Source organism: Martelella radicis, from assembly GCF_014196625.1.
Taxonomy (GTDB): Bacteria; Pseudomonadota; Alphaproteobacteria; order Rhizobiales; family Rhizobiaceae; genus Martelella; species Martelella radicis.
In genome coordinates this window covers 1-54,583 of sequence record NZ_JACIDZ010000021.1, presented here as the reverse complement: position 1 = coordinate 54,583, position 54,583 = coordinate 1, and the positions used below count along the sequence as shown (strand labels likewise).

Genomic DNA, 54,583 nt, shown 5'->3' with positions numbered 1-54,583 from the left:
TAAATTGCGCAGACCATCGCGCCTAAAACGCTGTGGCACAAGGCATTTTTGTGGCCCTGGACCCCGGCTCAGGGCCGGGGTGACGGAGAATGGGGAGCAGGCTTCACAGCTGCAACGGGCTTTGTCTGTAGTCGGAGGCCGGCCCCACCATCGAGCCGGCCTTTTGCCTTTTCTGTCGATCTTTCGCGCTCAGAGCATGCCCGCCGCGCGCGGCAGCCACAGGCTGAGGCTCGGGATGAAGGTCAGCGCCAGGAGCATGGTGATCAGGATCGCCATGAAGAACCATGTCTCCCGGATCATCTCCGACAAGGGTATCCCGTTCAGCGCCTTGATGATGAACAGCAATATGCCGTAGGGCGGAGTGATCAGCCCGATCATCATGTTGAACACCAGCACGATGCCCAGATGATTGAGGTCGATGCCGAGCGCTGCCGCCGTGGGGATGAACAGCGGGGTCACCACCAGCATGATCGTCGAGACGTCGAGGATGCAGCCCAGCAGGAGATAGAGGATGTTGAGCAGGATCAGGAACTGCCAGGTCTCCAGCTGAAAGCTTTCGAACAGATGGAAGACGGCCTGGGGTACGCGCTCGACGGTGATCACATAATTGAAGATGAAGGCGCCGCAGAGCACCATGGTGACCACGGCGGTGGTCTTCATGCTGGAAACGACGACGTTCCAGAAGGAGCGCAGGCCGAGCACCCGGTAGGCAAAGACGGCGAGCAGCAGGGCGTAGAGCGCCGAAACGGCGGCTGCCTCGGTCGGGGTAAAGATGCCCGAATAGATGCCGCCCAGCAGGATGATCGGCATCAGGAGGGCCGGAAACGCGCGGATGATGATCAACGGCAGGGCGCGGAACGGCACGGCCTCCTCGATCGGGAAGCCGCGGACTTTGGCCATGATGCCGACGGCGACCGCCATGACGGTGCACATCAGGATTGCCGGCACGACGCCGCCGAGGAACAGCACGCCGACGGAGGTCGACGAGATCAGCGCGTAGAAGACCATGGGGATCGACGGCGGGAAGATCGGGCCGACAACGGCGGAGGCCGCAGTCAGCGCGCCGGCGAAGCCGCGCGGATAGCGGCCTTCCTTCATCATCATCTCGGTGATGATTTTGCCGACGCCCGCGGCATCCGAGATCGCCGAGCCGCTCATGCCGGAAAAGATCAGGCTGGTGAAGATGTTGACCTGCGCCAGACCGCCGGGAAGCCGGCCGACCACGGCGAGGGCGAAGTCCAGGAGCCTGTCGGAGATCTTGCCCTCGTTCATCACATTGGCCGCGAAGATGAAGAGGGGCACGGCGAGCGCGACGAAATTGCCGAACACGCCGTTCAGCACGTTCTCCGCGGCAAGGCCGACATCGCGGCCGGCGAGGAACAGATAGAAAATGCTGGCAACGATCATCGAGATGCCGAAGGGCAGCCCGGTGATGGTGATCGTCACCATGATGACCAGCATGACGATCAGCGCATGCTCGGAAAGAAATGCCATGTCAAAAGTCCCCCGTCAGATCTCTTCGGTCCATTTGGCTCCGAAAAGACGCGCGAGCCGCCAGATTGCCTGGACGGTAAAGCCGAACAGAAAGAGCAGGTAGCAGCCGTAAACATAGTTCATCGGGATGCGCAGAACCGAGCTCTTCTTGCGTGTCAGAAAGTCGAGATAGTCCCAGGTATAGGGTATCAGGAGGGCAAATGCGGCAATCAGCATCACCATCGAGAACATGGTGAAAATCCGCCGCGTGCGCTCGGGAACGATGTCATAGACAACATCGAAGGAGACGTGCTCGCGCATCGGAACGCAAAAGGCGGCCGCCCAGAAGACCGCCCAGACGAAGGCGATCATCGTGAATTCCTCGGTCCACAGCAATGGCCGGTTCATCACGTAACGGTAGAAGATCTGGATGATGAATCCGACAAAGGCCGACAGGAAGAACAGGGCGCCGATCGTGTCCGCGACGCCTTTTAGAAAAATGCCCCACTTTCGCAGGGCATTGGCATTGTCTCGGGCCGGCATGGCGGATCACTCAGCCATCTGGTTGATCTTTTCGACCCAGCCCTCAGGCCAGTCGGCAGCGCGCGGCGACTGCATGTAGGCCTCCTGGACATGGGCGCGGAACGCGTCGACATCCGGCGTGGTCACGGTCAGACCTTCCTCTTCGAAGAAGGCAACGAGGTCCTGCTCGACCTTCACGCGCTCGGCGTTGTTCCAGTCGCAGGCAGCCTTGGCGGCCTTGGTCACGGCCTCCTTCTGCGCGTCATCCAGTTCTTCCCAGAAGATGTTGGAGACGGAGAAGTTGATGGCGTCGACAAGATGCGAGGTCAGCGTGATCTGGTCGGTGACTTCATAGAACTTCGCGGCCTCGACGGTGGGCAGCGGATTGTCCTGGGCGTCGATCGTGCCGGTCTGAAGACCCAGATAGACTTCGCCGAAGGGCAGAGGCGTCGGGTTGGCGCCAAGTGCCTGACCGAGGAACAGCCATGCATCCGAGCTCGGCATGCGCAGCTTCACGCCGGCAAGATCGTCCGGGGTCTGGATGTCCATCTGGTTGCGCAGGTTGAGCTGGCGCGTACCGAGATAGCAGGCGTCGAGGAGCTGGATGTCCATCTCGTCGGAAACCGTCTGCTTGAATTCCGTGCCGATGTCGCTTGCCAGGAAGGCGCGGTAGTGTTCCGGGTTCTGGAACAGATAGCCGGCGGTCAGAAGGCCGTACTGGGGCAGGGCGTCGGCAATCAGCTGGTAGGAGACGTAGGTCATCTCGGCATTGCCGCGCTGAAGCGCGTCAAGGTCGGCGCCCTGGCCGAACAGAGAGCCCGAATCATAGATCTGCACGTCGAACGCGCCGGGCATTTCCTTTTCGATTTCTTCAGCGAAAACGTGCAGCGCCTTGGTGTGCAGGTCGGTCGGCACGCTCGGCACGGTCATTTTGAATTCGATCGGATCCTGGGCCAGAGCGGGCGTCGCAATGAACACGGAGCACAGGAGAGCCTTGGCGATAAGTGACTTCTTCAAAATCATTCCTCCCTAAACGTCAGGTCTGCCGGGCCCCTCATGTACCAAAATGTCCCGGCTGGCAAAATGGACTTTACGGGTTTCGATCACTGATGTAAATACTGATTGTATCAGTTATACGATAAAACATATGATCAATGCCGGGAAAGGAACATCATGCTGGCGGACAGTGATCTGAGGGGCGTCGTGGGAGCGTGCATAACGCCGGTGACGCCTGATTTCGAAATCGACGTTCAGCGCCTCAAGTCGCATATGGAATTCGTGCTTGCCGGAGGCTGTTCCTTCGTTTCAGAATTCGGCACGACGGGCGAGGGGGCTTCGTTTTCGACCCGCCAGAAGGCCGCCGCCCTGCGCGCGCTCGCCGGCGCCGGCATGGATATGAAACGCCATATCCCCGGCGTCGTCGCCTCCGCCGTCGATGAGGCGGGCGACATGCTTGCCGCGATTGCAGAGGTCGGTGCGCGCGCGGCGCTTGTCATTCCGCCCTATTACTACACGCCGTCCTCGAACGAGGCGGTTGCCGACTTCTATGAGGCGATGATCAAGCGGGCTGGGTCGCCGGACATCGAGATCGTGCTCTATAATTTTCCGCATTTTTCCGGCGTCAAATTCGACGTGCCGCTGGTGGAGGTGATGCTGGAGCGGTTCGGCAAGCGAATCATCGGCATCAAGGACTCCACCGGCAATCTCGCTGACGGGCTGAAGCTGATCGAGGCCTTCCCGCAATTGTCGATCTTTACCGGCGATGACCGAATCCTGCCGGATATGGTTGCCGCCGGCGGCGCTGGTATGATCGGTGGTATGACAAATCCTTATCCCGCTGATACAGTCCGGCTTTATATCGGGCCGCTCACCGATCAGTTGCGCGCACGGGCCAAAGCGCGCATCGAAGCTGTCGATGCTTATGGCGGAACGCCTGTCTTGAAGGGACTGGTCGCCGAAATGTGCAATGATGACGCCTTCAGGCTGACGCTGCCGCCGCTTTCTCCGGCCAGTGCGGACATCATGGAGAAGGTCCATGCGGCAGCAGGTGAAGAACAGGTCGCAGGCTGATATGCCAAGTGGTAAGGACGGCGTAGATGCGTCGTCCTGATCTGGAAGAGGGAGGAAAAGCCGTGGTAAAACAAGCTGCAGCCGAGACTGGCGGCGCGGGCGTGAAAGACGCGGCCTATGACCTCTTTCAGGATGCTCTGATGAGCGGGCGCCTGCGGCCCGGCCAGATGGTCTCCCAGCGCGCGCTGGTGGACATGCTGAACCTCTCCATCGGCGCGCTGCGCGAGCTTTTGCCACGGCTTCAGGCCGAAGGGCTCGTCAGCGTGCTGCCGCAGCGCGGCATCCTGATACCGGCCATCGATCTGTCGATGATCCGCAACACGTTTCAGATGCGTGCAGCGCTTGAGCGCGAAGCGGTGATCCATGCCGTGAAGGAAATGTCTGACGCCGTACTCGAGAGCCAGCGCAAGCTGCATACGGATATCGTCGAGGCGGTGAAAAAAGCGCCGACGCCGGAGCTTCTGGCACGGGGGCAGGAGATTGATACCGGGTTTCACAACCTCCTGATTTCCGCCACTGACAACGAACTGTTGCGCAATGCCTACAATATCAACGCCATCCGCATGCGGTTGATCAAGCTCGACCGGATCCGGCTCAACGAAACCGTTCTGCCGGAAGCCTTCGGCGATCATCTGGCGGTGATCGATGCCATTCAGAAACGCGACAGGATCGCGGCCATCGACGCGATGGACAAGCATGTGCGCAATGCCCGAAATCGTGCCCTGCAGCTCTGAATTCATTTATAAAATCCGGGGAGCAGAGAGATGCTGAAACCCTTGAACCTGCGCGTTGCGGCCCTTGACGAGGCGAGCGGGCTGAACGGCGAATTGCCGCGATTTTCCTGGGTCGTGAGCGGGGATGCGAAGGCGCAGAGCGCTTTCCGGGTTGTCGCCGGGACCGATCGGGAAAGTATTGCAGAGGGCAGAGGCGACCTGTTCGACAGCGGCCGACGGGAAGGCGACTGGCCGGGTGTGACCTGGGACGGTGCGCCGCCCGCTTCCGACCGCGCCATCTGGTGGTCGGTTGCGCTTTGGGATGAAGACGGCAGGGACTCAGGCTTTGCGCCACCGGTCCGTTTTTTCACGGGGCTTCGGGCGGAGGACTGGGAGGCTGAGTGGATCGCGCGCTATTTCGTGCTGCCGGCCGGCCGCGACGTGCCGCAAGGCAACCGCTATGACAACCGCTTTCAGGCGCGGCCCGCCGACTATCTGCGCCGCTCGGTTGAGCTTGGCGAAAAGCCGGTACGCGCCTTTGCCTATGTCACCGCGCTCGGGCTCTACGAATTCTTCATCAATGGTGCCCGCGTCGGCGATCATGTGATGGCGCCGGGCTGGACGGATTATCACACCCGCGTCGAATACCAGACCTTCGATGTGACGGACATGTTCGCTGCCGGCGAAAATGTCGTCGGCGCGATCCTCGGCGAGGGCTGGTATTCCGGCCGCATCGGCCACAACCAGCGCCGCGCCGGCAATCACTATGGCGGCCGCCCGGCCTTCAAATGCCAGATCCACCTCGAATATGCCGACGGACGCGTGGAGACGGTCGTCAGCGATGGAAGCTGGCAGACGACGCAGGGGCCGATCCTCTACAGCGATTTCCTGGCCGGCGAGGCCTATGACGCGCGCCTCGAGATCGATGGCTGGGACAAGGCTGGTTTCGATACGGCCGCCTGGCAACCGGTCGAGGCCTTCATTCCTGAGCCCGGCGCGCCGGCGCTCGACGCCCAGCGCGTGCCGCCCGCTCGTGAGGTCGCACGGTTCGAAGGCCGTTTGCTGCATGAGAAAGACGGCATGCGGATTTTCGACTTCTCGCAGAACCTTGCCGGTTACGCCGAGCTCAGGGTCAGCGCTCCGGCGGGCACCGTCTTCCGCCTTCGCTTTGCCGAGCGTCTTCAGGAAGACGGCGGGCTCTATCTCGACAATATGCGCTACGCCGTGAATGAGGACATCTACATCGCCAGGGGCGAGGGCGAGGAAGTGTTCAAGCCGCGCTTCACCTTCCGGGGCTTTCAATATGCCGGGCTGACGGTGGAGGGGGCTGCGGAGAGCGAACCGCAGCTTACCGCGATCGCCATCCAGACGGATACGCCGGTCCGCGGAACGATCGAGACCGGCAATCCGCTGGTCAATCAGCTCTTGTCGAACATTGTCTGGGGCCAGCGCGGCAATTTCCTTTCCGTACCGACCGATTGTCCGCAGCGCGACGAGCGCTATGGCTGGTCGGCGGATGCCCAGGTCTTCTGGCGCACGGCCGGCTATAACATGGACGTTGAGGCCTTTCTCAACAAATGGATGGTGGATCTTGCCGACGGACAGTCGCCGGAAGGCGCCTTTCCCGACGTCGCGCCGACGAAGCCGCTCAACCCCTATCGCCTGACCCCGCAACCGGGCGCGCCCGGCTGGGGCGATGCGCCGATCATCGTGGCCTGGCATCATTTTCTGCGTTACGGCGACCGGGATCTCCTTGTCGGAAACTATGACCGGCTGGTGGCCTGGATGGATTATATCGAGGCCGCCAATCCGGATGGTCTGCGCGTCAACCGAAACAACAACAATTACGGCGACTGGCTGAATGTCGGCCCGAAGACCGACCCCTTCCTGGTGGCGAGCGCCTATTGGGTGCATCTCGCCGATCTGATGGAAAAGATTGCGGGCGCGACCGGGCGGGACCGGGGGCGGTGGCAGACGCTCGGCGAAAAGCTTCGAAAGGCCTTTGTCGATGCCTATTGGCGTGACGGCAGGCTGGTGTCGGATACGCAGACCGCCTATCTGCTGGCGCTCGACTTCGCCATCCTGCCGGAGGCCGAGCGCGGCGAGGCAGCCCATCGCCTGGAAGCGCTTTTCGAGGCGGCGGACTGGCATCTGCAAACCGGCTTTCTCGGCGTGCGCCATGTCTGCCCGGTGGTTGCCGATCATATTGGGCCGGCGCGCGCGGTCGATCTGCTGCTGAAGGAAACCTATCCCTCCTGGGGCTTTTCGATTGCCCACGGAGCGACGACGATCTGGGAGCGCTGGGACGGCTGGACGCCGGAAGGCGGTTTCCAGAGCCCGAACATGAACTCCTTCAACCATTACGCCTATGGCGCGGTCGGCGAATGGATCTGGTCGCGCCTTGCCGGCATCGACTGGAGCGAGGCGGGACCGGGCTACGCCCATGTCACCGCGCGTCCGGTCTTCGATCGCCGCATCGGCCATGTTGCGGCAGCCTACGAGGCGCGCACGGGCACGGTCGAAAGTCGCTGGCGGATCGACGGTGACGCCGGCGAATGGGAGCTGGTCCTTCCGCCCTCCGTCACGGCGGATGTCGAACTGCCGGAGGGGCTTGGCGCCGTGATCGTCGACGATGCCCCGCTTGCGGGCCGCCGGATCCGTCTTGCCGCCGGACCGCACAGCTTCCGCTTCGTCATGTCCGCCTGAAAACGTTTTCGTGCCCGAGGCCTGGCGAATGGCGGTTGCGGCGGGGGCGGTTCTCCGGCATCCTGAAATTGTGCACGTAACTCAGACCCGGCAAGTTTTGACTTGCAATCGGTCAAGGCCTGTGTTGTAAATTCTGAAAACGGAATGCCGTTTCAAAAAAAATGGTTCGCATGTTTATGGATTGCGGCCAAGTTGAAACGGAGTGTGCCGGTCAGTGCCTGCGGGGAGGAACGAAGCAGGCCGACCGGATGTCCAGACGGCGCGTGCCGTCCCGTTTGAAAGGGAGGATTTTCGGGAATACAGGATTGTGCGCTGAGGAGCGCTTGCGTTTTCCGGCTCTCGCGACGGCTTTATTGCCGTGCGTGGACTGGCTGTGATGACGCGGTTCTTTCCCGGATTTTCAGGGTTATGGCTTCTTCAGGTGTGCCTTCGCGCGCGCTCGATCCGCTGTGCCCGCATATATCTGCCATGGTTCGGCCTTTCGCCGGATCGCGATGGGAAAAGCCATGAAAAGGAGGAGTTTATGGCCGTTTCACGTAGAAAATTTCTGACCACCACGGGCGGACTGGCGCTTGCCGCCGGCCTGCCGATGCCGGCGTTTGCCCAGGACCGCAGCATCCGCCATTTCTGGTGGGGCAATCCCGAGCGCGACAAGCGGACCTTCGAGGTGATCGAGGTCTTTGAGAAGAACCATCCCGGCATCGACGTCTCGGGCGAGACGATCGGCTGGGGCGACTACTGGACCAAGATGGCGACCCAGACCGCCGGCCGCAACATGGCCGACCTGGTGCAGATGGATTACCGCTTCCTGTTCGAATATGTCCGCCGCGGCGCTCTGCAGGAGCTTGACCCGTTCATCGGCAATGGCCTCGACCTGTCGAATTTCGACAAGGGCCCGCTGCAGGGCGGCATGGTTGACGGCAAGCTCTATGCTCTCAACATCGGCTCCAACAGCCAGGTCTTCGTCTATAACGAGACGATCTTTGATGAGGCCGGCGTTGGCGATACAGACGTCATCAACTGGACCTGGGACCAGTTCGCCGACGTCTGCAAGACCATCACCGAAGCGACCGGTGGCAAGGTCAAGGGCTCCGACGACTGCTCGGTGGTTCTGGAAGTCTGCGAGGTCTGGATCCGTCAGAACGGCTCCAGCTTCTTCGGTCCCGAGGGCGACGTCACCGTGACGCCGGATATCATCGCCGACTACTGGCAGTTCTGGCGCGACCTCAGGGCCGCCGGCGCGCTGCGCTCGGCCGACAAGTCGCTCGATGCCAACCTGCCGATGTCGGATGTCGGCATTGTCGCCGGCGATACGGCGATCTCCAACTTCTGGTCGAACCAGATCGTCGGCGTTCAGGCGCTGATGCAGGATCCGGTCGGCGCCGCCATGGTGCCGCACAAGGAAGGCGGCGATCCCGGCCAGTTCATCAAGCCGTCGATGTTCATGAGCCTGACGCGCGACAGCGAGGATCCGGAAGCCGCGATCATGTACATGAACGACTGGATCAACAATCCGGAGGAAACCAAGATCCTCGGCCTGGAACGCGGCATCCCCGCCAATCCTGACGTGCGTGCGGCGCTGGCGCCCGATTTCACGCCCGCCGAGAAGGTTTCCGTGGATTACTTCAACGCCATTCAGGACAAGGTCGGCCCGCTTCCGCCGCCCGAGCCGAAGGGCGCCGGCGAAGTGCGCGATGCCTTCATTCGCGCGGCCACCAATGTGGTGCTCGGCGACATCGAGCCGAAACAGGCGGCCGAGGTGTTCGTCGATGACGCCCAGGCGATCATCGATCGCGCGCGCTGATTGAGCACCGGTCCCCGCTTTTCAAAAGGCGGGGACCGGCTCTTCCCGTCTGAAAGAGTGGTTCGATGAAGAATACGAAAGCGCGCAACGCTTCCGGATACATGTTCCTGACGCCCTGGCTGATCGGGTTCTTCCTGCTCGCCATCGGTCCGATCCTGGTGTCGCTCTATCTGTCATTCACACGCTATGACATGGTCGGCGACCCGCGCTGGACCGGGTTCGACAATTATATCTACATGTTCACCCGCGACCGCCGGTTCTGGAAGACGCTGGAAGTCACCTTCCATTATGTCGTCTTCGCCGTTCCGCTGCGGCTGATCATGGCGCTCGGCGTCGCCATGCTGCTCGACAAGGGCTTGAGGACGATCGGGCTTTACCGCGCGATCTTTTACCTCCCCTCGCTGCTCGGCGCCTCGATCGCGATCGCGATCCTATGGCGGCAGCTGTTCTCGATCGACGGCGTGGTCAACCAGGTGCTGGCCGTCTTCGGCATTCAGGGCGTCGGCTGGATCACCAATCCATCGACCTCGATCTATACGCTGATCGTGCTGGCGATCTGGCAGTTCGGCGCGCCGATGCTGATCTTCCTGGCCGGGCTGCGCGGCATTCCCAAGGATCTCTACGAGGCGGCGGATATCGACGGGACGTCACGCTTCCGCAAGTTCTACGCCATCACTTTGCCGATGCTGGCGCCGGTGGTGTTCTTCAATCTGGTGCTGCAGATCATTGAAGCCTTCAAGATCTTCTCGCCCGCCTTCATCATCTCGAACGGCACGGGCGGCCCGGCGGACAGCCTTTTGGTCTACACCGTCTACCTCTTCAACGAGGCCTTCAAGTTCTTCCGCATGGGCTATGCCTCGGCGCTTGCCTGGGTGCTGCTGGTGATCATCGGCCTGTTCACCGCGCTTGCCTTCGCGACCTCGAAATATTGGGTGCATTATGAAAATGAACGCGACTGAGGCCGCGCTGGCCGAGACGGAACTGGAGGCCGAGCGTGACGAGGCGGCCCGCGTCGCGCATGAATACCGGCTGGCGAAGAACAAGCGGGAGCGACGGGCGCGGCTGTTCAAGCACATCTTCCTGATCGTCTTCTCCTTCATCATGCTCTATCCGCTGCTCTGGCTTCTGGCGTCGTCGCTGAAGCCGGAAAACGAGATCTTCGGAAGTCTCGGCCTCTGGCCGTCGACCTTCAACTGGAGCAATTATACCGGCGGCTGGGAAGCGCTGCCGGTCTCCTTCTCGATCTTCTACCGCAACTCGACCATCGTCACGGTGCTGTCGGTGCTCGGCAACCTGTTCTCTTGCTCCTTTGCCGCCTATGCCTTCGCGCGGCTGGAATTCACCGGAAAACGGCTGTTCTTCGGGCTGATGATGATGACGCTGATGATCCCCTATCACGTCGTCCTGATCCCCCAATATGTGATGTTCCTGAAGCTTGGCTGGGTCGATACCTACCTGCCGCTGATCGTGCCGCGCTTTCTGGCGTCCGATGGCTTCTTCATCTTCCTGATGGTGCAGTTCTTCCGCCAGATCCCGCGCGAGCTTGACGAGGCGGCGCAGATCGACGGCTGTTCGGCCTTCAAGATCTACTGGGCGGTGATCCTGCCGCTGTCGCTTCCGGCGCTGGCGACATCGGCAATCTTCTCGATGATCTGGGTCTGGGAGGACTTCCTCGCGCCGCTGATCTATCTGAACGACATCAAGAACTACACCGTGCCGCTGGCGCTCAGGCTGTTCATCGACCAGGAGGGCAAATCCGCCTTCGGGCAGATGTTCGCCATGTCGGTGCTATCGCTGGTGCCGGTGGTGATCTTCTTCATCGCCTTCCAGAAACTCATCGTTCGCGGCATCGCGACATCGGGCATGAAGTAAGGAGGAGCTGAACAAAATGGCTGAACTCAAACTCAGAAAAGTCGGCAAGTCCTACGGCACGCTGTCGGTGATGCACGACCTCAACCTGGAAATCCACGACGGCGAATTCCTCGTCCTCGTCGGCCCCTCGGGCTGCGGGAAATCGACCCTTCTGCGCATGATCGCGGGTCTTGAGGAGATCACAGACGGGACGATCGCGATCAACGGCAAGGTGGTGAACGACCTTCCCGCCTCCAAGCGCGAGCTTTCCATGGTCTTCCAGTCCTATGCGCTCTATCCGCATATGAGTGTCAGGAAGAACCTCGCCTTCGGTCTGCAGAACCTGAAGATGGACCGCGCCGAGATCGACCGGCGGGTGGACGAGGCGGCGCGCATCCTGCAGATCGAGCCGCTTCTGGCCAGGAAGCCGCGCCAGCTTTCAGGCGGACAGAAACAGCGCGTCGCCATCGGCCGCTCGATCGTGCGCGAGCCGCAGCTCTTCCTCTTCGACGAGCCGCTGTCGAACCTCGATGCCGAGCTTCGCGTGCAGATGCGCGTGGAACTGGCAAGCCTCTACGAGCGGCTGAAGACGACGATGATCTATGTGACCCATGACCAGGTGGAGGCGATGACGCTTGCGACCCGGATCGTGGTGCTGCGCGCCGGCAAGATCGAACAGGTCGGAACGCCGGAAGAGCTCTACACGAAACCCGCGAACCTTTTCGTCGCTGGCTTCATCGGCTCGCCGAAGATCAACATGTTCGAGGCGACGGTTGCCGGCTCCGGATCCGAACGCAGGCTCGATCTCGATGATTTCGGAACCCATCCGCTGCCGCCGGGGCTTTCCGAAGCTCATAACCGCGTCACGGTCTGCGTGCGGCCTGAGGCGATCAAGCCTGAGAGCGGCGCGATCCAGACAGAGGGGCGGGTGCGCATTATCGAATATCTCGGCAGCGAAACCATCGTCCATATCGATCTTCCCTCCGGCAAGACGCTGATCTTCCAGACCCACCAGATGGAACGGCATCGCGTCGGGGAAACGGTTCGCGTCGGTTTCGATCCGGCCGATCAGCATCTCTTCGATGCCGACGGCCAGCGCATCAGCACAGAGGAGGCGCTCTTCGTCTGACAGCCGGCGTGCCGGGCGCGCACCGGCTGCGGAAGACGGTCACTCGCTCGCTGCCCGGCGCATGCGAGGCGGCGGAGCCGTGCCCTCCTCCGCAGGTTGAGATATTTTGTCGCTGCTCGGTATCCGGGGCTAGGCAGGGGGACAGGTAGGCACTAAAAGGCGCTGCACCCCCGAATTGACAAAAGGCATGGCCCGGCGCGGTGAGGGCGGTATTGGACGGAGGCGACAGGTGGAGGACTTGCAGTGAAAGACAACAGGCCGAAAACGGAAAATGTGGCCGCCGTCCTTAAGGTTTTTGCGGTTCTGGAGACGCTGGCGGAAAACCGCAGCGCCGCCCTGGCGGAGATCGCCCATTGCGCCATGACCTCGAAAAGCACGACGCACCGCCTGCTGCATACGATGGTGGAACTCGGCTATGTGGCGCAGGATGAAGAGAGCGAGCGCTACGAACTGACGCCGCGCCTCTTCAGCCTCGCCGCGCAGACGATGAAGAGCCAGGCCGATATCCTGCGGGTCGCCGACAAGGCCATGGGCCGGTTGTCCCGCGCCACGGGCGAATCGATCAATCTCGGCATTCTCGACGGGCGCGAGCAGCGCGTCGTCTATATTCACCAGTATGACTCGACCTACAGCCTGTCGATGAACTCCACGCTCGGCAAGCGCAATCCGCTGCATTCGACCTCGCTGGGCAAGGCGCTTCTCGCCTTCCGCGACGACGAGGAGATCGCGGAGCGCCTGGCGGCGATGCAGATGGAGGTAAGCGCCCCCAATACGGTGACCGACAAGGCGGTTCTGCGCGAACAGCTTCGCGAAGTCCGGGCCCGCGGCTATGCGGAGGAAATCGAGGAAAGCGAGGCGGGCGTCCGTTGCATCGCCGCTCCGGTGCTCAACCATGTCGGCAAGTCGATTGCGGCAATCAGCATCGCCTTTCCGCTGTTCCGCTTCGACGAGACCCGCAAGGACGAGTATGTCGCGCTGTTGAAATCGGCGACCTGTGACGTCTCGCAGGCGCTCGGCTACGTCGCCGAAAGCGCCTGACGCTCCTCATCCGGGCTGGCGTCCGGGAACGGTGTCCGGGCTTCCCCTAGAGATACTGCCAGAGATATTCGCTGAGGCAGAACATCGCCATCGCCTGGCCGTAGGGCATGGAGGTGAGCTTGATCTCGCGGTAATGGTCGAGATCCGCGCCGATCGCGGTGCCGAAGGAGACGTTCAGCAATTCGCCGTCGTCGCTGATATTGTCGACGAGGCCCTTGACCGCGCGCTCCGCCGTTTCGAGATATTCCGGGCCGATCAGACGCATGCGGGTCGCCTTCAGAAGACCATAGGCAAAGCCCGCGGCGGCCGAGGCCTCCTCGTAGCTGCCGGGGTCGTCGATCAGCGTGTGCCAGAGGCCGGAAGCGGCCTGCGTCTCCTTCAGCATGCGTGCCTGGCGACGCAAGGTCGCCGTCAGGTGCCGGGCGACCGGATCGCTTTCGGGCAGTTTCAGCATGTCGATGAATTCGGGAATGGCGATGGTCACCCAGCTGTTGCCGCGCGCCCAGAGCGCGTTGGCGAAGCTGTGGTTTCCGTCAAAGGTCCAGCCGTGATACCAGAGCCCGGTCTTGCGGTCGGCAAGGTACTGGGTGTGGATCAGGAACTGGTATTTCGCCTCCTCGATATAGTCGGGCCGGCCGAGCACCAGGCCAATCTTGGCGAGCGGCAGCACGGTCATCATCAGCGTGTCGTCCCACATCTGCTGGTGGTTGACCGAGTTGTAGACGATATGCTGGAGACCGCCGTCCTCGGTTCGCGGCATGTCGTGCATCACCCATTCGGCCCAGCTTTCCAGATAGGGGCGCCAGACCGGGTTTTTCGTCTCTTCATAAAGATGCGCGAGCGTCAGGAAGGGCGCGACCGTATTGACGTTGCGCGTCGGCGTGCCCTCGGCCAGGCGTTCGGAGAACCAGCGGGTGATGATGTCGAGCGCCAGCGCGCTGCCGGTCATCTCCCGGTATTTCAACAGGCCGTAAAGGCCGATGCCGTGTGTCCATTCCCAGCCGGCCCAGCCCTTGGTGTCGATCACCCGGCCGTCCTCCAGCCTCAGCAGGAATTCGCCGGTCTCGTCCCTGATGTTGACGAGATTGTCGGCGAGCTTTTCGATCAGCGCGCAGACCGCATCGCGCTCGATGAAGTGTTCCTTGCGCCGAAGAAGCGGATCCATTCAGACCTCCCGGATTACCAATACCTCGTTCCCTTGCCCCACAGACCACGTTTGACGCGTGACGGCAACGCCGCCGGACAAACAAAAAAGGCCGGACGCATCGCGGATGCGCCCGGCAAGTCATGCAGGAGGATGGAAGAGGCGTTTCAGGTCTGGACCGACGGATAGTCCTTGCCGCGCCAGTGTTGCAATTTTGCGGCCATTTCACGCTGGAACGACAGCGGGCCGCTCTTGCTCATATAGGGCTCGTCATAGATGCCGATGAAGATCGTCAGGTTGAGGAAGAAATGCGCGCCCATCTCGAACAGCGCCACATAATCATGGTTGATCAGCGCCTCGCGCTCCTCATGGGTCAGGGCGTGGACGGTGGAGACCTCGACGTCATTGCCCAGAAGCTTCGGGCCGATCGACTGTTCCCAGGTGGCAACGAAGGTGCGCGGTTCGTCGATATAGCGCTGCAAGAGTTCCGGGTCGCGGTCGACCGTGTAGAGGAACTTGTTGACGTAATATTTGCTCATGCCGCTTCCTCCTTCGGATACCAGGTGAAATAGGCCTCCATGGTGTGGAACAGGTCGAGATTGTCGACATAGTCCGCGCCTTCCGGCCCGGCGACGCCGAGCATCAGGATGAAGTTCAGGAAGCCCTGGGTGGCGTTGCCGCTCCCGATCATGCTCTCATGGGTGACGTTTTCGAGGATCGCGTCGATATCGCCGGTCTTCAGCCACTCGATCGCCTGGCGGTCGAATGCCGGATCGGGGCCGGTCTCCATGAACTGGCGCGGACCGCCGAGCTCGAGCGAGAGATGCCCGGTGCCGATTGCGGCAACGCGCTTGTCGGATGGAAAGTCGTCGATCGCCTTGCGGATCGCGCGGCCGAGTTCATAGAAGCGCTTCGGCGAGTGCAAAGGCGGCGCGAAGATGTTGGTGTAGATCGGCACGACCGGCAGGTCGTTCTGCGGCCTGACGGTGATGATCGGGCAGATGATGGAATGGTCGATCTTCAGCTCGTTGGAAAAGGCGAAATCGAAATTCTGGTTCATCAGGTGCTGGTGCATGAAGCGCGACATGTCCTCGTCGCCCTCCAGTACATATTTCGGAATGCCGAATTCGCGTTCCTCATTGTAGAAGGTCGCGTCATAGCGTTCCGCCTTGCCGATCAGGAACTGCGGGCAGTTGTCGAGGAAGATCTGGTGAAAATGATCGGAGCCGACCATCACCAGCACGTCCGGTTCCGCCTTTGCCAGCGTCTCCCGGTAGGCCTCGATCTTGCGCTTCCATGTCGGCGCCTCGGGCATTTGTTGTTCGGGCGGCGCCGTGGTCGCCTTCAGATAGAAGGGATGGTGGGTCGACGCCAGTGTTGCAACGAGTTTTGCCAATGCTCTCTCCTCTTGCGGATGTCCTCTTGCGCCCGCGTCCCCTCAACAAAGGGCCATCGCGGGCGCCATTCCCTCGTCTCCGTCCGGGCTTCAGTCGCCGAACAGCGAACGGGCGATGCCGGCCTTTTCGAAAATGTAGTCGCGGCTCTTTTCCAGTTCGCCGCGCAGATGGGCGATGTCGGCGCCGACAAGCTTGCCCTGCCATTTGCGCACCTTGCCCGCCACCAGCACGCTGTCGACATTCGAACGCTCCATCAGGGTGACGACCGTGCCGGGTACGTTGTTGAGCGGCGCGACATTGAGCGCCTCGGCGTCGAGCAGGATGATGTCGGCATCCTTGCCCGGCGTCAGCGAGCCGGTGCGGCGGTCGAGCTTCAGGCCCTCGGCGCCGCCGAGCGTTGCCGCGCGGATCGCCTGGCGCGCCGTCAGAAGCGCCGGGTATTCCTCGCCGGAAAGTGCCTTCTCGTTGGCGAACATGCGCTGCAGCGTCACCATGGCGCGCATCTGGGTGAAGAAGTCGGCCGTCATTGTGCACTCCACGTCAGTGGAAAGCGAGATGCTCATGCCGTAGTCGAGCGCCTTCTGGATCGGCGGTGTGCCATGGCGCATCTGCATCTCGATCGGCACGGACAGCGAGATATGGGCGCCGGCGTCGCGGGCATATTTCCAGCCGTCATCCGACATGCCGGTCATGTGGATGAAGATATTGTCCTCGCCGAACGCGCCGCCCGCGCCAAGCCCGTCGAAGGTCGGCTGCATGCCGAACGTGCCGACCACATGCAGCGCGATCGGGAGATCCAGGTCGCGCCCGGCCTTCCAGGATTGCTCGTGGAAGGGCAGGTAGATTTCGCCGCCCATGATCATGGTCATGAGCTGGTCGTTCGACGAGAAATACTGTTCGCGCAGCCGCGCCGCGTCGCCCGGATATTGCGCATCATCGCCCCAGCCTTCGAAATAGCCGAAGACGGAGCGGCGGCCCGAATCCTTCAGCGCCGAGACCACCGCATCCGAATGGGCGGGAGAGTGGTGGATCTGGCTGACATCCATCACCGTCGTCACCCCGGCATCGAGCTGCGACAGGGCGCCGAAGAGTTCGTTGATGTAGACGTCCTCGGGCCGGTAGACGAGAGAGAAGGACTGCAGCACGGTCTCGTAATAATTCTGGGCATTCGCCGGCAGGCCGTCATTGATGAGGATGGCGTTTGCGAGCTGGCCGCGCAGCGCTGTCTCGAACTGATGGTGATGCGTGTCGATGAAACCGGGCATGACGATCTTGCCGGAAGCATCGATGACGATGGCGTCGTCCGCCGCAATGGTCTCGGCAATCTCGATGATGCGCGATCCCTCGATCAGGATATCGCCCTTTTCGAAGTCGCCGACGCTGTCATCCATGGAGAGGATGATGCCGTTCTTGATCAGCGTGCGCTGGCCTTCACGGCCGCATGCTTCCGGAACACCTTCGGCAACCGGCGTGGCGTACGCCGATGCGCCCATGCCGCCGCCCGTGGGCCCGAAGTTCGGGTAGGGCAGATGGCGTCTGGAAATGTCACAAAGCCTGCACATGGTTTCTCCTCCCTTGAACCTGCGCGGAAAACCTGTCCCTCGGTCAGGTTCCCATTGTCGATTGCAGAACCGGATACCGGCTCATGGCATGCGCGATATGCGATGCCGCTTCCCTGAGCGCGGGCAGTCGTTCCGCGATCATGCTTTCGGGCGTCACCATGCCGGTGTAGCCCGAGGTGTTGAGCGCCGCGATCGTGCGGCCTTCGAAGTTCCTGATCGGCACGGCAAGCGCGGTGATGCCGTAATCGAGCTGGTCGACGGTCGTGGCAAAGCCATCGTCCCTAACGGCCATGATCTTCTCGCGCAGGACATCGGGGTCGGTGACCGTCTTGGAGGTCAGCGCCTCGAGCTTCGCCGTCCTGAGATAGTGTTCCAGCGCCTCGTCGGATTGTCCGGCGAGAAGCACGCGGCCGAGCGAGGTGGCGCCTGCGGGATAGCGCGCGCCGATGACGGCGGCGGCGCGGCGCGCGCGCTGCACCGAGACATGGGCGACATAGATCACATGGTCGCCGTCAAGCGTGCCGACCGAGGAGGCATCGCCGAACTGTTCGACCAGTGCTCTCAGATTGGGCTGCAGCACCTCGTCGATATGGGCGGAAAAATAAAAGGCCGAACTCAGCGTCATTACCTTGGGGCGGAGGTGAAAATGCTTGTTGGTCTGGCCGACATAGCCGAGCGTCTGCAGCGTGATCAGGCTGCGGCGCGCGGCTGCAGGGGAAAGGCCGACGCGGCGCGCCACCTCGCTCAGGGTCATTTCGGGATGGGCGGCGTCGAAACATTCGAGGATCGCAAGCCCCTTGGCGAGCGCTTCCACGAATTCGGCGGGTCGTTCGCTGTCTTCGATGAATTTCAGAACTTCAGCCACGTCATTGTCCTCAAGAACCAGATCCGTAAAGCGCCAGAGTGGGTGAGCCGCATGATGAAAACAAGGCTTATGTCCTTGGCGCGGGACCTGATCTCCCTCCCGATGAAGGCGCCTTTCCGGTCTGTCGGGCCGGGCGGCGCGCTTTCAACTTGACGCTAGAGTAATTGCTCTCTACGATTTCGGCAAGAGGAAATTATTTCGCACAGCGAAAAGGGAGTTTGTTATGCGAATTGGGAAACAGGACGCCGCGTTCACCGCCATTGCCGAATCCGATGCTGAAAGCATCACGGTTCGCGGCCAGGACCTGTGCAGCGAACTGATCGGGAAGATCGATTTCAGCGACTATTTCTGGTTTCTCGTGACTGGTGAAAAGCCCGCGCCCGCGCAGCGACGCATGATGGATGCCTGCCTGGTCTCCATCGCCGAACACGGCCTGGTGCCAAGCGTGCAGGCCGCGCGCATGACCCTTGCCGCGGGACCCGATGCCTGGCAGGGGGCCATGGCGGCCGGCATTCTCGGCATGGGAAGCGTTGTTGCTGGCTCATCCGAAGTGGCCGGGCGCTTTCTCGTCTCCGTAGTGGAGATGGCCGACAGCATGGGCGGGGACCTCGAAAAGGCGGCTATCGAAAGCGTTACGGCACTGAAGGCCGAGCGCCGCAAGGTGCCGGGACTTGGCCATCCGCAGCATTCCTCCGGCGATCCCCGTGCCGACCGGTTGCTGGAAGTTGCCGCCGAACTGGAAATCAGGGGGCGCTACATCGACGCACTCTATATGCTGGCGAAGGTTGCCCCTGGCATCATCGAACGGCCGCTGCCGATCAACGTGTCCGGAGCGATCCCCGCGACGATCCTCGATGCCGGCTGGCCGGTGGATGCGCTGAAGGCCGTCCCGATCGTCGCGCGCACCGCAGGCCTTTCCGCCCATCTCTTCGAGGAAAGCCGACGCTCGATCGGCTTTATCATGTCGCACAAGGCGGACCTCGCCATCGCCTATGACGGCCCCAAGGCCGCCGCGAAAAGCAACTGATCGGGAAGAGCCGGATGGTCAAGATCCTCAAGAACATCAGGGTTATCGAACTCGGCACCTATATCACAGGGCCGGCCGCCGCCATGCATCTCGGCGATCTCGGCGCCGATGTGATCAAGGTCGAGAGGCCGGGCGCGGGCGATCCCTTCCGCGCCTTCAAGGGCGGGCTCTATTCGCCGCATTACCAGACCTATAACCGCAACAAGCGCTCGATCGCGATCGATACCAAGGATCCGGCCGAATTGGCCTTCCTGCACGATCTTGTCTCCACCGCCGATGTGTTCATCCAGAACTTTCGCCCCGGCGTTTCCGAGCGGCTGGGTGTCGGCGAGGCGGACTTACGCAAGGTAAAGCCGGACCTGATCTATTGCGCGATCTCCGGTTTCGGCCAGACGGGACCTGCGCGCGACCGCCCGGCATTCGATACCGTCGCCCAGGCGGCCAGCGGCTTCCTGCGGCTGGTGACGCCGCCGACCAATCCGCGCGTCATCGGCCCGGCGATTGCCGATGCGCTCACCGGGCAATACGCCGCCATGGCCATTCTCGCCGCGCTTCTGGAGCGCACGAGCACCGGCAAGGGCCGACGCATCGATATCTCGATGCTAGAGGCGATGACCCATTTCAACCTCGACAGCTTCACCCATTATTTCGCTGTCGGCGAAGTCATGGGACCGCTCTCGCGCCCGACCGTTTCGCAGAGCTACACATTCGAATGCGCGGACGGAAAATGGGTGGCGATCCACATGTCCTCGCCCGCCAAGTTCTGGGAAGGGCTGCTTCAGGCGACCCGACAGGAAGGGCTTGCCGATGATCCGCGCTTTGCCGAGCGGCTGGAACGCATCCAGCACCAGGACGATCTTATCGAGATCCTGACGCCCGTCTTCAAGACCGAAACGCGGGATGCCTGGTGCGAGAAATTGCTTGAGGCCGGCGTGCCCCATGCGCCGGCTTACGACAGCGACGAGGCGCTCGATGACCCGCAGGCGCAGCACCTGAAGATCGCCGTCGAGATGGACCACCCGGAAAAGGGAAAGACCAAGACCGTGCGCCCGCCCTACAGCTTTGACGAGGCTGTCGAAACCGAGATCGGCGCGCCGCCGCTGCTCGATCAGCACGGTGCTGAGATCCGCGCCGAGATCGCCCGCCGCAAGGCCGGCTGATCGGCGCATATGGCAACGGCCACAAGGAGGAGGTGACCGGCATGCAAGAGACAGAGACCGTTCCGGCGGCAGCCGTGATGGAAGCCAGCAAGGCCATGCTGCAGAAGAAACTGTTCGCCGTCTTCACCGAGGCGACGAACGGCATGGGTCCGGTGTTTGAGAACATGGAGGCCCATCTCGCCTATCAGGTCGGGTTGGAACGGGACGGCGTGCTCTATGCCGCGGGCCCGCTCTTTTCCGATGACGGCGAGAACTGGGCGGGCGAGGGCATGGTGATCATCCGCGCCGAAAGCGTGGAAGCTGCAACCGAGATTGCCCGCAACGACCCCATGCACAAGGCCGGAGCGCGGCGATTCAGGGTACGTCCCTGGATGATCAATGAGGGCCGGGTTTCCGTCCGGCTCGACTATTCGACGCAGACATTCGTGATCGACTGAACGCATCTTTCGGGAGGAGAAAACATGCGTAATTTTCTGAGACTGACGACTGTCGCCATGGTGGCGATGCCCTCGGCGCTCTTCGCGCAGGAAACCATCAACCTGACGGTGGCCTCCAGCCATCCGACGGTGATCCCGTGGGTCGGCATGATCCAGACCCATTTCATGGCAAAGACCGATGAGATCCTCGCCGAGACCGGCGATTACAAGATCAACTGGAATGAGGCCTTCGGCGGCCAGCTCTACAAGGCGAATGCCACGCTGTCTTCCGTCGAGGAAGGCATCACCGATATCGGCTGGGTCTTCTCGCTGCTGGAGCCGGCGAAGCTGCCGCTCAGCCAGGCGACGAGCTACGCGCCGTTCTCCACCGCAAATCCTCAGCTTCAGCTCGAGGTGATGGAAGATCTGATGGAGAACAACGAGGCCTTCCGCGAGGAATGGGAACAGTACAATCTGAAGGTTCTCGGCCTGACCGGCACCGATATGTACGACATCTACACCAAGGAGCCGATCGAAGGCATCGCCGATATCGAGGGCATGAAGATCTCAGCCCCCGGCGTGCTCGGCACCTGGCTGCGCGGAACCGGCGCCAATGCCGTGGACGGCGCGCTGACCACTTTCTACACCGATATCCAGACCGGCGTTTCCGACGGCGTGCTGACGCTTGCGCTCGGCGCGAAGCCTGCGAAGCTCTATGAGGTCGCGCCCTATCTCAACCGCTTCGATGCGGCCGTGTCCTTCTCCGGCGCGCTCGCCATCAACCGCGATATCTGGGATACGCTGCCGACGGAAGTCCAGGACGCAATGATCGAGGCCGGCAAATATTACACCGCCGCCCACGGCAAGCAGCTTCTGGAAGGCCATGAGGCTGCCCTTCAGGCGATGGTGGAACTCGGCGCCGACCAGAACCCGCCGGTGACGCTCGTCGAAATGCCCGAGGAGGAACGTGAAGCCTGGGTTGCCATGCTTCCCGATCTTGCCGGCGAATGGGCCGACAATCTGGAGGCCCAGGGCCTTCCGGCGCGCGAATTTCTGAGCGCCTATATGGACGGTCTGCGCGAACGCGGCGAAACGCCGATGCGCGACTGGGACCAGTAGGGCGGCCCGATGTCATCCACCACCGAAAGCGCCCGTCATCCTGACGGGCGCCCCCCGAACGCCCTCGGGCGGGCCTGGCACATGCTTGTCGATGGTCTTGCGGCGCTTGGAACCGTGCTCATTCTGGTGCTGATGCTGGTCATCTCGGCCGATATCTTCATGCGCAACCTGCTGGGCTCGTCGCTGCCGCTGGTCTCCGAGCTCGGCGCGCTGCTTCTGGTCATGATCGTCTCGCTGCAGCTTGCCACCACCATCCGCGCGGACAGGCTCGCCCGGACCGAGATCTTCTTTCCCGCCTTCAGGCTGAAGCGGCCGGTGGCCGGCAGTCTGCTGTCGGCGATTTTCAATCTCACCGGCGCGGCGATGATCGGCCTGATCGCCTGGTCGAGTTTCCTGATCCTGCAGAAGGACTGGGCGTCCGGCGAATATATCGGGGTCACCGGCATTGCCACCCTGCCGGTCTGGCCGTTCCGCGCCTTCATCGTCCTGGGTGTCAGCGTCGCCGCGCTCGAATTCCTCGTCCGCGCCTTGAGCGACCTTCTCGCCTGCCGAAATGCCGGAGACCATCCATGAGCCCGCTCGAAATCGGAGGCCTGGCGATCGCTGGCCTGCTTGTCCTGATCTATGTCGGCATGCCGATCGGCGTCAGCATGCTGTTCGTGTCCTTCATCGGCGTTGCGGCCATTCGCGGCGAACCGGTTTCCATGCGCATGCTCGGCGCCGTCGCCAACAACTCGCTCAGGGAATATCTCTACGCCATCGTCCCGCTCTTCGTGCTGATGGGCCTTCTGGTGACGATTTCCAAAGTCGGCAAGGATACGTTCGACGTGTTCCAGAAGCGGATGGGCCGGATCACCGCCGGGCTTGGTATCGCCACGGTCTTCGCCAATGCCGTGTTTGCCGCGATCACCGGCGTTTCCATCGCGTCTGCCACCGTGTTCAGCCGGGTCGCGGTGCCGGAGATGACGCGCCACGGCTATACGGCCAAATTCGCGACCGGGGTCGTCGCCGGCTCCTCCGTTCTCGGCATGCTGATCCCGCCCTCGCTGCTGATGATCGTCTATGCGGTTCTCGCAGAGGAATCAGTCGGGCGGATGTTTCTTGCCGGCGTCGGTCCGGGCCTTCTTCTGGCCTTTGCCTTCTCGCTCACCATCTTCCTTCTGGCATGGCTGAAGCCGGATTTCGTCTTCACGCCGGAAAAGCCGGAGACCCACGACGAGGAGATCGGCTGGCTGGCGCTTGCCCGCAAGGCGGTGCCGATCATCTTCTTGATGCTGCTCGTCCTCGGTGGGCTTTATGGCGGTTTCCTCAATCCGACCGAGGCCGGTGCGGCCGGTGCGCTTGGCGCCCTGTTGATTGCGCTTCTGCGGCGCTCGCTGACGCCGCGCTCCTTCTGGAACTTGCTGGTTGAAACCGGGCAGATTACCGTTTCGGTGCTGTTTCTGATTTTGGCCGCGACGTTCTTCAGCCGCATGCTGGCGCTTTCGGGCGTCCCGCGTTTTCTGGCGGAAACCATGCTGTCGGGCCCGATCGGCCCCTATGGCTTCCTTCTGCTCTACCTGCTCTTGATCATCGCGCTCGGTTGCCTGATCGATTCCATCTCGATCATGCTGATCCTGTTGCCGATCGCGTTGCCGGTCGCGGAAGCCGCAGGGTTCGACCTGATCTGGTTCGGCGTACTGACCGTTGTGGCCGTCGAGGTCGGGCTGCTGACGCCGCCATTCGGCCTTTCGGTCTATATCATCAAATCGGCGATCAATGACCGATCGCTGAAAGTCTCCGACATTTTTAGGGGTGCCTTGCCGTTTGTCGGTGCCATGCTCGTTTCGCTCGTCCTGATCGTTGCCTTCCCGGCGATCGCGACATGGCTCGCTCGCCTTTGAACCCCGCTGCGCCGCCATGCACGGCGGCGGCGCATATCGTCCGGAGCAGCTCCACCATCGGGCGCATTTTTGACAATGGATAAATTAAGGCGGATGATGGCCATCTTGTCGTGTGCTGCACAGCAAAGGGGCGCTTAAATGTCGGCGACGCCGATCGTGCAATTCGGCACCAGCCGCTTTCTGCAAGCCCATGCGGACCTCTTCATTTCCGAGGGGCTGAAGGGTGGGAGAGCGGTCGGACCGATAACGGTGGTTCAGACCTCTGGAGATCCCGCACGGGCGCTTCGACTGCGATCGCTTGCCCTCCAGAACGGTTTCAACGTGCGGATTCGCGGTCTGCTTCAAGGCGCCCCCGTCGACAAGATCCTGAAGGTCACCAGCATCTGCAAGGCCTTGTCGACGGCCGAAGACCGCTTGGAGGTCGAGCGGGTTCTGCGCGATGAAGCGGAGATCATTCTCTCCAACACCACGGAGCAGGGGTTTCTGCCCCGCCCGGAAGACAGCAATCCCGCCTTCAGCCAGGCGATGTCCTTTCCCGCCAAACTCGCCCATCTTCTGTTTTCGCGTTTCAGGGCCAATGCCCGACCGCTGCAGATCATGCCCTGCGAACTGCTGCACGAGAACGGGGCGGCGCTGAAGGCGCGCGTGTTGCCGGTCGCCGAACGACTTTCCGCAGATTACGCGCGCTGGCTCGAGACCCGGGTTCTGTGGGTTAACTCGCTCGTCGACCGGATCGTTTCCGAGCCGCTTGAGCCGGCGGGCGCAGTCACCGAACCCTATGCGCTCTGGGCGATCGAAGCTTGTGTCGGCCTGACGCTTCCCTGTTCTCATCCGGCTTTGAAAGTGGTGGGCGATCTTAACGAAGTTGAGACGATGAAGCTCTTCGTCCTCAATCTCGGCCACACCTATCTTGTCGAGAACTGGCAGAGGGCAGGCGGGCGGCAATCATTCGTGCGCGAGCTGATGGAAGAGAAGAATATCCGCGCTGACCTCTTCAACCTTTATATGGATGAGGTGCTGCCGGCCTTCGCCGCCGAGGGACGCGGCGCGGAGGCGGATCGCTATATCGACGAGACGCTCGATCGCTTCGCCAATCCCTATCTCGACCACAAGCTCTCCGATATTGCTCGCAATCATGCGCAAAAGGTCGCGATCCGGATCGGCGGCTTCTTGGGCTTCGCCAATCATGCCGTGCCGGGATACAGGGCTCCAAGGCTTGAGGCGATCCTGGCGCGGCGTGCGGGGTGAGGCGTCTTACCGTTCGTCACCGAAATATCGCTGGCTCAGTTCCTTCACATAACCGCTCTCCTGCAGGGCGAGGAGGCGCACGGTGACCGGATAGATCAGCGTGTCTTCTCCATAGGGCAGGGCGAAGCCGAACTTGTCCGGCGCGAACAGCCGCCCGACGACATCGAGACCGAGGCCCGGATTCTGCGCCTTGTAATATTCCAGCACCGGCGCATCGGCGACCAGCGCGTCGACTTCGGCGCTGCGCAAGGCGTCGACCGCCTCTTCGATCCCGCCAAAGGTGACGAAATCATAGCCCTCGCGTCGCGCCAGATTCTCGGCGGTGGAGCCCCGGAAGACGCCCACGGTCCGCCCGGGCAGGTCGTCGGGTCCGGTGACGCTGCCGGTGATCGCGATATTGGTCATGACGCTGGTGACGGAGGAGGTGACATAGGCGACGACGGCGATGCCGATGACCAGCCAGAAGGCGGCAAAGACCCGGCCGATCCAGCCGAAAAGCCTGGTGCGGCTGGGAAGCGATCCCTTCGTGACCACCAGCATCACCGCATAGAAGCTTTCGGCCACGCCCTCGCGCCAGCGGCGCGGGAAATTCTTGTCGAAATGGCGGTCGAAGAAGGTGAGGCCCACGGTTCCGACAATGATGAAAACCAAGAGCCAGCCATAATAGCGCAGGTAGCCGGCCTCGGCGAGACCATTCCAGATATTGGCGAGCGAGGAGGAGGAGCGATCGTCGACCATGACCCTGAGACCGGAATCGAACCAGGGTTGGGTGAAATCCACCACTTCGGCGCGATCCTCGGTGATCGAGATGGCGCCAACGGCAACATCGAGGTCTTTAGACCTGATGGCGGCGAGAAGATCTGCGATCGTGGGGTATTCGACATAGGTGGCCTTGATGTCGAGCCCGTCGGCGATCTCCTTCCACAGTTCGGCGGCCATTCCGCTGAAATTGCCCTCGCTGTCGCGGGTGACGAAAGGGGGCGTGACGCGGTAGCCGACGCGCACTTCGCGCGGCTGCTCCCCCTCCTGCGCCCATGCGCCCGGCGTTGTCAGAACGGGAACGAGCAGTGAGAGGAGGAGGCCGAGCAAGAAGCTGAGCCCCACCCCTGAAAACCGTGCCTTGCCTGCTGTCGTCATCGTAGGTCCGCCCTTTCCGGCTGCGTTCGTCTTAGCTTATCCACTATAGCTCAGGATGAGAAATGCGATGAAGATCAAGAAGTGAACCGCGCCCTGGAGCACATGTGTGCGGCCGCTCGAAAAGGTTACGAAGCTGACGGACAGGATGAGGACGAGCAACAGCGTGTCGGCGGGCTCGAGGCCCAGTTCCAGATCGAGGCCAAGCAGGCTGGAGATGACCAGCATGATCGGTACGGTAAGGCCGATCGTGGCGAGAACCGAGCCAAGGAAGATGTTGACCGAGGACTGGAGCCGCCGGTTCATGGCCGCGCGGACGCCGCCAATCCCTTCGGGCGTGGTCACCAGGATCGCCATGAGGATGCCGCCGATTGTCGCCGGCGCGCCGAGCGTTTCGATTACGTAGTCGACGGGCCTGGCGAATTGCTCAACGAGAAAAACGACCGGGATGATGTAGCTAAACAGCAGCAGGACATGGAACAGCGCCGGCGCACCGGACCCCTCGTGCGTCTCCTCGTCCTCGGCTTCGTCTGTCGGCTGGGCGAAATAGCCGCGATGCCTGCCGGTCTGGATCAGCAGGAAAACGATGTAGAGCCCCGCGGGCATGGCCCCGACCATGACCTTCTGCAGGGGCGAAAGCGTCGGTCCGGCAGTCGAGAGCGTCAGGTCGGGAAGGATCAGGCTGAAGGCGGCAAGCGGAATGATCACGCCGAGATAGGCATTGGCGCCTTGGAGGTTGAAAGTCAGTTCCCAGTGGCGAAACGCCCCGAGCAGGAGGGAGATGCCGACCATGCCGCCCATGATGATCATCACCACGGAAAACAGAGTGTCTCGGACAAGGGCCGGGTTGTTCTCGCCGTGCAGCATCACGGCGGTGATGCTCATCACCTCGATGCCGGTGATGGAGAGCGTAAGCACCAGCGTTCCGAACGGTTCGCCAAGGCGTTCCGAAAGCGCCTCGGCATGGCGGACAACGCCGATTGCCGTGGCGAGAACGACGAAAAAAAGCCAGGCCATCACCGGGACGAGGTGAAATGGATTGTCGAGACCGGAGAACACCCAGTCCTCGAACAGCAGGACGAGAAGGCAGGTCGCGAGCGTGAGGCCGAGAAAGCGCTCGCGGCGGACAATGGTCCGCAGATCAGGAAGAGAGGTCTTGTGTGCAGCGCGTTCGGGGCTGGGCAAGCGGAAAACTCCTCTTATGGGCCAGCACAGAGAAGATCGGGATGCGCCCGCCACCTATTTCGATTGCCATGATCTCGCCACTATTTCAACTGCTTCGACCGGTCCCTTCCTAGTATTCTTTCTCGTAAAAAATGCCGCCGCTCGCCTCGCCGCGCGATCCGGCGGATCCCTTGACGATGAAATTGCGGCCGATGTCGATATTGACGCTCGCTTTTGTTCCCGTGTCGCGGCTTTGCTCGACTTCGACATAGGTGTTGCTGTTGAGATACTTGCCGACGCTGACGGCCGTATTGCCGGCCGAATCCGTTGTCACGTCGAGATTGTCGATGCCGAGAACATCGCGGATCGAACCGAACAGCGACTGGTCGGTGCCGCCTGTAAGCTGGATCACCGCATCGGCAAGCTGGGCGATCTGCAGTGCCGACAGGTTCGAGGAGGACTGGTTGAACAGAAGCTGGGCCAGAATCTCGTCATCGGGCAAGGCAGGCGTGGAGCTGAGGCTGACCTGGGGGTCGTTCGCGACGCCGGAGAGCGATATGGTGATCGCCGTCGAGCCTGCCGTCGTCTGCGCCTGCAGGTCGATGAGCGGGACCAACGCGCCGCCGAAGGTGATCCGACCGCGGTCGAAATCGAAGCGCCGGTTCAGGATCGACAGGCGACCCCGAATAAGGTCGAATCCGCCGGTGATGATCGGGTTCGCGGTCGTGCCGGCAACACGGATCGTACCGCCGAGTTCGGCGTCGATGCCGCGTCCCCTGACGAAGATGGCATTGGGCGCCGAAACGGTGATGTCGAGATTGAAGGCCGAGCGCGAGTCGGTCGCCTGCTGCGGAGAGAGTTCCTTCGCCTGCCTGAGAACTGCGGCAGAGGCATTCTCATGCACGATATTGATGTCGGCGATCGAGGCCGGCAGCCGGTCGGGAATGACGATGGCGGTTCGCGCCAGATCAATCCGGCCCGACAAGGTCGGCTGGCCGAGAAGAGGTCCCTCCAGCGAAAGCGCGCCATTGGCCGTCGTAGTCAGAAGGCGCCCGTCATTGATGACGGCATTGTCCGCCGAAAGCCTCAAAGAGGCCTGGAAATCGCCGGAAAGGGCAATGCTGCCGCTGATGGTAACCGTGCCGCCGGCCGCAAGCCTGCCGGCGATGTCCTCGACAACCAGCCTGTTGCCGGAGGCCGAGACGCGGCCGCGGATATTGTTGATCGCCAGATTGCGCCTGAGATCGGTCACGCTGTCGATGTTGACGTCGATCCCGCCCGAATAGGACGGCGATTGCACGTTGCCGCCGATGGTCATGTCGACATCGGCATTGCCCGAGACCGCATAGCCGGCATTGGCTGCGATCACGGAGACGAGCGCGAGCGGCAGGCGGCCGTTTACGGCGATATCGAGCGGCATGCTGCCCGAGAGCCCGACCGATCCCGTGGCCCTGGCCGAAAGTCCCTGCGCATTGGTGAGCGTCGTGTCCGTTGTGACGCTGTTGCCCACGTAGCGACCGCTCGTTGAAATACTGAATTGCTGGCCGCCAATGGCGGCATTCTGGGCGACGTTGGCGTTGTTCCAGGACAGGCTGTAATCGGCGGTCGGGCTGGAAAGCGCTCCGCTGGCAGTCACTGTTCCGGAGATCGTGCCCTGGGCGCCGAGGCTCGGCACGAAGGAATTGGCGATCGAAGCATTGACGCCTGCGACATCGACCTCGAGGTTCAGGCGGTCGCCGACGCTGCCGCTGGCGCTGACCGTGCCGCCGCCGATGCCGATGCTGAGACTGTCGATTTCGGCCGCACCGTCTGCGATCGTGATCCTGGCCGGCTTGGCAAGGCTGAGGGCAAGCGACATCGGCGAGCCTTCGAGTTTCGTAAGCTCGATCTCCATCGCGTCGGCGCGGGTCACTTTCGCTTCGGCGCTAACCGGTTGGCCGTCATAGCGGGCGGAGAGGTCGAAGGATGTCGTCGTCCCCTCATTGCGGGCCGAAAGGGCGATGTCGCTGACATTCTGTCCGCTTGCCGTGACGGATCCGACAGTGATCTTGCCGTTCGCCTTCAATTCGGCAAGGTCGGAGACGGTCATGTCAGCCGCGATATTGCGCGCCGTGACCGTCGCGGCGGAAAGCTGGTCGCCGGAGGCATTCAGCGACAGACCCAGCTTGTTTTCCGCATTGTCGAGCGCGATCCGGCCGGAAATGTCGCCCGAAGCCTCCTGGCCGGCCAGCCCGGCGAGAAGCTTCAGGTCGGGGAAATCGAAATTGATGCCGCCGGCCGGCAGGAAGCTGTCATTCAGCGTCAGGTCGCCGGAAAGCGTGTTGCCGCCGACCGCGCCGTCGATCCCGGAGATTTCGATTCCTCCGGCAGATGAAGTCACGTCCGCAGCAAGCGAAAGCGGTGCATTGGCATAGGTGCCCTTTGCCGAAACTGTGCCGGAGGGGGAGGCCGGATCGGCCTTGCCCTTGAGCGAAAGCGAGAAACCCTTCAGCGTCTCGCCGGACAGGACCAGGTTATCGGCGCTCGCCGTCGCCTCGACATCCGGTGCGGAAAGGGGACCGCTGGCCGAAGCGGTAATCTCCGCCGCGCCGCCCACCTGCGGGGCAAGCGTACCAAGCTCGGAGAGTGTCGCCTTCAGCGTGGCGTCGATCGTATCGCCGGAAAGGGCGACGTTGCCCGTCGCGCTGACGAGGCTGTTTTCGATCTTGAGGTCTGAAAGCGTATAGTCGGCGGTCGCAAGATCCGCCGAAAAGCCGGTTTCGATCCGGGTCATGCCGCTGATCATGTCCGACGCGGGAGCGGGCAGGGCATCGGCGAGAACAAACAGGCGCGCATCGCCCGAGGCCTGACGGCCATCCAGATCATAGGAAATCGAGGCCGTGCCGCCGATCGTGCCGCTTTCGAGCTCGGCAGAGGTGATTTCGATCGTCGAGCCGGAAAGCGAGACCGGCGCGGAAAGCGAAATGGGCGCCTGAACGAGCTGGTTCAGATTGTCACTGTCAAAGGAAATGTCCTCGATGGTGAGCGACGTATCGAGCGCGCCGTTTCGCCCCTTCAGATCAAGCCCCGTTCCGCTGGCGACGGCGGCAATGCCGCTGGCGCTCAACTGCGGCATCGAAAGCCGGTCGAGCGTCACGGATGCCTGGAGGTCGGCCTTGTCGGCAGCGCCCGTCAAAGCGAGCGACGCATTTTCGATCTCAAGCGCAAGCGCGTCCTCGCCGAGCGGCCAGGAGAAGGGCACCGGCCCGTCCGTGCCGTTCAGCGTCGCCTTGAGGTCGTTATTTCCTTGGGGGTCATAGGCCCCGGAGGCGGCAAGCGCGAAACTGCCGGTGGTGACATTGCCCTTCGAGATGGCGATGCGGCCGGACGGCGAAAGCGTTACCGCGACGTCGAGCCGCGTCGTCCCCTCGACAAGGCTCGCAAAGGCATCGGGCGTGAGCGGCGCGAACTGGCCGCTGCCGCTGACCGTGACCGTCCGCTCGCCGGCATCATCGAGCTGGTGACGGATATCGATCTCGCCAAGCGCGGAACCGGAAAGCTCTGCCGTCACCTTGCCCTTCCAGTCGGAAAGTGGCCCATCGCCATCAACCGCGATGTTGAGCGCCGGCGCGCCGGGCAATTGCATCAGCGTTGCGACGATGCCGCCCTGGGGTTCGTTCACTTCCGCCTCCAGATCAAGGCGGTTGTCGGCGGGCGCATATTCGAGGTCGGCCTTCACATAGGTTTCCGGTCGGGCCCGGTGCTTCGCGTCCAGAGACGCGGCGATCGTGTCGGAAAGCGCAGTGACGCTGCCCGCCGCGGATAGCGGATAGTCCTCGCCAAGCACGGGGGCGGCGATATCGATCTGGGGAAAGTCGAACCGGTCGATCTCGATGCCGATCGGCAGCGAAAAGCCGCCGCCGCCGGTCTTTTCCTGCGGCGCGGCCTCCGAGGCTGCCGGCAGGCGCTCAAGCGTCACCGACTGCGCGGAGAGGCTTTCGGCCTTGAAACGACCGCTGAAAAGGGCGACCGGCGACCAGTCGAGCACGACATCCTCGACCGTCGCATAGGGTCCGTTGATATCCGAAACCGAAACGGATTCGACGGTGAAATGGCCGGTCAGCGGCGCGCTGACCTCGCCGACATGCACGGCGAAATCGGGCGAGGCGATCCGCTTGGTCACCTGCTGTACGGCGAAATTGGCGCCGAAACCGGTGAAGCCCACCAGGAGGACTGCGGCGAGCGCGATCAAGATCACGCCGGCCAGGAGGCCTGCGACCAGCTTTGTCAGAATTCGAAGCGTTGCCGTCAATAGTCTCATCGTCTGGAGCAATCCCTGATTCATGCCCATTCATAATCTGGGGCAGTCTATACGCGATGGAAGAGGGGGAATACAGCGCCGATAAGGGTTGCCGGCCCGCACTTTTTTGTGCGGCCGGAAGAACCGGCGGCTCAGAAGCTCTGGCCGATCCCCGCGTAGATGCCGAATTTGTCGCCGCCCGGATAACGGTCGAGCGGCAGGGCCACATCGAGGCGGATCGGACCGAAGCCGGTCAGGTAGCGCACGCCGATGCCGGCGCCGGCGCGGATATCGCTGAAATCGGGGAAATTGTCGGCAGACACATCGGCGGCGTCGATGAAGGGCACAACCTGGATGTTCTCGGTTATGCCGATGCGCGCCTCGAGCGTTGCCTCGACATAGGAACGCCCGCCGGTTTCCTCGCCATTGGCGTTGCGTGGCGAGATCGATTTGTAGGCATAGCCGCGCACGCTGCCGCCGCCGCCGGAATAAAAGCGCTGGTTGGCGGGGATGTCTTCCAGGCTGTCGCCGCCGACGATCGTGCCCGCGCCGAGGCGGGCGGCGAGCGTGAAGCGGTCATCCTCTCCGGCGGAAAAATAGGTCGAGCCGACGGCATCGAAGGAAGAATAGATCGTACCGTTGAGGAAGTCATAGGCCGGTTCGGCGGTGGTGACGAGGTAGATCCCCTCGGTCGGGTTGAGCGCGTCGTTGCGGGTGTCGCGGTCGAAGCCGACGGGCAGCGAGAAGGTCAGGTAGTCTTCGGTGCCGAAAGCATCCTCGATATGGGAGTATTCGGTGGTCGCGCCGAGCGTGATCGTGTTGAATTCGTTCTGCTCATAGCTGTAGGTAGCGGAGCCCGCCACCGTCTTGGCATTGTAGGGGTCGGGGTTTTCGGTACCCGCGACAAGGCTCGCGGTAAACATGCCGGAGGGATGAAACAGGCCCGGCTTGGTGAATGTGATGCCGCCTGCATAATCGAGCGAGTCGAGATTGTCGGTAACGCCGATGCGCGAGACGCCAGCTTCCAGTCTCAGCCCTTCCGCCTTGCCGAACAGGTTTCGGTGGCCCCAATAGCCCTCAAGACCGAGACCGTCGATCGAGGAAACCGTTGCGCCGAAGCCGAAATAGCGGAACTTGCCATCCTTGACGGTGATCGTCGTCGGCAACTGGCCGTTTTCATCAAGCGAATCGCCGGTATTGACCACCACGGAATCGAAAGTCTTCAGCGTGCGAAGACGGTTTGCCGCATCGGTAAGCTCTTCCGGCGAATAGGCCTGTCCGGCCTTCAGCCGCGAATAGGTGCGGATGAAATCCGGGTCCACCGCATCGGCGCCCTTGATCGCGATCGGCCCGAGATCGGCCTTTGGTCCCGCATCGGCGTCGATCATCACGTTGATCGTCGCGTTCTCGTGGTTGGCGATGACTTCGCGCCTGGTGATCTTGGCGAAGGGATGCCCGTCATCCTTGAGCTTCGCAACGATGTCCTGGGCCGCCGAAAGAATGGACGTCGAATAGGCCGGCGTTCCGGTGACAAGGCCGAACTCAGCGGCATTGAAGGCCGGCGGCGCATCCTCGATATCGATGTTTGCGAAAGTGAAGCGCGGCCCGGCCTCGATGCTGACCGTGACGGGCACGGGGTTCACGCGATCGAAATTCGGCAGGCCGACAATGTCCTCGATATTCTGGCCTTCGATGCTGATGTTCACCAGCCCGCCGTAATAGGCCCGCTCGAACAGGGAGCCGACGAGGATCTGCAGATCGTCGCGTGCCTTGACAAGAAGGCCGAGGTCGCCGTCGACCGGCTGCTTCTCGTCGCTGACGAGTTGGGAGCGATTGCGCAGGAAACGATCCAGGCCGTCATCGCCGCCGGTTACGGAGAAGGTTACGTTGTAGCGCACCGGATCCTGGACGTTCTCGATCTCCTCCTCCTGTTCGCCCCAGAGATGGACGCCGAACAGGGAAAAGGCGCGGGCCTCGTCGATACCTGACGAATACACCGTGAAAAGCGCTGCGGACAGTAAGAGTCCAGCCCTCAAGGAGGCACGGTTTCTGGATTTTCGCCGGTTGGAACGGGTTACCATGATGTACTCTAAACGATGCCGCTGATCCGCAGATTGAATTGGCGCGACAGTATATTAGCACGGAAGCGGACCGGGCATTCCGCCAAAATCCAAAACCCGGCAACAGCGTTAACCGAACCTTTCGGATGCGCGCGATTGTCGGGCCAGGCTATCAGATTGTGCTGCGTTGCCATCCTCCTGCGGCACGGCCGTACCGGAGGAAAGACCGTCGCCCGGCTCGGCGACGGTCCCGCTCAGGCGTTCTTAGCGCGGGCAGTCGTCGACATATTCGCGGCCATAACGGTCGCGGTAGTAGCACTTGCCCGGCTGGTTTTCGACCGCGCGGCCGACAAGCGCGCCAGCACCAGCGCCGATTGCGCCGCCGAGAAGGGCGCCGCCGAGGCCGCCGCCGTCAATGGCCGTGCCGATCAGAGCGCCGCTGCCGGCGCCGATGGCCGCGCCTTCCTGCGTGGGCGTGCAGGCCGTGGCCGCAAGCGAGAAGACACTGATCATAAGTCCTGCGAATACTTTTTTCATGATTCCCTCATCACCGATTGGTCGCGCTACGACCGGACGCTCCCCGGGGTCCCGTGCCTGCCGCCGCTCTCCTTGTCGCGGCCGTTTATCCGGCCGCTTCTGAAAATACATATCCGAATAGCGCTGATGCGGGAAGCAAAAAAGCGCCCTGCGTCGCCGGCCGGATATGCCCGAGGTAGCAAAATAATGTGTCGGGTCAGGCATTTGTTCCCGCTTCCGCACGGCAATTTCAGAATTTCCTTTTTAAGCGGATCACTTGACCTTGATCAAGAATTGTCCTCGGCGGTTGCGTGTAGAAGCAGTTTGGAATAATTCAAACGAAGGGCCTATTGCCGCACCCATGTTAAATCTGGGGCTTTGCGGCTTGACGTTGCGCAAACTTCGTCAAATCCTAGCGGAAAACAAAATGGCCTGGCGGTGGAGCACTTGAGCGATGGATTTCGAAGCATTTTTCAAAAGCGAACTTGCGGGACTGCATGAAGAGGGTCGTTACCGCGTCTTCGCCGAACTGAAACGGCATCGCGGTGAATTCCCCCGTGCATCGCGTTTCAAGGACGGAACGGCTTCGCCTGTCACGGTCTGGTGCTCGAACGACTATCTCGGCATGGGGCAGTGTCCCACCGTGATCGCCGCCATGCAGGAGGCGATCGAGGCTTGCGGGGCAGGGGCCGGCGGCACCCGCAATATTTCCGGCACCAATTACTATCACGTCAAGCTTGAGGAAGAACTCGCCGACCTGCATGGCAAGGAAGCCGCTCTGATCTTCACGTCGGGCTATGTCTCCAACTGGGCGACGCTCGGCACGCTCGGTCAGAAGATCCCCGGCCTGATCATCTTTTCCGATGCGCTCAACCACGCCTCGATGATCGAGGGCATCCGACACGGCAAGAGCGCCCGCGTCATCTTCAAGCACAATGACCTCAATGATCTCGAAGCGAAGCTCAAGGCGGCCGATCCCGATGCGCCGAAGCTGATCGCCTTCGAATCGGTCTATTCGATGGACGGCGACATCGCGCCGATCAAGGAGATTTGCGATCTCGCCGACAAATACGGGGCGATGACCTATCTCGACGAGGTTCATGCCGTCGGCATGTACGGTCCGCGCGGCGGCGGCGTTGCCGAGCGCGAGGGCCTGATGGACCGTCTGACGATCATCGAAGGCACGCTCGGCAAGGCCTTTGGCGTCATGGGCGGCTATATCGCCGGCTCGCAGGCCGTCGTCGATTTCGTCCGCTCCTTCGCCTCCGGCTTCATCTTCACAACCGCGCTGCCGCCGTCGCTGGCCGCCGGCGCGGTTGCCTCGATCCGCCACCTGAAAGTCAGCCAGATCGAGCGCGAGCGCCACCGCGAGCGGGTCGCGACCTTGCGCCGCAAGCTCGATGCGCAGGGTATTCCGCATATGCACAATGAAAGCCATATCGTTCCGGTGATGGTTGGCGATGCCTCGAAGTGCAAATGGATTTCCGACATCCTTCTCGATGATTTCGGCATCTATGTGCAGCCGATCAACTACCCGACCGTGCCGCGCAAGACCGAGCGCCTGCGCTTCACCCCGACGCCGCTTCATACCGATGAGGATATGGACCATCTGGTGGCGGCGCTGCATTCGCTCTGGTCGCAATGCGCGCTGGCGCGCGCCGTCGCGTAATCGCCCTTTATCGGGAATTCACTTGACTTGGGCCTCGGCTTTCCGGATCAAACAGGCAATGCTGTTTCTGGTCCGGAGGGCTTCTCATGGAACTTTCGCAACGCGTTGACGCGGCCATTGACCGCGCGATCGACGAAGCGCGCATCGTCGGAACCGTGGTTATGGTCTGGCGGAACGGCGAGCCGGTCTATGAACGCGCCGCAGGCTTTGCCAACCGGGAGGCGGGGAAACCGGTTTCTCTCGACACGATCTTCCGCTACGCCTCCGTCACCAAACCCTTTGTCGCCGCCGCCGCGCTGGCGATGATCGATGCCGGGAAGTTCTCGCTGGATGATCATGTCAGCGACCTTCTGCCCTGGTTTCATCCGCCGGGACCGGACGGCAGGCATGCAGAGATCACCATCCGTCAGCTTCTGACGCATACAGCCGGGCTTACCTATCGCCCAGGCGCCGGCATTCTCTCGGTTCATGATTCCATCACGGTCGGTATCGAAAATACCGAGCTGACACTCGAGGACAATTTCTCCCGCCACAACACCGTTCCGCTGGCCTACAAGCCGGGAACGGCCTGGGAATATTCGATCGCGATCGACATTCTCGGCGCCGTGCTTTCCGAAGTGGAGGGGTGTTCCGTGGAAGAGGCGCTCGACCGCTATATCCTCTCGCCGCTTGGCATTCGCGACACAACCTTCCATGTGACGGATCGCGATCGCATCGCCGTGTCCTATTTCAACGCCGACCCCGTTCCCCTGCCCATGGGCGAGCCGGAACGCGTGGCCTTTGGACCCGACCGGGTCTTCACGTTTTCGCCCGAGCGCATCTTCAACGCCCGCGCCTTCCAGGGCGGCGGCGGCGGCATGGCGGGAACCGCCGGCGATGTGATCCGGCTTCTCGAAATGGTTCGCAAGAACGGCGACGGCGTGCTGAAGCCGGAGATGGCGGCAGCCGCGATCCGCAACCAGATCGGCGATCTCAATGTGCGTCCGGGCGTGAAATTCGGCTTCATAGGGGCCGTCACCGAAGATGCCGCGCTCGACAATTCACCCCTGCCGAATGGCACGGTTTCCTGGGGCGGGGTCTATGGCAATCGCTGGTGCTTTGATCCGGAAACCGGCACGGTCGCCGTCGCCATGACCAATACGGCGCCGGAGGGTTGCGAAGGCGCATTCCCCTTCGATGTCTGGCGGGCGGTCTTCGGCGACTGATCCGCCGGCGGCATTCGGGCGTAGTTCCTTCCGAAAAGGGAGAGACAGATGCCAGGAACCGACATGACCAGCCTTGCCGAGGGCTATCGCGCGCTCGTCATCGGCGCCTCTGGCGGCATCGGCAGCGCCTTTTGCACGGCGATCGGGGCTGATCCGCGCTGCGGCGCCCTTGAGACGCTGTCGCGGCGCAAGGATGGCCTGGAGATTACCGACGAGGCGTCCGTGGCCCAGGCGGCGCAGCGCTTCTCCGGTCAGTCGCTCGATCTCATCATCTGCGCGACTGGCGCGCTGCATATCGATGGCGTTGGCCCGGAAAAGACCATCCGCGCGATCGAGCCCGATGCCATGGCGCGGCAGTTTTCCGTCAATGCCATCGGTCCGGCGCTTCTCCTCAAGCATTTTCTGCCGCTGGCAAAACGGGACCGGCGGGCGATTTTCGCCTGCCTTTCAGCGCGCGTCGGTTCGATCGGCGACAATCACATCGGCGGCTGGATGTCCTACCGTTCGTCCAAGGCAGCGCTGAACCAGATCCTGCGCACCGCTGCAATCGAGGCGCGGCGCAAACATCCCCTGCTTTCGCTTGTCGCGCTTCATCCCGGCACGGTGGCGACGCCGCTGTCCGCGCCCTATGCCGGCAGCAATCGCCGGGTCGCGGCTGAAGAGGCCGCCGGAAACATGCTCGCTGCGCTGAACGGCGTCGCCGAGGGCGAGAGCGGAATATTCCTCGCCTATGACGGCAGCCGCATCGAATGGTAGGGGTTACGCCCTGACAAGGCCTGCGGCCCTTCGGCGCGCTTCCGCATCGGCTGCATAGATATCATCGATATCGATGGCGGCGGGCAGGTGCGAGAGGCTGTCCATGACGGATTCCGTGATCTCTGCCATCTCCAGAAAGCCGCAGCGCCCGTCAATGAAGGCTTCCAGCGCCACTTCCTTCGCGCCGTTCAGCACCGAGCCCTGAAGTCCGCCGCGGGCCATGGCGACCCGCGCGAGGCGAAGGGCGGGAAAGCGAGTCTCGTCCGGGGCCTCGAAATCGAGCCGTGCAAGCTTGGCGAAATCGAGCCTTTCGACCGAAAGCGCCGGACGGTTCGGATAGGCAAGCGCATAGCCGATCGCGGTGCGCATGTCCGGCGCGCCGAGTTGGGCCAGCACCGAGCCATCGGCATAGCCTACCATGGAATGGATGATCGATTGCGGATGGACGATCACCTCCACCTGTTCCGGTTTCAGCGCGAAGAGATGCATGGCCTCGATCATCTCCAGCGCCTTGTTGAACATCGAGGCGCTGTCGATCGAGATTTTCAGACCCATCGACCAGTTGGGATGGGCGCGCGCCGTGGCCACATCGACATGGCGCATTTCCTCAAGGCTCTTTGTGCGGAAGGGACCGCCGGAAGCGGTGATGATCACCCGTTCCAGCGCCCGGCGCTGGTTTTCCTCGAACACCTGAAACACGGCGGAATGTTCGCTGTCGACAGGAACCATCGTGCCGCCGCCGGCCGCAATCGCCTCCATGAACAGGGGGCCGGCGGAAACAAGGCATTCCTTGTTGGCAAGGGCAATGTCGGCGCCGGCCTTTGCGGCCTCCAGCGTCGGCTTCAGCCCCGCCGTGCCGACGATCGCGGCCATCACCATGTCATTGTCCATCCGCGCGGCTTCGGACAGTCCGCTTGTGCCGGCGGCAGGCGTGATGCCCGAGCCGGACAAGGCCTCCTTCAGCGCCTTGTAGCGCGTCTCGTCGGCGGTCACGGCCATGCGCGCGCCGTGGTCGATCGCCTTTTTTGCCAGCGCCTCGACATTGGCGTTGCCGGTGACTGCGGTCAGTTCGAAACTGTCGCGCCCGCCGAGCTGTTCGATCACGTCGAGCGTGTTGAGCCCGATCGACCCGGTCGCGCCGAAAATGGCGATGCGTCGCGTAGACATTCTTGTTATGCCGTTTCCTCGTTATTTCTGAACTAGCCTCTAACGGTTTTTCATCGCCGGCGACAGGGAAAAGAACATGTTTCGCCCGATCCCGAACTTGGCGTGGCAAAGGGGTTGGCACTGGAAATGAGAGGCACGAGGGACTATCAAGTGGTACGGACTTTCGCGAGCGGCCTGCCGCTCGCCCGGAAAATGAGCAAGGGAGCGCGAAATGGCTGATAACATAAAGCGCATCGGGGTTGTCGGCGCCGGCGCCATGGGCTGCGGTGTCGCCCATGTCTGCGCCGTTGCCGGCTATGACGTGCACCTGATCGACAGCGAGCGCGAGCAGATCGAGCGGGCTCTCGCGACGATCAACGGCAATCTCGCCCGTCAGGTCAATTCCGGCAAGCTCACCGATGACGCGCGCAAGAAGGCGCTGGCGCTGATCAGCGGCTCGACCGATCTCCAAGACCTTGCCTCCGTCGACATGGCGATCGAGGCAATCACCGAGGATGAGGCGGCCAAGCGCGCGCTCTACGCAAAGATCTGCCCGATTTTGAAGCCGGAAGCCCTGCTGGCGACCAACACTTCCGCCTTTTCAATTACCCGGCTTGCGGCCGCGACCGATCGACCGGAACGCTTCATGGGCGTGCATTTCATGAACCCGGTTCCGGTGATGGAGCTGGTCGAACTGGTGCGCGGCATTGCAACAGAGGAAGTGACCTTCGAGACGGCGAAGGACTTCGTCCGCTCGCTCGGCAAGACGCCGACGGTCTCGGAAGATTTCCCGGCCTTTATCGTCAACCGCATCCTGCTGCCTATGATCAACGAGGCGATCTATGTGCTTTACGAGGGGGTCGGCTCGGTCGATGCGATCGACGTCGCGATGAAGCTCGGCGCGCGCCACCCGATGGGGCCGCTGGAACTTGCCGATTTCATCGGCCTCGACACCTGCCTTGCCGGCATGCAACTGCTGCATGAGGGCCTCGCCGACAACAAGTACCGGCCGTGCCCTCTGCTTGTCAAATATGTCGATGCCGGCTGGCTCGGCCGCAAATCGGGCCGGGGCTTCTACGACTATCGCGGCGAGGAGCCGGTGCCCACGCGGTGAGGTTGGCTTCGTCTTGACAGACTGATAACCGTTGAGTTATGAATTAACTCATAATCAAATGGTTATGGGTTTCGATGACTGATACGCACGCCTCTCTCTTCCGGGCTCTTTCCGATCCGACACGCCGGGCACTGTTTGAGCATCTGTGCACCGACGGCGGGCTGACCGTCCGGGCGCTGACCGCACGGGCCGGAGTTTCCCAGCCGGCAGTTTCTAAGCATCTCGGTCTTCTGAAACAGGCAGGCCTCGTCGAGGACCAGCCGGAAGGGCGCGAGACCCGCTACACCGCCCGGCCAGCGGCCCTTCTGCCGCTGGTTGACTGGACACGACGCATGGGCGGCTTCTGGGAAGACCGCTTCGATGCCCTTGATGATCTTCTCAAACGGATGGACTGATGGACACTACAACGCAACAAACCCGCACGGTTTTGATCGAACGCGATTTCCCTCACCCGCCGGCGAAAATCTGGCGGACGCTGACCGAACCCCATCTGATTGCTGAATGGCTGATGGATACCGATTTCCGATCCGAGGTCGGCAACCGGTTCCGCTTCACCGCTGAATGGGGAGCGGTCGATTGCGAGGTGCTGGAGATCGAACCGCAGCGGCTGCTTTCCTACAGCTGGGGCGACGGCGACCTGGACACGATCGTGACCTTCACGCTGATGCCGGTTGCAAAGGGGACGCGGCTGCGGATGGAGCAGACTGGTTTCAGATCGACCCAGCCGCGCTACTATGGCGGCGCCAAGCAGGGTTGGCCACGATTTTTCGATGGGCTGGAGCAGGTCCTCGCCCGGCTCGATTGAACCCATATTTCAAAGGAGTTCCCAATGAACCGCTTCATCAGAAGCGCGCATCGCTGGATCGCGCTTGCCTTCACGCTTGCCGTCATCGCCAACATCGTCGGCATGATCATGGGGCTCAAGATCGCCTGGATCGGGTTTCTGGCTCTTGTTCCGTTGATCCCGCTGCTGATTTCCGGGCTCTATCTCTTCGCCCTGCCCTATATTGCCAGAATGCGATGAAGCCGCGTCAGCAGCAATGGCCGGAAGACAATTCTTCCAGAATGGGGCAGTCCGGGCGGTGGTCGCCGTGGCAGGTTTCAGCCAGATGCTGCAGCGTCGCCTTCAGGCTGGCGAGCCTTTCGAGCTTGGCGTCGATCTCGGTGATCTTGGAAAGCGCGAGTGCCTTCACCTCGGCGCTTTCGCGGGCGTTGTCGTCGTAAAGCGAGAGCAGCAGCCGGCACTCCTCGACCGAGAAGCCGAGGTCGCGCGAGCGGTGGATGAAGTTCAGCCGGTGGACGTGATTGTCGGAATAGTCCCGATATCCATTGGATGCACGATCAGCGACGACGAGACCGATTTCCTCGTAGTAACGAATGGTCTTGGGCGGCAGGCCCGACTGGCGTGCGGCTTCGCCGATATTCATCAACGCTCTCCCGGGCATGATCCAACCTCAGCGGAGCGAGGTTCGATGAGATCATGCGTCTAAAACGATAATCTGGACCGTCGACGCGTTCCAGCAAGCTCGAAGGTCCAATGTGTGGTTTCCATAATCTGATGCTGCCATCAGGATTCTTCAAGCCTCTGCGTGTTGCACCCGGCCGCGTCCCCATGGCATGTAAAGCCTTCCTACGGAAAACGGAGAATGGATCATGGACGTCACCGGTGGCTGTTTTTGCGGCAATGTGCGCTTTGCGGCAAGCATTGACCCCGAGGCCGTGGTCGTCTGCCATTGCAACCAGTGCCAGCGGCTCTCCGGCTCGCCCTATCGCGTCTCTGTTCTTGTAGACGAAGATGATGTCCAGATCCTGAGCGGCGTGCTTCGGGAATACTGGAAGATGGCAGAAAGCGGCGCCAAGCGCGCCCAGGCTTTCTGCGAGACCTGTGGCGGCCCGGTATTTTCCCACGGAGAAGGAGAGGCTGCCCGTGATTTTGCACTCCGCTGGGGCCTGATCGACCAGCGCGCCGACCTGCCGCCGAGACGGCAGATCTGGTGCGAGGAGGCGGCGCCGTGGGTCAATGAGATCGCCAGCCTGCCGGGCGCGGCGCGGGAGTAACGCTTACTCCTTCGCGAGCGCCGTCCTCACCATTGCCGACAGGTCCTCGTCGCCGTGGCCGTCCTCGATGCAGGCGCGGTAGCTTTCGAGCGCCGCCTTGATGGCGGGGGTCTCGATGCCGAAGTTTTCCGCCACTTCGGCAAAGAGCGTCGCGTCCTTGAGCGCGCCTTTTGCCGGAAAACCGACGCTCTTGTCCTCGCCCAGAATGCGCGGCGCGCGGAACTTGAGCGCCGGCGAACCGCCGGGGCTGGTCAACAGCACGTCGAGCATGGTCTCAACCGATAGGCCGGCCTTCTTGCCGGTCAGGAGCGCTTCCTTCAGCACTTCCCAGTAGCCGCAGAGCATCATGTTGTTGACGATCTTGGCGGCAGCACCCGCGCCGAGCGCGCCGGTATGGTGGATGCGGTCGGAAAGCGCTTCGGCGACCGGGAGATAGCGCTTGAAATCGATCGTGGCGCCGCCGACATAGACGCCCGCCGTGCCTTCGCGCACGAGTTCAGGGCCGCCGGAGATCGGCGCGTCGATGGCGCTGCCGCCCTTGGCTTTGATCTTCTCCGAAAAGTGCCTCAGCGTGTCCGGCCTCACCGTTGATGCCTCGACGACCAGCTTGCCCGGCAGCGAGGTCTCCACCAGTTTCGAAAGCACCGAGTCTACCGCCCCGTCATTGATCAGCGAGGTGATGATGATGTCGGACTTGAAGGCGAGCGAAGTGAGATTGAGGGCAATCTCGGCGCGATTCCTGTCGGCGAATTCATCCGTCACGCCGCTTCGCGACCAAAGCACGAGGCGGAACCCTTTTGCCGCGAGACGGTCGGCGATCGCGCTTCCCATCCGCCCGATGCCGCAAATGCCGATGACTTCCTTCTCGCTCATCGTCTCACGCCGCCTTTGCCTGATGGTATTCCTTGATCGCGATCATCCTGATCTCCGGGGCGCGCTCGCTCTCATAGTTCAGCGAGAAACCGTCCTGCGCCATGAACACCGGATCGCCGTCGAGGTCGCGGGCGATATCGCCGCGATGCGAGGAGACGAATTTGTCTAGGTCGGCGGGCTTTTCCGCCGAAATCCAGCGGCAGATGGAAAAGCGCGCCATCTCGAAGGAGACCGGCAGGCCGTATTCGGCCTTCAGCCGCTCCTTCAGGACATCGAGCTGCAGCGCGCCGACCACGCCGACGATCGCCGGCGAGCCATCTTCCGGGGTGAAGAGCTGCACGACGCCTTCCTCGGCCATCTGTTGCAGGGCTTCCTTGAGCTTCTTCGCCTTCATCGCGTCCTCAAGCCGGACGCGGCGCAGGATTTCCGGCGCGAAGTTCGGCACGCCCTGGAAGACGAGTTGCTCGCCATCGGTCAGCGTATCGCCGATCCTGAGTGCGCCGTGGTTCGGGATGCCGACGACATCGCCGGCATAGGCCGTATCGGCAAGCTGGCGCTGCGAAGCGAAGAAGAATTGCGGCGCCGTCAGTCCCATCTGCTTGCCGGTGCGCGAAAGGCGCGCCTTCATGCCGCGCTTCAACTCGCCCGAGCACACGCGAACAAAGGCGATGCGGTCGCGGTGGTTGGGGTCCATGTTCGCCTGGATCTTGAAGACGAAGGCGCTCATCTTCGGGTCGGTGGCTTCCACGGTTCTGACATCGGCGACCTGCGCGCGCGGCGGCGGGCCGAACTCTGAAAGCGCGTGGATGAGGTCGCGCACGCCGTTGTTTCTCAGCGCCGAGCCGAAATAGACCGGCGTCATATGGCCCTCGAGGAAAGCCTCGCGGGAAAAGACCGGGTAACCGTCAATGGCAAGCTCGGCCATCTCCGCCCAGTCTTCGCGCTCATGCTCGGGCAGTCTTTCGGCGACCACTTCCGGGCCGTTGACCTTGGTCAGTTCGCGCTCGCCGTCGCCGTAACGCACCGCGCTGTCGCGCAGGTGGTAGGTGCCGGCAAAGCTCTTGCCCTGACCGATCGGCCATGTCATCGGCACGGGATCAAGCGCCAGCTTTTCCGCCACTTCGTCGATGATCTCGAATGTATCGCGGGCCTCGCGGTCCATCTTGTTAACGAAGGTGATGATCGGGATGTCGCGCATGCGGCAGACTTCGAAGAGCTTCAGCGTGCGCGGCTCGATGCCCTTGGCCGCGTCGATGACCATGATAGCGGCATCCACCGCCGTCAGCGTGCGATAGGTGTCGTCGGCGAAGTCCTCATGGCCGGGCGTGTCGAGAAGGTTGAAGACCGTGTCCTCATACTCGAATGTCATCACCGAGGTGACCACTGAAATGCCGCGCTCGCGCTCGATCTTCATCCAGTCGGACCGCGTCTGGATGCGGTCCTTCTTGGCCTTCACTTCGCCGGCAAGCTGAATGGCGCCGCCGAACAGCAGCAGCTTTTCAGTGAGCGTGGTTTTACCGGCGTCCGGGTGCGAGATGATCGCGAAGGTTCGGCGGCGGGCAACCGCCTCGGCAAGCGTTTCGGGCATCGATGCAATATCCTGTTGATGGGGGCCTATCTAGCGATTTGAGGGCCAAGATGCAATTGACCTGTTTGTGAGGCATGGCAAGGATGCGGGCGAGATTGACGAGGACCCTGCCGGCGCCAATCTCTCCCCTTGAGGGAGAGATGTCGCGAAAGCGACAGAGAGGGGTGAGCCCTTTCAACAAGCACAGAATATGGGATTTTTGCTGCACCCCTCTCTGCCCTGCCGGGCATCTCCCCCTCAAGGGGGGAGATCGGCCAGAAGTGAGGCGGTCGTCCAACCGGACAGGTCCCGTGAAGCCGCAATGAACATGGAAACAAAAATGACACTGAAGCTGAAACGCCTGGAACACGCAGAAGGCATCGCGCCGCCGGCCTATGAGACGACGGGGTCCGCCGGCATGGATATCCGCGCCGCCGTGCCCGAGGCCGAGCCGCTGGTGCTGAAGCCCGGCGCCCGCGCGCTGGTGCCGACCGGCTTCATCTTCGAAATTCCGGACGGTTTTGAGGCGCAGGTCCGCCCGCGCTCCGGCCTCGCCTTCAAGCACGGCATCACCTGCCTCAACACGCCCGGCACCATCGACAGCGACTATCGCGGCGAGGTGAAGGTGCTGCTCGTCAATCTCGGGACCGAGGATTTTGCCATCGAACGCGGCATGCGCATCGCCCAGGTCATCATCGCGCCGGTGACGCAGATGCCGGTGACGGTCGTGGACGACCTGACCGAGACGGTGCGCGGGGCGGGCGGTTTCGGCTCGACCGGGGTTTAGGTCCGTCGCTCTCGGCGCCGCGGCAATCAGCGCCGCGCTTCGAACACCATGCGTGCGGCAAGGCCTGCGAGAACCGTTCCCATCATATAGCGCTGGATGCGCGACCAGAGCGGCCGGTTTGCCAGAAAGACGGCGATGGCGCCTGCGCCGAGCACGATCAGCGTGTTCACCGCAAGGCTGACGGCGATCTGCGCAAAGCCCAGCACAAGTGTCTGCGACAGGATATGCCCGCGTTCAGGATCGATGAACTGTGGCAGCAGTGAAAGGTAAAGCACCGCTGACTTCGGGTTCAGGATATTGGTGGCCAGCCCCATGACGAAGAGTTTGCGGATGCTGTCCGATGGAAGCCTGCGCACGGCAAAGGCCGGCTGAGCGCCGGGCCTGACCGCGTTCCATGCGAGGTAGAGCAGATAGCAGGCCCCCAGGAACCGGATGGTGTCATAGGCGAAAGGAACTGCCATCAGCAGAACTGTCAGACCAAACGCCGCCGAGAGCATGTAGATGACGAAGCCGAGCCCGACACCGGCAAGAGAGACCAGTCCGGCCGCGGGGCCCTGACAGATCGATCGCGAAATCAGGTAGATCATGTTGGGCCCCGGCGTCATCACCATCGCAAGGGCGATGAACATGAAGGCCAGAAGGTGGCGTGGTTCGGGCATGGCGGCTTCCTCGCAATGCTTCCGTTTGTAGCGGGAAGCGTCGGGATAGCAAGACCGGCAACGCGGGGTCAGGGCCTCATTTGCGGTTTTCGTTTTTCGGCCAATGCGCTAGTCTCTCGCGTGCAAGGACGGTGAGCCTGCAATCTTTCGTTTTTTGGGAGGCTTGCCCATGGATATGATGGAAGCGTTTCAGCGTGTCGGGCTGTCGCTTGCGATCGGGCTTCTGGTCGGGATCGAGCGCGGCTGGCAGGAGCGCGAAATGGCCGATGGCGAACGCGCCGCCGGCATCCGCACCTTCGCGCTGGTCGGCCTGCTCGGCGGGCTTGCGGGTTACCTCGGCGCGGTTTCCGGCCCGGTCGTGCCGGCAGCGCTCGGCATCGGGCTGATGGCGGCCTTCATCGTCTTTTCCTATCGCGCCGCAACCCCGCGCAATGATTTTTCCGTGACCGGCGTGATCGCGGCCCTCGTGGTCTTTGCCCTCGGCATCGTCTCGGCGACGGGCGACATGCGGCTGGCGGCCGCCGGCGGCGTGGTCACGACCGTGTTGCTTGCCGCGCGCCACAGCCTTCATGGCTTCCTCAAGACCATGACATGGGTGGAACTGCGCTCGGCGCTGGTGCTTCTCACCATGAGCTTCGTGGCGCTGCCGCTATTGCCGAACCGGGCGATCGACCCGTGGGGCGGTTTCAACCCCTTCACCGTCTGGCTGATGACGATCATGATCGCGGCGCTCTCCTATGCCGGCTATGTGGCGATGCGGGTGGCGGGGCCGGAACGGGGCATCCTGTTTGCGGGCGCAACCGGCGGGATCGTCTCGTCGACGGCAACGACTCTGTCCTTTGCCCACATCTCGACGGCCGAGCCCAAGCTTTCGCGCCAGTTGGCGGGCGCTGCCTCGATTGCCGGCGGGCTGTCGCTAGTGCGCTGTTTCATCATCGGCTCGGCCGTAGCGCCCTCTCTGATCGTGCCGCTTGCCGCAGCGCTGGCGCCGGGCCTCCTGGTCTTCGTCGCGGCGAGCCTGATCCTGATCGGGCGCAACCGGGCTGTTGACGCCAAGGCCGGGATAGAGCTTTCCAACCCGTTCGAACTCGGCGCGGTGCTGCGCTTCGGCGCGTTGCTTGGCGCTGTCGGTTTCATCGCCAGGGTGCTGGTGCATTTTCTCGGGCCGGACAGCATCACCGTAATTGCCCTCGTCTCCGGCATTCCCGATCTCGACGCGATCACGCTGTCGACCGCCCACATGGCCGGCAACGCGCTCCCGGTCCAGACGGCCGCCTTTGCCGTGCTGATCGCGGCTGCCTCAAACCTCATCACCAAGGTGGTGCTCGCCCTTGGCAGCGGCACGCGCGTCTACGGCCGGCTTTTGGGGCTGGTCACGCTTGCGGTGATGGCCGTCGGCGGGGCCGGTTTCTGGCTGTTTGTCAATTTTGCGGGGTAGGCGCCAGCGAAACGGTAATGCCGGGAATGGGATTTCCTGAAACCTCTTGAGGTTGGAATGACATTTCTGAACCGGGCTGCGGATCGCTGTTTCGTGCCTCGAATTTTCCTTTGCCGGACCCTACCTAGAAGGTAACTCATTCAGGGAGCAACCACCATGGAACAGAACGGCAAACCCGGACGCGGGAAGGTATATTCCTCTATTCTCGACACGATCGGTGACACGCCGATCGTCCGTCTCGACAAGCTGGCGAAGGAGAAGGGCGTGAAGGCCAATCTTCTGGCCAAGCTCGAATTCTTCAATCCGATCTCCTCGGTCAAGGATCGCATCGGCTTCGCCATGATCGACGCGCTGGAAAAGGCCGGCAAGATCACGCCCGGCAAGTCCGTGCTGATCGAGCCGACTTCTGGCAATACCGGCATCGCGCTCGCCTTCGCGGCCGCTGCCAAGGGCTACCGCCTGATCCTCACCATGCCGGAATCCATGTCGATCGAGCGCCGCAAGATGGTCGCGTTGCTCGGCGCGGAACTGGTGCTGACTGAACCGCCGAAGGGCATGAAGGGCGCGGTCGCCAAGGCCGAGGAACTGGCGGCCGAGATCGAGAACGCCGTTATCCCGCAGCAGTTCGAAAATCCGGCCAACCCGGAAATTCACCGCAACACCACGGCGGAAGAAATCTGGAACGACACGGACGGCGCTGTCGATTTCTTCGTCTCCGGCATCGGCACGGGCGGCACGATCACCGGCGTCGGCCAGGTTCTGAAGCAGAAGAAGCCCGAGGTGAAGGTCGTGGCCGTCGAGCCCGCCGCCTCTCCGGTGCTCTCCGGCGGTTCGCCGTCGCCGCACAAGATCCAGGGCATCGGCGCCGGCTTCGTGCCGGGCGTGCTCGATACTTCGGTCTATGACGAGATCGTCCAGGTCGAAAACGACGATGCCTTCGCGCTTGCCCGCGAAGTGGCCCGCGTCGAAGGCCTGCCCGTCGGCATCTCTTCCGGCGCCGCGCTGAAGGCCGCGATCGAAGTCGGTTCGCGCCCGGAAAACGAAGGCAAGAACATCGTCATCATCATCCCGTCCTTTGCCGAGCGCTATCTCTCGACAGCGCTGTTTGAAGGGCTTGGGGCGTAAGTTTCACCGAATTGGTGAATGTTGAAGGCGCGGGGTTCGGTCCCCGCGCTCGGATCGTCGACGAAGCAAGCCCCACGCATTCGTCATGCTCGGGCTTGTCCCGAGCATCTAAGCACGTTTCGGCGCGAGGCGTGTTCGACAAAAAAACTAGAAACAAGGTCTTATAAACCTACTGCTCCGCTCGTAGGGAGGGGTGGTTAGATCCTCGGGACAAGCCCGAGGATGACGTCCGTATGGCTGGCGAGGTTTGTCAACAAACTGGGCGCGGGGTCGGTCCCCGCGCTTTTTGTGTGATTGAGGGAGGCTATTTTCACCACCGACGAATGCCCCGCACTCTGCCGTCATCCCGGTGTCGGCGTCTACATATCATGCAGCACATAGGCTGCCTTCACCGCCGCCGAGGCGCGGTTTTCGACGCCGAGTTTGACGTAGATCGTTTCCAGATGCTTGTTCACCGTGCGCGTTGAAAGGCCGAGAATGTCGGCGATGTCGCGATTGGTCTTGCCCTTGGCGATCCATAGCAGGACTTCGGATTCGCGCATTGTTAGGGGAAAGTGTTTTCGGAGCGCCTCGTCATCGCTCACCGGATTGGCGGCGGTGACGCGGAACAGGAACTCGTCCGCGCCGGTCTTTTCCAGAAACGCAAGCTGAAACAGTGTCTTGCCGTTTGCGTTGACCGGCAGCATCGGCTGGCTGCCGGGGGTTGTCTCCGCATTGCCTTCTGCAAGCCAGGCGGCGATCTGGCTGCCGACGATCTTCATGTCCGGCGAACCGCCGGCTGCCTCGCCGATCAGCCTGCCGGCCTGGGGCGTCATCCAGCGCGGCATGCCGTCCGGTCCGGCGGCAAGCAGATGGCGGCCGGTGGCATCGAGCGCCACGCGCGCGCTCTGGGCCGAGCGGGCATTGGCGAGATGGACGCGGATGCGGGCCCTCAACTCATCGATATTGATCGGTTTGGTCAGGTAATCGACGCCGCCGGATTCCAGCGCATGGACAATGTGCTCGGTCTCGGAGAGCCCGGTCATGAAGATGACGGGGCTTTCGGCTGCCGGTCCCGCCTTCAACCGCCGGCAGGCCTCGAAGCCGTCCATCTTCGGCATCACCGCATCCATCAGCACGATATCGGGCGTGATCCGCGCGACGATGTTGATGGCGCTCTCGCCGGAGGTTGCGATCAGCACCGAATAGCCGCTCGCCTCGAGCGCCTCGGTGAGAAAGCTGAGCGCCTCCGGACTGTCGTCGACCAGAAGGACGATTTCCTGTGCGGCGTTCTCAGCCATCGTGGGCGATATCCTTCCCGGCCGCGCCGGATTTGAGCGAGTTCAGATGGGCAATGAGGCCGTCCATATCGAAACGGGCAACAAAGGCGGAGGCGCGTAGCGCAAAAGGCTCGTAGGTTCCTTCCCCCGAAAGCGTCGCCAGTTTTTCCCTTACGCCACGGTGATAGCCGATCTCGGCGAGCCGGATCAATTCCTCAAGGTCGGAATCCGGCGGCGCGCATGGCTCCTCCGGCGGATCTGGCGTCTCATCGCGCTCCGCCGCGGGCTCATCCTGCCAGACAAGACCGAGATGCAGCGCCAGCACATCGCGCAACCGCTTGAGGTCGACCGGCTTTGAAAGCGCATCATTGTGGCTGTCGTCGCCATGGCCGATGATCGCATCGTCGCCGATATTGGCCGAAAGCATCACGATCGGTTTGGCGATGCCGGCGTCGCGCAGTCGTGTCGCCAACTGCCAGCCGTTCATGCCGGGCATGCGGATATCCAGCAGGAAGAGGTCGGGAATTGCAGTCTCAAGGCAGGCAAGCGCCGCCTCGCCGTCTGCAGCAAGCTGCACGTCAAATCCGAGCGGCACGAGAATATCCTTCATCATCGTGCGGTGATCGGCGTTGTCGTCCACCACCATGATCGTGCGGCGTGGCCCGTCATAGCCGGTCGTCGCAGCGGTTTCTCCGGCAAGGCGCGCCGGCTGCGGCCGGTCTATGGAGGCGAGCATGAGGCGTACGGTGAAGCTTGTGCCGGCGCCTTCCTCGCTTTCCACCTCGATTTCGCCGCCGAGCGTATTGACCAGCAGCCGCGTGATGGTGAGGCCAAGCCCAAGGCCCGGCTTTTCGCTCCTGCCGCCGCCGCGTTCAAAAGGCTCGTAGATGCGCGAAAGGTCTTGCCTGGCGATGCCGCTGCCCGTGTCTGTGACGGTGAAGGTGGCCACCTGGCTGCGATAGCGCGCCGAAAGCGTGACGCTGCCGCTGTCGGTGAATTTCACGGCATTGGAGAGCAGGTTGACGAGGATCTGGCGCAGCCGCTTCTCGTCGGTGCGCACATAGGCGGGCAGGTTGCGGTCGAGCTTGTACTCGAATGCCAGACCCTTGGCTCGGGCCTGGGTCTCGAACATGTCGATGATCTGGTCGAGAAACTCGGTGAGGTTGATCTCGTTGGAGAAGACCTGAAGCCGGCCGGATTCGATGCGCGAAATATCGAGGAGCCCGTCAATCAGACCCGACAGATAGTCCGCCGAGCGGCGGATCGACTTGATTGCGGGCTGTCGCGCGTCTGGAATGGTCGGATCGCGCTCCAGCAGTTGTGCATAGCCGGAAACGGCATTGAGTGGCGTTCGAAGCTCGTGCGAGAGACCGACCACATAGCGGCTCTTGGCGCGGTTGGCGGCTTCGGCGCTTTCCTTGGCGGCCTGAAGCGCGGCGTCGGTTTTCTCATGCGCTGCGATTTCCTTCAGAAGCAGCGTCGTTTGGCGCGAGGATTCCTCCTCCGCCACCATGCGGCTGTCATGGGCGAGCACGTAGAACCAGGCGACGATACAGGCGAGCATGGAAAAGACGAAGAACACGATCAGCGCCGTGTCGTAGACCACCGAACTGGTTTCCGGCGCGGCCTGCGCCATCTGGTAGGCGATCATGAACAGGATCGCGCCGATGAAGGTGATCGAGAGCGCAACCGTGATGCCGTAGCGGCCAAGCCGGGTGGAGAGCTGTTCGACGATGCGGCCCGGCAGCAGCGCGCCGGCGACGGTGGCGATCTGGGTGTTGAGCCGGGCCTTGGGCTTGCACAGATCATGGCAGCGGCTGTCGAGCGAACAGCAGAGCGAGCAGATCGGTCCGGCATAGGCGGGGCACCAGGCCATGTCCTCCGGCTCGAAGGGATGTTCGCAGATCGAGCAGGTGATCGATGTCTTCGACTGCCAGCCCTTGCGCTGCTTGCGCGCCAGATAATAACGCCCGCCCGTGCCCCAGGCGATCAGCGGCGAGGCGATGAGGGCGACGATAAGCGCGATGAAGGGCGCGAAGGAAACCGCGAGCGCGCCGAAGAGGCCGAAATGTGCGGCCAGCGCAACGCCACCGGAAAGCGCCATGGCGCCGAGACCGACCGGGTTGATGTCATAGAGATGCGCCCGCTTGAACTCGATGCCCGGAGGTGACAGTCCGAGCGGCTTGTTGATGAAGAGGTCGGCGGAGATCGTCGACAGCCACGCCATGGCGACGATGGAAAAGACGCTGAGCGAGGCTTCCAGCAGCCGGTAGATGCCGAGCTGCATCAACAAAAGCGCGATCGCCACATTGAACACCAGCCAGACGACCCGTCCGGGATGGCTGTGGGTCAGGCGGGAGAAAAAATTCGACCAGGCAAGCGAGCCCGCATAGGCGTTCATCACATTGATCTTCAACTGCGAGACCACGACGAAGGCGGCCATCAGCAGAAGAGCAGCCGTCTCGTTCGGGATCATGTAGCCAAAGGCGGTCAGGTACATATGCGCGGGGTCGGCCGCCGCCGTCGCCGGCATGCCGGTGGAAAGCGCGAGCACGGCCAGAAACGAGCCGGCCATCAGCTTCGGCACGCCGACCACCACCCAGCCGGGACCGGCAAGGAAGATCGCCAGGCGGTGGCGGAACTTGCGCTTGCCCGTTGCCGGCAGGAAGCGCAGGAAGTCCACCTGTTCGCCGATCTGCGGCATCAGCGCGAAGATGACGCCGGCTGCCGCCGCAAAGCCCGCCAGTGTGAAGGGGGCGGCTGAACCGGGGGCAGCGCTTTCCGCCCTTATGCCGCCAAAGGCCCGCCAGAGCTCGAATTTTTCGAAGTCCATGAAGGCGATGAAGATGAAGGGCAGGATGTTGAGGATGATCCAGAAGGGTTGGGTCAGGATCTGGAAGCGCGAGATCATCTGCACGCCATAGGTGACAAGCGGGATCACCAGCACGGCGGAGATGATGTAGCTGATCCAGAGCGGAATGCCGAAGGCAAGCTCCAGCGCCCCCGACATGATCGAGGCCTCGATGGCAAACAGGATGAAGGTGAAACTCGCATAGATGAGCGAGGTGACCGTCGAGCCGATATAGCCGAAGGAGGCGCCGCGCGTCAGAAGGTCGATATCGACGCCGTGGCGGATCGCGTATTTGGCGATCGGAAGACCTGCGAGCAGCATGACGGCGGAGGCGACGATGGCCGCGAAGAAGGCGTTGGTCGTGCCGTAGGACAGCGTGATCGTGCCGCCGATCGCCTCCAGCGCCAGAAAGGAAATCGCGCCGATGGCCGTCTGCGAGATGCGGCTTGAGGAGAACCGGCGCGCGCTCTTTGCGGTGAAACGCAACGCATAGTCTTCAAGCGTCTGGTTGGCGACCCAGCGATTATATTCGCGCCGGACGGGAATGATGCGTTGGCGTGGTGTCATGGAGCGTGTGCGGCGGCGGCCCTTGAAAAGAAACTTGGCTTTTTCGAATGTTCAGGCAATGGCTTGCAATGGCAAGCGAAATCGCCGGCCGATTCGCGCCATTCGCCGCACTTTTTCCTTTTTATGGGGAATGTTAGGATCATCGCGGTCAATTGAAGCTGCAGAGCCGCATAGAGGAGAGGTTCATGACGAACACCGAAACGAAAGACAAGGACGGCCAGAGCTTCGGAACAGAGGGCATCGCGCCGATGGAGCGCCCGAGCGCGGTGACGCGCTTTTTCATGGGCGTCGTCAACTGGGCGGAAAAGCTCAATTTCAAACATGCCATCTACGGCAATCCGCCCGTCTACGACAATGCGACCTTTCCCTGGTCGAAGGAGATCGAGGCGGCAGCCCCCGCCATCCGCGCCGAGCTCGACAAGGTGCTGGAACGCCAGAGCGAGCTTCCGAGCTTCCAGGACATCTCCACCGACGTGAAGACGATTTCCGACGACAATCACTGGAAGACCTTCTTCCTGCTCGGCTACGGGCTGAAATCGGAACAGAACATCAAGGCCTGCCCGAAGACCTGGGAGGCGATGCAGAAAATACCCGGTCTCACCACCGTGATGTTCTCGATCTTCGAACCGGGAAAACACCTACCGGCCCATCGCGGCCCCTATAATGGCGTGCTGCGCCTTCATCTGGGCATGATCGTGCCGGAGGCCGAGCCCGATCAGCTCGCGATCCGGGTCAAGGACCAGATCTGCCACTGGGAAGAGGGCAAGGTGCTGATCTTCGACGATGCCTATGAGCACGAGGCCTGGAACCATACGGACAAGACCCGCGTGGTGCTGTTCGTCGATTTCGTCAAGCCGACGCGATTTCCGGCCAAGTTCGTCAACTGGGCATTGATGAACATGGCGATCTTCACGCCCTTCATCCGCGAAGGCCTCGACAACCACAAGGACTGGGAAAAGAAGTTTTATGCCGAGGCCGAGGCACTGCGGAACCGGCCTTGAGCAAACCCTGCGGGCCGTTTGTTGCAGGCAGAAGGAGCTTGTCTACCCGTCACCCCGGACTTGATCCGGGGTCCAGGGCCACAAAAAACATCCTTTGCGACAGTGTCTCAAGCGCGATGGTCTCCAGCATTGGGCCCTGGCAACTGTATTGTTTTGTACCTGTTCAGGCTGGTTTGTACATGGTCTGATCTCTTAGCATTGCGTTTGCAAGGGTTAGGATTTTTCGTG

General features: G+C 62.2%; 47 protein-coding genes. 27 read left to right on the top strand and 20 right to left on the bottom strand.

The features are described from left to right. Window positions 1-189: 189 nt before the first annotated feature. From GGR30_RS21475 to GGR30_RS21465, 3 genes are read right to left on the bottom strand one after another with little or no spacing between them, the layout of a single operon-like run. Window positions 190-1,494, bottom strand: coding sequence for a TRAP transporter large permease (locus GGR30_RS21475; RefSeq protein ID WP_138748128.1), 1,305 nt, complete (start codon window positions 1,492-1,494; stop codon window positions 190-192). Between the two features lie 15 nt (window positions 1,495-1,509). Next, entirely contained in the window at window positions 1,510-2,016 is a 507-nt protein-coding gene (locus GGR30_RS21470; RefSeq protein ID WP_183491007.1) for a TRAP transporter small permease, read from the bottom strand. A 6-nt stretch (window positions 2,017-2,022) separates the two neighbouring features. Beyond that, window positions 2,023-3,012 (bottom strand): sialic acid TRAP transporter substrate-binding protein SiaP, encoded by a 990-nt coding sequence (locus GGR30_RS21465; protein ID WP_246414091.1) that lies wholly within the window; start codon window positions 3,010-3,012, stop codon window positions 2,023-2,025. Window positions 3,013-3,168: 156 nt separating this feature from the next. On the opposite strand from GGR30_RS21465, the gene GGR30_RS21460 reads away from it, so the two are divergent. From GGR30_RS21460 to kdgR, 8 genes are all read left to right on the top strand, one after another. Further along, window positions 3,169-4,065, top strand: coding sequence for a dihydrodipicolinate synthase family protein (locus GGR30_RS21460; RefSeq protein ID WP_183491003.1), 897 nt, complete (start codon window positions 3,169-3,171; stop codon window positions 4,063-4,065). Between the two features lie 62 nt (window positions 4,066-4,127). Further along, the gene (locus GGR30_RS21455; RefSeq protein WP_343066531.1) at window positions 4,128-4,799 is read left to right on the top strand and encodes a GntR family transcriptional regulator; all 672 of its coding nucleotides are present in this window, start codon (window positions 4,128-4,130) and stop codon (window positions 4,797-4,799) included. 30 nt (window positions 4,800-4,829) lie between these two features. After that, complete coding sequence (locus tag GGR30_RS21450; protein WP_183490999.1) at window positions 4,830-7,484, top strand: alpha-L-rhamnosidase; 2,655 nt, start codon at window positions 4,830-4,832, stop codon at window positions 7,482-7,484. Between the two features lie 523 nt (window positions 7,485-8,007). Continuing rightward, entirely contained in the window at window positions 8,008-9,288 is a 1,281-nt protein-coding gene (locus tag GGR30_RS21445) for an ABC transporter substrate-binding protein (RefSeq protein WP_183490997.1), read from the top strand. 65 nt (window positions 9,289-9,353) lie between these two features. Continuing rightward, window positions 9,354-10,247, top strand: coding sequence for a carbohydrate ABC transporter permease (locus tag GGR30_RS21440; RefSeq protein WP_183490995.1), 894 nt, complete (start codon window positions 9,354-9,356; stop codon window positions 10,245-10,247). Window positions 10,248-10,389: 142 nt separating this feature from the next. Further along, complete coding sequence (locus GGR30_RS21435; protein ID WP_246414095.1) at window positions 10,390-11,160, top strand: carbohydrate ABC transporter permease; 771 nt, start codon at window positions 10,390-10,392, stop codon at window positions 11,158-11,160. Between the two features lie 16 nt (window positions 11,161-11,176). Further along, entirely contained in the window at window positions 11,177-12,268 is a 1,092-nt protein-coding gene (locus GGR30_RS21430) for an ABC transporter ATP-binding protein (RefSeq protein WP_183490992.1), read from the top strand. Window positions 12,269-12,511: 243 nt separating this feature from the next. Beyond that, window positions 12,512-13,306: a DNA-binding transcriptional regulator KdgR gene (kdgR, locus tag GGR30_RS21425; protein WP_183490989.1), complete on the top strand. Its 795-nt coding sequence runs from the start codon at window positions 12,512-12,514 to the stop codon at window positions 13,304-13,306. A 46-nt stretch (window positions 13,307-13,352) separates the two neighbouring features. Here kdgR and bglB read toward each other — a convergent pair whose 3' ends face one another. From bglB to GGR30_RS21400, 5 genes are all read right to left on the bottom strand, one after another. Beyond that, window positions 13,353-14,471: a beta-galactosidase BglB gene (gene bglB, locus GGR30_RS21420; RefSeq protein WP_183490987.1), complete on the bottom strand. Its 1,119-nt coding sequence runs from the start codon at window positions 14,469-14,471 to the stop codon at window positions 13,353-13,355. Window positions 14,472-14,617: 146 nt separating this feature from the next. Beyond that, on the bottom strand, window positions 14,618-14,989 hold the full coding sequence (locus tag GGR30_RS21415; RefSeq protein ID WP_183490985.1) for a hypothetical protein: 372 nt from the start codon (window positions 14,987-14,989) through the stop codon (window positions 14,618-14,620). Beyond that, window positions 14,986-15,846 carry a DODA-type extradiol aromatic ring-opening family dioxygenase gene (locus GGR30_RS21410; protein WP_183490983.1) on the bottom strand — a complete coding sequence of 287 codons (861 nt, stop codon included), beginning with the start codon at window positions 15,844-15,846 and terminating at the stop codon, window positions 14,986-14,988. Before GGR30_RS21410 ends, GGR30_RS21415 begins: the two co-directional genes overlap by 4 nt. 90 nt (window positions 15,847-15,936) lie before the next feature. Beyond that, window positions 15,937-17,409: an amidohydrolase family protein gene (locus GGR30_RS21405; protein WP_183490981.1), complete on the bottom strand. Its 1,473-nt coding sequence runs from the start codon at window positions 17,407-17,409 to the stop codon at window positions 15,937-15,939. Between the two features lie 43 nt (window positions 17,410-17,452). Continuing rightward, a complete protein-coding gene (locus GGR30_RS21400) occupies window positions 17,453-18,274 on the bottom strand; it encodes an IclR family transcriptional regulator domain-containing protein (protein WP_183490979.1) in 822 nt (273 codons plus the stop codon). 223 nt (window positions 18,275-18,497) lie between these two features. Here GGR30_RS21400 and GGR30_RS21395 point away from each other — a divergent pair, with 223 nt between their 5' ends. From GGR30_RS21395 to GGR30_RS21365, 7 genes are all read left to right on the top strand, one after another. After that, complete coding sequence (locus GGR30_RS21395) at window positions 18,498-19,301, top strand: citryl-CoA lyase (protein WP_183490977.1); 804 nt, start codon at window positions 18,498-18,500, stop codon at window positions 19,299-19,301. Window positions 19,302-19,315: 14 nt separating this feature from the next. Then, window positions 19,316-20,461, top strand: coding sequence for a CaiB/BaiF CoA transferase family protein (locus GGR30_RS21390; RefSeq protein ID WP_183490975.1), 1,146 nt, complete (start codon window positions 19,316-19,318; stop codon window positions 20,459-20,461). A gap of 41 nt (window positions 20,462-20,502) precedes the next feature. After that, window positions 20,503-20,898, top strand: a complete 396-nt coding sequence (locus tag GGR30_RS21385; protein WP_246414090.1) for a YciI family protein — start codon at window positions 20,503-20,505, stop codon at window positions 20,896-20,898. A 24-nt stretch (window positions 20,899-20,922) separates the two neighbouring features. Next, window positions 20,923-21,996 carry a C4-dicarboxylate TRAP transporter substrate-binding protein gene (locus tag GGR30_RS21380; protein WP_183490973.1) on the top strand — a complete coding sequence of 358 codons (1,074 nt, stop codon included), beginning with the start codon at window positions 20,923-20,925 and terminating at the stop codon, window positions 21,994-21,996. A 9-nt stretch (window positions 21,997-22,005) separates the two neighbouring features. Continuing rightward, window positions 22,006-22,569, top strand: a complete 564-nt coding sequence (locus tag GGR30_RS21375) for a TRAP transporter small permease subunit (protein WP_183490971.1) — start codon at window positions 22,006-22,008, stop codon at window positions 22,567-22,569. Next, window positions 22,566-23,879, top strand: a complete 1,314-nt coding sequence (locus tag GGR30_RS21370) for a TRAP transporter large permease (protein WP_183490969.1) — start codon at window positions 22,566-22,568, stop codon at window positions 23,877-23,879. Before GGR30_RS21375 ends, GGR30_RS21370 begins: the two co-directional genes overlap by 4 nt. 138 nt (window positions 23,880-24,017) lie before the next feature. Then, complete coding sequence (locus tag GGR30_RS21365; protein ID WP_183490967.1) at window positions 24,018-25,127, top strand: mannitol dehydrogenase family protein; 1,110 nt, start codon at window positions 24,018-24,020, stop codon at window positions 25,125-25,127. Window positions 25,128-25,133: 6 nt separating this feature from the next. On the opposite strand, the gene GGR30_RS21360 is transcribed toward GGR30_RS21365, so the two are convergent. The 5 genes from GGR30_RS21360 to GGR30_RS21340 form a co-directional block, all read right to left on the bottom strand. Then, the gene (locus tag GGR30_RS21360) at window positions 25,134-26,264 is read right to left on the bottom strand and encodes a transporter substrate-binding domain-containing protein (RefSeq protein WP_183490965.1); all 1,131 of its coding nucleotides are present in this window, start codon (window positions 26,262-26,264) and stop codon (window positions 25,134-25,136) included. 36 nt (window positions 26,265-26,300) lie between these two features. Next, window positions 26,301-27,446: a calcium:cation antiporter gene (locus GGR30_RS21355; RefSeq protein ID WP_246414089.1), complete on the bottom strand. Its 1,146-nt coding sequence runs from the start codon at window positions 27,444-27,446 to the stop codon at window positions 26,301-26,303. A gap of 109 nt (window positions 27,447-27,555) precedes the next feature. Next, window positions 27,556-31,725 (bottom strand): translocation/assembly module TamB domain-containing protein, encoded by a 4,170-nt coding sequence (locus tag GGR30_RS21350; RefSeq protein WP_183490963.1) that lies wholly within the window; start codon window positions 31,723-31,725, stop codon window positions 27,556-27,558. A gap of 131 nt (window positions 31,726-31,856) precedes the next feature. Then, the gene (locus GGR30_RS21345; RefSeq protein WP_425488371.1) at window positions 31,857-33,701 is read right to left on the bottom strand and encodes an autotransporter assembly complex protein TamA; all 1,845 of its coding nucleotides are present in this window, start codon (window positions 33,699-33,701) and stop codon (window positions 31,857-31,859) included. A 327-nt stretch (window positions 33,702-34,028) separates the two neighbouring features. Continuing rightward, entirely contained in the window at window positions 34,029-34,301 is a 273-nt protein-coding gene (locus GGR30_RS21340) for a YMGG-like glycine zipper-containing protein (protein WP_183490959.1), read from the bottom strand. A 433-nt stretch (window positions 34,302-34,734) separates the two neighbouring features. Here GGR30_RS21340 and hemA point away from each other — a divergent pair, with 433 nt between their 5' ends. From hemA to GGR30_RS21325, 3 genes are all read left to right on the top strand, one after another. Then, window positions 34,735-35,949, top strand: coding sequence for a 5-aminolevulinate synthase (gene hemA / locus GGR30_RS21335; protein WP_183490956.1), 1,215 nt, complete (start codon window positions 34,735-34,737; stop codon window positions 35,947-35,949). Between the two features lie 86 nt (window positions 35,950-36,035). Then, window positions 36,036-37,154, top strand: coding sequence for a serine hydrolase domain-containing protein (locus GGR30_RS21330; RefSeq protein WP_183490954.1), 1,119 nt, complete (start codon window positions 36,036-36,038; stop codon window positions 37,152-37,154). 48 nt (window positions 37,155-37,202) lie between these two features. After that, on the top strand, window positions 37,203-37,910 hold the full coding sequence (locus GGR30_RS21325; protein ID WP_246414088.1) for an SDR family NAD(P)-dependent oxidoreductase: 708 nt from the start codon (window positions 37,203-37,205) through the stop codon (window positions 37,908-37,910). A gap of 3 nt (window positions 37,911-37,913) precedes the next feature. Here GGR30_RS21325 and dxr read toward each other — a convergent pair whose 3' ends face one another. Beyond that, complete coding sequence (dxr, locus tag GGR30_RS21320; RefSeq protein WP_183490952.1) at window positions 37,914-39,077, bottom strand: 1-deoxy-D-xylulose-5-phosphate reductoisomerase; 1,164 nt, start codon at window positions 39,075-39,077, stop codon at window positions 37,914-37,916. 211 nt (window positions 39,078-39,288) lie between these two features. Here dxr and GGR30_RS21315 point away from each other — a divergent pair, with 211 nt between their 5' ends. From GGR30_RS21315 to GGR30_RS21300, 4 genes are all read left to right on the top strand, one after another. Beyond that, window positions 39,289-40,170 (top strand): 3-hydroxybutyryl-CoA dehydrogenase, encoded by an 882-nt coding sequence (locus GGR30_RS21315; protein WP_138748100.1) that lies wholly within the window; start codon window positions 39,289-39,291, stop codon window positions 40,168-40,170. Window positions 40,171-40,244: 74 nt separating this feature from the next. After that, complete coding sequence (locus tag GGR30_RS21310; protein WP_183490950.1) at window positions 40,245-40,565, top strand: ArsR/SmtB family transcription factor; 321 nt, start codon at window positions 40,245-40,247, stop codon at window positions 40,563-40,565. Further along, complete coding sequence (locus tag GGR30_RS21305; RefSeq protein ID WP_183490948.1) at window positions 40,565-40,975, top strand: SRPBCC family protein; 411 nt, start codon at window positions 40,565-40,567, stop codon at window positions 40,973-40,975. Before GGR30_RS21310 ends, GGR30_RS21305 begins: the two co-directional genes overlap by 1 nt. 24 nt (window positions 40,976-40,999) lie before the next feature. Next, complete coding sequence (locus GGR30_RS21300) at window positions 41,000-41,194, top strand: hypothetical protein (RefSeq protein ID WP_183490946.1); 195 nt, start codon at window positions 41,000-41,002, stop codon at window positions 41,192-41,194. A gap of 7 nt (window positions 41,195-41,201) precedes the next feature. Here GGR30_RS21300 and cueR read toward each other — a convergent pair whose 3' ends face one another. Next, window positions 41,202-41,597, bottom strand: coding sequence for a Cu(I)-responsive transcriptional regulator (gene cueR / locus GGR30_RS21295; protein ID WP_183490944.1), 396 nt, complete (start codon window positions 41,595-41,597; stop codon window positions 41,202-41,204). A gap of 226 nt (window positions 41,598-41,823) precedes the next feature. Here cueR and GGR30_RS21290 point away from each other — a divergent pair, with 226 nt between their 5' ends. Continuing rightward, window positions 41,824-42,228: a GFA family protein gene (locus tag GGR30_RS21290; RefSeq protein WP_183490942.1), complete on the top strand. Its 405-nt coding sequence runs from the start codon at window positions 41,824-41,826 to the stop codon at window positions 42,226-42,228. Window positions 42,229-42,231: 3 nt separating this feature from the next. On the opposite strand, the gene GGR30_RS21285 is transcribed toward GGR30_RS21290, so the two are convergent. Beyond that, window positions 42,232-43,101: an NAD(P)-dependent oxidoreductase gene (locus tag GGR30_RS21285; protein ID WP_183490940.1), complete on the bottom strand. Its 870-nt coding sequence runs from the start codon at window positions 43,099-43,101 to the stop codon at window positions 42,232-42,234. 4 nt (window positions 43,102-43,105) lie between these two features. Then, window positions 43,106-44,689, bottom strand: a complete 1,584-nt coding sequence (locus tag GGR30_RS21280; RefSeq protein ID WP_183490938.1) for a peptide chain release factor 3 — start codon at window positions 44,687-44,689, stop codon at window positions 43,106-43,108. Window positions 44,690-45,008: 319 nt separating this feature from the next. On the opposite strand from GGR30_RS21280, the gene dut reads away from it, so the two are divergent. Then, a complete protein-coding gene (gene dut / locus GGR30_RS21275; RefSeq protein WP_183490936.1) occupies window positions 45,009-45,455 on the top strand; it encodes a dUTP diphosphatase in 447 nt (148 codons plus the stop codon). Window positions 45,456-45,481: 26 nt separating this feature from the next. Here dut and GGR30_RS21270 read toward each other — a convergent pair whose 3' ends face one another. Next, window positions 45,482-46,114, bottom strand: coding sequence for a LysE family translocator (locus GGR30_RS21270; protein WP_183490933.1), 633 nt, complete (start codon window positions 46,112-46,114; stop codon window positions 45,482-45,484). A 169-nt stretch (window positions 46,115-46,283) separates the two neighbouring features. On the opposite strand from GGR30_RS21270, the gene GGR30_RS21265 reads away from it, so the two are divergent. Then, on the top strand, window positions 46,284-47,552 hold the full coding sequence (locus GGR30_RS21265; protein ID WP_183490931.1) for an MgtC/SapB family protein: 1,269 nt from the start codon (window positions 46,284-46,286) through the stop codon (window positions 47,550-47,552). Window positions 47,553-47,708: 156 nt separating this feature from the next. After that, a complete protein-coding gene (gene cysK, locus GGR30_RS21260; protein WP_183490929.1) occupies window positions 47,709-48,677 on the top strand; it encodes a cysteine synthase A in 969 nt (322 codons plus the stop codon). A 359-nt stretch (window positions 48,678-49,036) separates the two neighbouring features. On the opposite strand, the gene GGR30_RS21255 is transcribed toward cysK, so the two are convergent. Together GGR30_RS21255 and GGR30_RS21250 are read right to left on the bottom strand one after the other, a co-directional pair. Beyond that, window positions 49,037-49,957, bottom strand: coding sequence for a response regulator transcription factor (locus GGR30_RS21255; RefSeq protein ID WP_183490927.1), 921 nt, complete (start codon window positions 49,955-49,957; stop codon window positions 49,037-49,039). After that, the gene (locus GGR30_RS21250) at window positions 49,950-53,354 is read right to left on the bottom strand and encodes a hybrid sensor histidine kinase/response regulator (protein ID WP_183490925.1); all 3,405 of its coding nucleotides are present in this window, start codon (window positions 53,352-53,354) and stop codon (window positions 49,950-49,952) included. Before GGR30_RS21250 ends, GGR30_RS21255 begins: the two co-directional genes overlap by 8 nt. 185 nt (window positions 53,355-53,539) lie before the next feature. Between GGR30_RS21250 and olsC the strand changes: the two genes are divergently transcribed. Then, window positions 53,540-54,355 (top strand): ornithine lipid ester-linked acyl 2-hydroxylase OlsC, encoded by an 816-nt coding sequence (gene olsC, locus GGR30_RS21245; protein WP_183490923.1) that lies wholly within the window; start codon window positions 53,540-53,542, stop codon window positions 54,353-54,355. Window positions 54,356-54,583 lie beyond the last annotated feature (228 nt).

What these genes read in the sequence shown, in the direction of transcription:
- dut (WP_183490936.1), top strand. Translation starts at nt 45,009, where the DNA reads ATGACACTGAAGCTGAAACGCCTGGAACACGCAGAAGGCATCGCGCCG.
- GGR30_RS21350 (WP_183490963.1), bottom strand. Translation starts at nt 31,725, where the DNA reads ATGAGACTATTGACGGCAACGCTTCGAATTCTGACAAAGCTGGTCGCA.
- olsC (WP_183490923.1), top strand. Translation starts at nt 53,540, where the DNA reads ATGACGAACACCGAAACGAAAGACAAGGACGGCCAGAGCTTCGGAACA.
- GGR30_RS21280 (WP_183490938.1), bottom strand. Translation starts at nt 44,689, where the DNA reads ATGCCCGAAACGCTTGCCGAGGCGGTTGCCCGCCGCCGAACCTTCGCG.
- GGR30_RS21445 (WP_183490997.1), top strand. Translation starts at nt 8,008, where the DNA reads ATGGCCGTTTCACGTAGAAAATTTCTGACCACCACGGGCGGACTGGCG.
- GGR30_RS21310 (WP_183490950.1), top strand. Translation starts at nt 40,245, where the DNA reads ATGACTGATACGCACGCCTCTCTCTTCCGGGCTCTTTCCGATCCGACA.
- GGR30_RS21270 (WP_183490933.1), bottom strand. Translation starts at nt 46,114, where the DNA reads ATGCCCGAACCACGCCACCTTCTGGCCTTCATGTTCATCGCCCTTGCG.
- GGR30_RS21430 (WP_183490992.1), top strand. Translation starts at nt 11,177, where the DNA reads ATGGCTGAACTCAAACTCAGAAAAGTCGGCAAGTCCTACGGCACGCTG.
- GGR30_RS21395 (WP_183490977.1), top strand. Translation starts at nt 18,498, where the DNA reads ATGCGAATTGGGAAACAGGACGCCGCGTTCACCGCCATTGCCGAATCC.
- GGR30_RS21390 (WP_183490975.1), top strand. Translation starts at nt 19,316, where the DNA reads ATGGTCAAGATCCTCAAGAACATCAGGGTTATCGAACTCGGCACCTAT.
- GGR30_RS21250 (WP_183490925.1), bottom strand. Translation starts at nt 53,354, where the DNA reads ATGACACCACGCCAACGCATCATTCCCGTCCGGCGCGAATATAATCGC.
- GGR30_RS21470 (WP_183491007.1), bottom strand. Translation starts at nt 2,016, where the DNA reads ATGCCGGCCCGAGACAATGCCAATGCCCTGCGAAAGTGGGGCATTTTT.
- GGR30_RS21375 (WP_183490971.1), top strand. Translation starts at nt 22,006, where the DNA reads ATGTCATCCACCACCGAAAGCGCCCGTCATCCTGACGGGCGCCCCCCG.
- hemA (WP_183490956.1), top strand. Translation starts at nt 34,735, where the DNA reads ATGGATTTCGAAGCATTTTTCAAAAGCGAACTTGCGGGACTGCATGAA.
- dxr (WP_183490952.1), bottom strand. Translation starts at nt 39,077, where the DNA reads ATGTCTACGCGACGCATCGCCATTTTCGGCGCGACCGGGTCGATCGGG.
- cueR (WP_183490944.1), bottom strand. Translation starts at nt 41,597, where the DNA reads ATGAATATCGGCGAAGCCGCACGCCAGTCGGGCCTGCCGCCCAAGACC.
- GGR30_RS21370 (WP_183490969.1), top strand. Translation starts at nt 22,566, where the DNA reads ATGAGCCCGCTCGAAATCGGAGGCCTGGCGATCGCTGGCCTGCTTGTC.
- GGR30_RS21435 (WP_246414095.1), top strand. Translation starts at nt 10,390, where the DNA reads ATGCTCTATCCGCTGCTCTGGCTTCTGGCGTCGTCGCTGAAGCCGGAA.
- GGR30_RS21405 (WP_183490981.1), bottom strand. Translation starts at nt 17,409, where the DNA reads ATGTGCAGGCTTTGTGACATTTCCAGACGCCATCTGCCCTACCCGAAC.
- GGR30_RS21255 (WP_183490927.1), bottom strand. Translation starts at nt 49,957, where the DNA reads ATGGCTGAGAACGCCGCACAGGAAATCGTCCTTCTGGTCGACGACAGT.
- GGR30_RS21365 (WP_183490967.1), top strand. Translation starts at nt 24,018, where the DNA reads ATGTCGGCGACGCCGATCGTGCAATTCGGCACCAGCCGCTTTCTGCAA.
- GGR30_RS21325 (WP_246414088.1), top strand. Translation starts at nt 37,203, where the DNA reads ATGCCAGGAACCGACATGACCAGCCTTGCCGAGGGCTATCGCGCGCTC.
- GGR30_RS21315 (WP_138748100.1), top strand. Translation starts at nt 39,289, where the DNA reads ATGGCTGATAACATAAAGCGCATCGGGGTTGTCGGCGCCGGCGCCATG.
- GGR30_RS21450 (WP_183490999.1), top strand. Translation starts at nt 4,830, where the DNA reads ATGCTGAAACCCTTGAACCTGCGCGTTGCGGCCCTTGACGAGGCGAGC.
- bglB (WP_183490987.1), bottom strand. Translation starts at nt 14,471, where the DNA reads ATGGATCCGCTTCTTCGGCGCAAGGAACACTTCATCGAGCGCGATGCG.
- GGR30_RS21380 (WP_183490973.1), top strand. Translation starts at nt 20,923, where the DNA reads ATGCGTAATTTTCTGAGACTGACGACTGTCGCCATGGTGGCGATGCCC.
- GGR30_RS21330 (WP_183490954.1), top strand. Translation starts at nt 36,036, where the DNA reads ATGGAACTTTCGCAACGCGTTGACGCGGCCATTGACCGCGCGATCGAC.
- GGR30_RS21300 (WP_183490946.1), top strand. Translation starts at nt 41,000, where the DNA reads ATGAACCGCTTCATCAGAAGCGCGCATCGCTGGATCGCGCTTGCCTTC.
- GGR30_RS21440 (WP_183490995.1), top strand. Translation starts at nt 9,354, where the DNA reads ATGAAGAATACGAAAGCGCGCAACGCTTCCGGATACATGTTCCTGACG.
- GGR30_RS21460 (WP_183491003.1), top strand. Translation starts at nt 3,169, where the DNA reads ATGCTGGCGGACAGTGATCTGAGGGGCGTCGTGGGAGCGTGCATAACG.
- GGR30_RS21265 (WP_183490931.1), top strand. Translation starts at nt 46,284, where the DNA reads ATGGATATGATGGAAGCGTTTCAGCGTGTCGGGCTGTCGCTTGCGATC.
- GGR30_RS21415 (WP_183490985.1), bottom strand. Translation starts at nt 14,989, where the DNA reads ATGAGCAAATATTACGTCAACAAGTTCCTCTACACGGTCGACCGCGAC.
- cysK (WP_183490929.1), top strand. Translation starts at nt 47,709, where the DNA reads ATGGAACAGAACGGCAAACCCGGACGCGGGAAGGTATATTCCTCTATT.
- GGR30_RS21285 (WP_183490940.1), bottom strand. Translation starts at nt 43,101, where the DNA reads ATGAGCGAGAAGGAAGTCATCGGCATTTGCGGCATCGGGCGGATGGGA.
- GGR30_RS21360 (WP_183490965.1), bottom strand. Translation starts at nt 26,264, where the DNA reads ATGACGACAGCAGGCAAGGCACGGTTTTCAGGGGTGGGGCTCAGCTTC.
- GGR30_RS21305 (WP_183490948.1), top strand. Translation starts at nt 40,565, where the DNA reads ATGGACACTACAACGCAACAAACCCGCACGGTTTTGATCGAACGCGAT.
- GGR30_RS21340 (WP_183490959.1), bottom strand. Translation starts at nt 34,301, where the DNA reads ATGAAAAAAGTATTCGCAGGACTTATGATCAGTGTCTTCTCGCTTGCG.
- GGR30_RS21385 (WP_246414090.1), top strand. Translation starts at nt 20,503, where the DNA reads ATGCAAGAGACAGAGACCGTTCCGGCGGCAGCCGTGATGGAAGCCAGC.
- GGR30_RS21290 (WP_183490942.1), top strand. Translation starts at nt 41,824, where the DNA reads ATGGACGTCACCGGTGGCTGTTTTTGCGGCAATGTGCGCTTTGCGGCA.
- GGR30_RS21475 (WP_138748128.1), bottom strand. Translation starts at nt 1,494, where the DNA reads ATGGCATTTCTTTCCGAGCATGCGCTGATCGTCATGCTGGTCATCATG.